This is a genomic window from Dechloromonas sp. HYN0024, assembly GCF_003441615.1.
GTDB lineage: Bacteria > Pseudomonadota > Gammaproteobacteria > Burkholderiales > Rhodocyclaceae > Azonexus.
This window is the reverse complement of record NZ_CP031842.1, coordinates 2,354,835-2,411,898: the sequence shown is the minus strand read 5'-3', so window position 1 is coordinate 2,411,898 and position 57,064 is coordinate 2,354,835. Positions and strand designations below refer to the sequence as shown.

Genomic DNA, 57,064 nt, shown 5'->3' with positions numbered 1-57,064 from the left:
TGTTCATGTTCATGGCGCGGCTGTCCCGACAATATTCCTTGCGGGCCATCCTGCTCGCCTGTTTTGCGGCGGCGGTGATCCGCTTTCTCATGATGGGCTGGGGGGGCGAGTCGGCGGCCATCATGATTTTTGTCCAACTCTTGCATGGCCTGACCTTCGGGGCGTATCACGCGGCGTCGATCGCGGCGGTCAACCAGTGGTTTCCCGGCCGGGCGCAGGGGCGCGGACAGGCTTTGTATTCCAGTCTGTCCTTCGGGGCGGGCGGTTTGCTGGGGGCGCTGATCAGTGGCCGGACATGGGATGCGCTGGGTTCCGGGTGGACTTTTACGCTTGGTTCTGTGTTCGCATTGGCCGGTCTGGTGCTGGTCTGGCGCTGGGTCAGGGCAGATTCTCCGGGGGTGGAGGCGGTGACTGGTCCGGGGCGGGCAAAAAACGGCGATCCTGTGCAATAATTCAAGGTTTTACGGCTCACTTTACGCACCATGGCGAAGACCCTTTACGACAAACTTTGGGAGAACCACGTTGTCCATCAGGAAGATGATGGCACGGCGCTTCTCTACATTGACCGTCATCTCGTTCACGAAGTCACCAGCCCGCAGGCTTTCGAAGGCCTCAAGCTGGCTGGCCGCAAGCCCTGGCGCGTCTCGTCCATCGTGGCGACGCCTGACCACAACACGCCGACCGACCATTGGGATGAGGGGATCAAGGATCCGATCTCCCGCCAGCAGGTCGAAACGCTCGATGCCAATATCCGGGAAGTTGGTGCCCTGGCCTATTTCCCGTTCAAGGACCAGCGCATGGGCATTCTCCATGTCGTCGGACCGGAAAACGGCGCCACCTTGCCCGGCATGACCGTCGTCTGTGGCGATTCGCATACCTCGACGCACGGCGCTTTTGCCTGTCTGGCGCACGGTATCGGTACTTCCGAGGTCGAGCACGTGCTGGCTACGCAGTGCCTGCTGCAGAAGAAATCGAAAACCATGCTGGTTGCCGTCGACGGCAAACTCGGCAAAGGCGTCACCGCCAAGGACGTCGCCCTGGCCATTATCGGCACCATCGGTACGGCCGGTGGTACGGGCTACGCCATCGAGTTTGGTGGCAGCGCCATTCGCGGCCTGAGCATGGAAGGGCGCATGACCCTGTGCAACATGGCCATCGAAGGCGGGGCCCGCATGGGCTTCGTTGCGGTCGACGACAAGACCATCGATTATTTGAAAGACCGCCCGTTTTCACCCAAGGGTGAAATTTGGGAAAAGGCCGTGGCCTATTGGCGCACCCTGCAGTCCGATGCCGGTGCGCAGTTTGACCGTGTGGTCACGCTGAAGGCCGAGGACATTCGTCCGCAGGTGACCTGGGGTACGTCGCCGGAAATGGTTGTCGCCATCGACGCACTGGTTCCCGATCCTGCAAAGCAGTCTGATCCGGTCAAGCGCGAAGGTATGGAACGCGCCCTGCAGTACATGGGTCTGAATCCGAATACGCCGATCAACCAGATCGCCATCGACAAGGTCTTCATCGGTTCGTGCACCAACTCGCGCATCGAGGATTTGCGTGAAGCGGCGTCTGTCCTCAAGGGCCGTCATGTCGCTGCTACCGTCAAGCTCGCCCTGGCGGTGCCGGGCTCCGGTCTGGTCAAGCGCCAGGCTGAAGCAGAGGGCCTGGACAAGGTGTTTGTCGCCGCCGGTTTCGAGTGGCGGGAGCCGGGTTGCTCGATGTGTCTGGCGATGAATGCCGACCGTCTGGAGCCGGGTGAGCGCTGTGCCTCGACCTCGAACCGCAATTTCGAAGGTCGGCAGGGGCCGGGTGGGCGTACTCATCTGGTCAGTCCGGCCATGGCCGCAGCGGCTGCCATTGCTGGCCGTTTCGCCGATGTGCGAGACGTTCTGTAAGAAGGAGCGATGATCATGAAGAAAATTTTTGTCGTGCTCGCCGTGCTGGTTCTGGCCGCGTGCAATACCGCCCAAGGTGTCAAGAAGGATGTCGCCATCGGCGCAGAAAAGACCGGCGAGGCATTGCAGAAGGGTGGCGAAGTGGTCGGTGGTGCCCTGCAAAAGGGCGGTGAGGCAGTTGGTGGCGCGCTCAAGAAGGGTGGCGAGGCTGTGCAGAAAGCGGTGGAGTAATGGATAAATTTGTTCGTCTGGAAGGTTTGGTGGCGCCGCTTGATCGCAATAACGTCGATACCGATGCGATCATTCCGAAGCAGTTCCTTAAATCGATCAAGCGCTCGGGTTTTGGCCCGAATGCCTTTGACGAGTGGCGTTACATGGATGTCGGCGAGCCGGGGCAGGATGCCTCGGGGCGGCCGAAGAATCCGAATTTCGTCCTCAATCAGCCACGCTATCTCGGGGCAGAAGTGCTCCTGACCCGTGCCAATTTCGGTTGTGGAAGTTCGCGTGAACATGCCCCCTGGGCGTTGCTCGATTTCGGCTTCAAGGCGATCATCGCCGAGTCGTTTGCCGATATCTTCTTCAATAACTGCTACAAAAACGGCATTGTTCCCATCGTCCTGCCGGCGGCTGAAATCGCCGCCCTCTTCGCGCAGGTCGAGGCGACGCCGGGCTACAAGCTGGTGGTTGATCTGCAGGCCCAGGCCGTGGTCCGTCCGGACGGCTATGGTATTCCCTTTGCCATCGATGCTTTCCGCAAGGAATGCCTGATCAATGGTTGGGACGACATCGGCCTGACCCTGCGTCATGCTGAAAAAATCCGCGAATTTGAAGATAAGCGCCGTATCAGTCAGCCCTGGCTGTTTGCTTGAGGCAGTCGGTCGTCACTGGCGACCCATAACTAATCACTGGATTGCAAGGAATTGTCATGAAAATCTGTGTTCTGCCGGGTGACGGCATTGGTCCCGAAATCGTTACTGAAGCCGTGCGCGTCCTCAAGTCGCTCGACCTCAAGCTGGAACTTGAAGAAGGACTGATCGGCGGCGGTGCCGTCGACGCCACGGGCACCCCCTATCCGGAAGCGACCAAGAAGTTGACGGCCGAAGCTGATGCCATTCTGCTCGGCGCCGTTGGTGGTCCGAAATGGGATGTCATGGCTCGCGAACTTCGTCCGGAGCGCGGCCTGCTTGGTATCCGCAAGGATCTTGGTCTGTTCGCCAATCTGCGTCCGGCCATTCTTTATCCGGAACTGGCCAATGCTTCAACCCTCAAGCCGGAAGTGGTTTCCGGCCTCGATATCCTGATCGTCCGCGAACTGACCGGCGACATCTACTTCGGCCAGCCGCGTGGCATTCGCGAAGAAAACGGCGAGCGCGTCGGCTTCAACACCATGGTCTATAGCGAGTCGGAAATCCGCCGCATCGGTCATGTCGCCTTCCAGGCCGCCCAGAAGCGCAACAAGAAGCTGTGCTCGGTAGACAAGATGAATGTTCTGGAAACGACGCAGCTCTGGCGCGATGTGATGATCGAGATTGCGCACGACTATCCCGATGTCGAACTCAGCCACATGCTGGTCGACAATGCCGCCATGCAGCTGGTCAAGGCCCCCAAGCAGTTCGATGTGATGGTGACCGGCAATATGTTCGGTGACATCCTGTCCGATGAAGCATCGATGCTGACCGGTTCGATCGGCATGCTGCCCTCGGCCTCGCTTGATGCCAACAACAAGGGCATGTACGAGCCGTCACACGGTTCGGCTCCCGACATCGCCGGTCAGGGCGTGGCCAATCCGCTGGCCACCATCCTGTCCGTGGCGATGATGCTGCGTTACACTTTTGGCCTTGAAGATCAGGCTGTGCGTGTCGAGAACGCCGTCAAGAAAGTGCTGTCCCAAGGCTATCGCACTGGCGATATCTACGAGCGCGGCACCAACCGGGTCGGCACGAAGGAAATGGGCGACGCCGTGCTGGCGGCGTTGGCGTAAACCGAAAAACGCATTGGTGCGTTAAATAAAGCTTAAATTCGGAGAGAGAGTCATGAAGAAGGTTGGTCTGGTCGGTTGGCGTGGCATGGTTGGCTCCGTGCTGATGCAACGTATGGTCGAAGAGGGTGATTTTGCCCATATCGATCCCGTCTATTTCTCGACGTCTGCTGCCGGTGGCAAGGCCCCGGCATTTGGCGGCAAGGAAGCTTCCCTGCCGCTGCAGGATGCGTCCAATATTGATGCCCTGAAGGCCTGCGACATCATCATCACCTGTCAGGGTGGCGACTACACCAAGGAAGTCTTCGGCAAGCTGCGCGCCACGGGCTGGAACGGTCACTGGATCGACGCCGCGTCTTCGCTGCGCATGGCCGACGATGCCGTGATCGTGCTCGACCCGGTCAATATGCATGTCATCAAGGATGCGCTGGGCAAGGGCGGCAAGAACTGGATCGGCGGCAACTGTACGGTGTCCCTGATGCTGATGGGCCTCGGTGGCCTGTTCCAGAATGACCTGATCGAATGGGCGACCTCGATGACCTATCAGGCAGCCTCGGGTGCCGGCGCGCAGAACATGCGCGAGCTGATTTCCCAGATGGGGGCGATTCACGCATCCGTCGCCGACCTGCTGGCCGATCCGGCCTCGGCTATTCTCGACATCGACCGCAAGGTCGCCGAGACCATCCGCTCCGACGCCTTCCCGAAGAAGAACTTCCGCAACACGCCGCTCGCCGGCTCGCTCATCCCGTGGATCGACGTGCCCTACGAAAACGGTCAGTCCAAGGAAGAATGGAAGGGCGGCGCCGAATGCAACAAGATCCTCGGCAAGCCGGCCTTCCGTTCGGCCGGCTCGATCCCCATCGACGGCCTGTGCGTGCGCATCGGCGCCATGCGCTGCCACAGCCAGGCGCTGACCATCAAGCTCAAGAAGAATGTCCCGCTCGACGAAATCAGCGACATGCTGGCCAAGGCCAATCCGTGGGCCAAGGTCGTGCCGAATGATCGCGAAATCTCCGAGCGCGAACTGACCCCGGCCGCCGTCACTGGTACCCTGACCGTTCCCGTCGGTCGCCTGCACAAGATGGCGATGGGCCCGGAATACCTCGCCGCCTTCACCTGCGGCGACCAACTGCTGTGGGGCGCCGCCGAGCCACTGCGCCGTATGCTGCGTATTTTGCTTGACGCTTGATTCAGCGGCTATTTTTGCCAAAAGCCGGGGATGTTTCCCCGGCTTTTTATTTAGCCGGCGTATGCTATTCGCATGCAATGAGAAACTAATTCAGCTTGCATTGCTAAGTACATGATGTTAATTTGAAAGTCCCAAAATTGACGCTCAGGGTTTTGCCGTGAACGGAACAGTACATACCAAGTTCAAGAAACGCGCTGCGGCGCTTGCTGTTGCTTCTTGCCTTTCTCTTTCCCCGTGGCTTGCAGAGGCCGCCGGCCTGGGCAAATTGACGGTCTTGTCGGGTATCGGGCAGCCCTTGCGGGCCGAGCTGGATATCGGGGCAAGCAAGGAGGAGCTGGGGGGGATGACGGCTCGTCTCGCTCCTCAGGATGTCTTCAAGCAGGCCGGTGTCGATTTTGCCTCGGTCCTACTTGACCTCCGCTTCGCCGTCGAAAAAAGACCGGGTGGCCAGTCGGTCGTCAAGGTCAGCTCGGTCAAGCCGATCAATGAACCGTTTCTCGATTTTCTGGTTGAGCTGAACTGGCCGGCCGGACGTCTCGTCCGCGAATACACCTTCCTGCTTGATCCACCCGAGATGACGGCCCAGCAGGCTGCACGTCCGGTTGCTGAAGCACGTATCGTTGATACGGTGCGGGGCGGTGGTAGCGCCGGCGAGAGCAAGCCGGCCCCGGTCAAGGCGGCACCACGGCAGGCTCCCGAGCCAGCCCCGAAAGCTGCACCGAAGGCCGTAGCCGAGCCGAAGGCAAAGCCGGAGAGCGCCGGGACACGGGTCGTCAAGCAAGGCGACACGCTGCATCAGATCGCTGCCGAGACCAAGCATGACGGGGTTTCCCTCGAGCAGATGTTGGTCGGATTGTTCCAGAATAATCCGGATGCCTTTGTCGCCCAGAACGTCAATCGCCTCAAATCCGGGGCGATCCTCAGCATTCCCGAAAAATCGGCAGTCGAGGCTGTGTCGCCGGCCGAAGCGAAAAAAATCTACGTCGCCCAGGCGCGTGACTGGAACGACTATCGCCAGAAGCTGGCGGCATCGACGGCCAAGGCGCCGGCGGCTGACGCTGCTGCGAGCCAGGCCAGCGCCGGCAAGATCACCGCAAAGGTCGAAGAGAAGGCTGCTCCGGCCGAGCAAAGCAAGGATCAGGTCAAGGTAGCGCGTACCGATGCTGCGGCCAAGGGGGCTGTTGCCGCCAAGGCAGCCGAAACGGCCGAACAGCTTGCCCGGGAAAAGGCGCTCAACGAAGCGCAGGGCCGTTTGCAGACCCTCGAAAAGAACGTGACCGACCTGCAAAAGCTTCTCGAAATGAAGAACCAGAAGCTGGCCGAACTGCAACAGCCACCGGCCAAGAAGGAAGAGCCGAAGGTCGCGCCGGTGGTCAAGCCGGTCGAGCCGCCCAAGCCTGTCGAAGTTGCCAAACCAGTTGAACCGCCCAAGCCGGTTGAACCACCGAAGGTCGTCGAGCCGCCGAAGGCCCCCGAGGCGGCCGCGCCGGTCGAACCGCCGAAGCCGGTCGAGGCAGTCAAGCCGGTTGAGCCGCCGAAGCCGGTCGAGGCTCCGAAGCCGCCTGCACCCAAGGCCGAGGTGCCGCCGCCGGCCCCCGAACCGGGTGAGTCTGATTCGCTGCTTGAGGACACCCTGCCGCTGGCTGGTGGTGGCATCCTGGCCCTCTTGGCCGGGTATTTCATGTTCAGCCGCCGTCGTGCCAAGAAGGCATCGGTCGAAACGACGGTGTTGCCGATGCCGTCCAGCCTTGGTCCCAACTCTGTTTTCCGCATGACTGGTGGCCAGAGTATCGATACCGGCAATGTGCCGCCGCAGACTGGCGAGTTCAGTCAGACCGGTCCGGGCACCATTGATACCGACGAGGTCGATCCGGTGGCTGAGGCCGATGTGTACATGGCCTATGGCCGTGACACCCAGGCCGAGGAAATCCTTCTCGAGGCCCTCCAGAAGGATCCGCAGCGCACGGCCATTCATGCCAAGCTGCTTGAAATTTACGCCAATCGCCAGAGTGTCAAGCAGTTCGAGACGCTGGCCAGTGAGCTGTACGCCCAGACTGCCGGTGTCGGTCCTGATTGGGCCAAGGTCGCTGCGTTGGGTGCGGCACTGGATCCGAACAATCCGCTGTATTCCGGCTCCGGCATTCACGAAGCGCCGGAAGCGCCAGTTTTTGCCGCGCCTGTCGATCTTCCGCCAGCTTCGCCCGAGCCGCTGCCCAGTTTGCCGGAGGCCGAGCCGGCTCCGGTCGAAGAAGCCGTCGAGCCGATGCCGGAAGTGATCGAGGGATTCGAGCGTGACACGCTGGTTCTGCCGAGTGAAGCCGATGCCCCGGAGGTCGAACAGTCCGAGCCGGAAGCGATGGACCTTGGGGCCGATGCGCTGACCCTTGACTTTGATTTGGGCACCGAGCCGGCGCCGGCTGAAAGTGCGCCGGTCTTGTCGGCTGCTGCTGATCCCTATACCGATACGGTGGTGACCGGCAGCGACCCGGATGCTCTCGATTTTGATCTGGGTAACGAACTGGTTCAGGTGGACGAGGCGGTGCCGGCACCGCAAGACCTGAATAGTCAGGACATGGATCTTGAACTGAATGTTGCCGAGCCGGTGCAGGTCGAAGATTCTTACGCTTCGGCGCCGGACTTCTCGCCGGAGGGCACGCTGGTGATGCCGATGTCGACCAGCGACATGGCTGACGACATGGATGTCGGGCTAGGCACTGTGGTCGTTTCCGGTGGCGTCGATCCGATGCCGATGGATGAGCAGCAGAGCTTTGCGCCGTTGCCGATGGATGAGCAGCAGGGCTTCGCGCCGGTGCCGGATGAGTCATCGTCGATGACGCAAACCCTGGTGACCGGCATGGCCAGCAGCGACAGCATGATGGACGGCAATATGCTCAATTTCGGCGGTGATGCTCAGGACAACAGCTTTGACCGGACGGTCGTGGTTGGCTCCGGTGCTGCTGACGCAGATTCGCTCGATTTTGATGTCAAGCTGACGGATTCGATGTTCCTGGGGCAGCCCATGGGCACGCAGGAGTTCGATATCGGTTCGATCAATCTGGATCTTTCCGCCCCGGCCGAGGTTGCTCCGGCCGAGCCGGCGTCTTTCGCAGCCGCCCCGGCTGCTGATGCCGGGATGGCAGAAGCACCGGCGCACAACGAGCAGTGGGAAGAGGTCAATACCAAGCTCGATCTGGCCAAGGCTTACGAAGAAATGGGCGATCTCGAAGGGGCTCGCGAACTGCTTCAGGAAGTGCTTGGCGAAGGTTCGGTTGATCTGGTTGAACAGGCGCGTACGATACTCGGCCGAATAGGCGGGTAGAATTCAGGCTTGTGATCGGCACATGGCCCCGCAAGGGGCTGTGTGCATTTTGGGAGCCCGGTTTTGCATCCTTCTTGCGCATTGATCATCTGGCTGGCAGCGGTACTTGGTATCCAGTTCGTCGGCTATGCCGGCCTCGGCCTGTTGCTGGCTGCCGCGCTGGTGCTGACGCCGGGTCTGTCCGTCCGCTGGCGGGGATACATCTGGCGGGCCCGGTGGCTACTCCTCACCCTCTGGTTGATCCTCGCCTACAACACGCCGGGCGAGGCCCTGCATGATCTGGTCTGGGCGCCGACCTACGAAGGCATGGCTGAGGGCAACCTGCAGGCGGTCCGGCTGGTGACGATGCTGGCCTGTCTCTCATGGCTGTTCCTGCACCTGGGTCACGCGGGCATGATCTGTGGGCTGTGGGGGCTGCTCCGGCCGCTGCGCCGGCTTGGTCTCGATATTGAGCGGGTCGTCGTCCGCCTGTCGCTGGTTCTCGACAATCTTCAGACGCCGCCCGCCAAAGGGGCCTGGCGGCAGATGCTGGCAGCCCAGCCGATGGACTTGGGCGGCCAGACCGTTCTGCCCATCACCCTGGCCCCATGGAGGCTTCGCGATAGCCTGCTGGTGGCGGCATCAGCGCTGAGTTTGATGGGAGTGGCATGGTGGTGAGAATTGCTTTGGGCGTCGAATACTGCGGAAGTGCCTTCCACGGCTGGCAGAGTCAGGCCGGTGGCGGCACCGTGCAGGATGCACTGGAGGCTGCGCTGCGCGAGATCGCCGGCCAGCCGGTTGGCGTCATGTGTGCCGGGCGGACTGATGCCGGCGTGCATGCCAGCCATCAGGTCGTGCATTTCGAGACTGCGCTTGATCGACCGCTTAGCGCCTGGGTGCGTGGTGTCAATTCCAACCTGCCGGCGGGGATTGCAGTGCGCTGGGCGCAGCCGGTCGATGATGAATTTCATGCCCGCTTCAGTGCCCGTGGCCGGCGTTACCGCTATCTTCTGCTTAATCGGCCCCAACGTCCGGGCCTGTGGGCGGGAAGGGTCGGTTGGTGCCATGTGCCGCTGGCACTGGGTGTGATGCAGGACGCCTGCACCCGCCTGGTCGGCGAGCACGACTTTTCGGCCTTTCGCGCCGCCGGTTGCCAGGCCAAGTCGCCGGTCAAGACCATGACACGGGCCGAAGTGCGGCAATCCGGCAGTATGTTCGTCTTCGATTTCGAGGCCAGTGCCTTCCTGCATCATATGGTGCGCAATCTGGTTGGTAGCCTGGTTTATATCGGCAAGGGGGCGCAGTCGCCGGACTGGATCGGCGCCTTGCTCCAGATGCAGGACCGCAAACTGGCAGCTCCGACCTTCTCGCCGGATGGCCTCTATTTTCGCGGGCCGATTTACGAGGCACACTGGGGGCTGCCCGATCCCGATGATGACTTTCTTGATGGATTGCTGACATGAAAACCCGCATCAAGATTTGCGGCCTGACCCGCGAGGAGGATGTCGATGCTGCGGTAGCGGCGGGAGCCGATGCCATCGGTTTCGTCTTCTATCCACCCAGTCCGCGTTATGTCACGCCGCAGCGCGCCGCTGAACTGGCCCGGCGCATTCCACCTTTTGTCGATGTCGTCGGCCTTTTTGTGAACGAAGCCCCCGAGGTCGTCCAGGCTGCTTGTGATGCGCTGCCCATAAACGTCCTGCAGTTTCATGGCGATGAAGCGGCGAGCTATTGCCGGCAGTTCTCGCGACCCTATCTGCGGGCGGCACGGGTAAGGCCGGGGCTCGATCTGGTAGAATTCGCCGGCGCGTTTCCCGATGCCCGGGGTCTGTTGCTGGATGCCTTTGTCGAGGGCTACGGTGGCGGCGGCCATGTCTTTGACTGGACGCTGATTCCGCCTGATCTTCCCTTGTATCTGGTTCTTTCCGGCGGTTTGACCGCAGAAAACGTCGGCGATGCCGTGCGCCGTGTGCGCCCGGTGGCGGTCGATGTCTCGTCCGGGGTCGAAATGGGCAAGGGTTTCAAGGATCACTCGAAAATCGCTGCCTTCGTGGCGGCTGTACGGAAAGCCGATGAGTCAATATAACTTCCCCGACGCCAAGGGCCATTTCGGCCCCTACGGTGGCGTCTTCGTTGCCGAGACGCTGTTTGGTGCGCTTGATGAACTGAAGGCCGCTTACGCCGCAGCGCAGGTCGATCCTGCCTTTCGGGCCGAATACGAATACGAGCTGAAGCATTTTGTCGGTCGTCCGTCGCCGATCTACCACGCCAAACGCTGGTCGGATCTGCTTGGTGGTGCCCAGATTTATTTGAAGCGGGAAGACCTCAACCACACCGGCGCCCACAAGGTAAATAACTGCATCGGTCAGGCCATGCTGGCCAAGCGCATGGGCAAGCCGCGCGTCATCGCCGAAACCGGCGCCGGCCAGCACGGCGTCGCCACGGCCACGGTCGCCGCCCGCTACGGCATGGAATGCGTCGTCTACATGGGGAGCGAGGACGTCCGTCGGCAGGCCGCCAACGTTTATCGCATGAAGTTGCTCGGGGCCACCGTCGTGCCGGTCGAATCAGGCTCGAAGACGCTCAAGGATGCGCTCAACGAAGCCATGCGCGACTGGGTGACCAATATCCACAACACCTTCTACATCATCGGCACGGTTGCCGGCCCGCACCCTTACCCGATGCTGGTCCGCGATTTCCAGAAGATCATCGGCGAGGAATGCCTGACCCAAATGCCGGAAATGACCGGCCGCCAGCCGGATGCAGTGATCGCTTGTGTCGGCGGCGGTTCCAACGCGATGGGTATCTTTTACCCTTACATCAATGTTGAAGGCGTTCGCCTGATCGGCGTCGAGGCAGCCGGCGACGGCATGGAAACCGGTCGCCACTCCGCCTCGCTGACCGCCGGCGTTCCCGGCGTGCTGCACGGCAACCGGACCTACCTGCTGCAGGACGAAGACGGCCAGATCATCGAGACGCATTCGGTCTCGGCCGGACTCGATTACCCCGGTGTCGGGCCGGAACACGCCTGGCTCAAGGATCTCGGCCGGGCCGAATACCAGCCGGTGACGGATGCCGAGGCGCTGGCAGCTTTCCATACCCTGTGCCGCATCGAAGGCATCATCCCTGCCCTTGAGTCGAGCCACGCCCTGGCCTACGCCGCCAAGCTGGCACCGACGATGAGCAAGGACAAGATTCTGCTGGTCAACCTCTCGGGTCGTGGTGACAAGGACATGCACACTGTGGCCGAAAAATCGGGAATCGTCTTCTGATGTCGCGCATTAAACTCGCTTTTGACCGGCTCAACGCCGAAGGCCGCAAGGCGCTGATTCCCTTTATCACGGCCGGCGATCCCGATGCCGCTTTGACCCTGCCGCTCATGCATACGCTGGTCGAAGCCGGCGCCGATGTCATCGAGCTCGGGGTTCCTTTCTCCGACCCGATGGCCGATGGCCCGACCATTCAGCGCGCCTCGGAACGCGCCCTGGCCAAGGGCATGACGCTGCGCAAGGTGCTGCAACTGGTCGTCGACTTCCGCAAAACAGACGGCACGACCCCGGTTGTCCTGATGGGCTACGCCAACCCGATCGAGGCAATGGGCCTTGAGAAGTTCGCCGCTGCGGCCGCGCAGGCTGGTGTCGATGGCGTCCTGGTCGTCGATTACCCGCCCGAAGAAGCTGCCGCTTTCGGCTCGGCCATGAAGGCGCAGGGCATGGATCCGATTTTCCTGCTGGCGCCGACCTCGAATGCCGAGCGTATCGCCCAGGTCGCCGAAATCGCCAGTGGTTATGTTTACTATGTGTCGCTGGCCGGCGTCACCGGTTCCGGCGCCTTGAATGTCGACGCGGTGGCAGAACGCCTGCCGCTGATTCGTGAAAAAACCGGTCTGCCGGTCGGTGTCGGTTTTGGCATCCGTGACGCATCGACTGCTGCCCGTATCGCCGGCATTGCCGACGCCGTCGTGGTGGGTAGCCGGATTATTGAAGAAATTGAAAAATCGACGGCGGAAACTGCCTGTGCCAATGTGAAAGCGCTGGTTGCAGACATCCGTCGCGGTGTGGATGAGGTGAAAAAATGAGCTGGCTGACCAAACTGCTGCCCCCCAAGATCAAGCGCGAACAAGGCGCCCAGCGCCGCGGCAACCTGCCTGAAGGCCTGTGGAGCAAATGTCCGTCCTGCGAGGCGGTGCTCTACGCGACCGATCTCGAGAACAATCTGCAGGTCTGCCCGAAGTGTGGCCATCACAACCGCGTCAATGCCCGTCAGCGCCTTGATCTCCTGCTTGATCCGGAAGGCCGCTACGAGATCGGTGCCGAAGTGCTGCCGGTGGACAGCCTCAAATTCAAGGACTCCAAGCGTTACCCCGATCGCCTCATGGATGCCAACGAGTCGAGCGGCGAAAGCGATTCGCTGGTCGTCCTGCAGGGCGCCATCAAAACCATGCCGGTTGTTGCGGCGGCGTTCGAGTTCGATTTCATGGGCGGGTCGATGGGTTCGGTCCTCGGCGAGCGCTTTGTTCGCGGCGTGCAGGCTGCCGTTGAGCAGAAGATGCCTTTCATCTGCATTACCGCCTCCGGTGGTGCCCGCATGCAGGAAGGCCTGTTCTCGCTGATGCAGATGGCCAAGACGACGGCTGCCCTGACCAAACTCTCGGAAGCCGGCCTGCCCTTCATCTCGATCCTCACCGACCCAACCATGGGTGGCGTTTCCGCCTCCTTTGCCTTCGTCGGCGACGTGGTCATCGCCGAACCCAAGGCCCTGATCGGCTTTGCCGGTCCCCGCGTTATCGAGCAGACGGTGCGTGAAACCCTGCCGGAAGGCTTCCAGCGTTCCGAGTTCATCATGGAAAAGGGTGCCATCGACATGATTGTCGACCGTCGCGAACTGCGCGACCAGGTGGCCCGTGTCATGGCGCTGTTGCTCAAGCTGCCGGTTGCTGCTTGAGGGCGTTGTCAGTGTCTGGTCGCTCCTTGTTTGCCTTGAGCAAGCCACGAGCGACTGGCCACTGCTGACCGAAAACTGACATTTAATGACGCTACAAGACTGGCTGGCCCATCTCGAAGGCCTGCACCCGAAAGGTCAGGCCGGCATCGAGCTGGGGCTTGACCGTATCCGGTTGGTCAAGGCGGCGCTCGGGCAGGCCCAGCACTGCCCGGTCATCATCGTCGGCGGCACCAACGGCAAGGGTTCGACCTGCGCCTATCTTGAAACCATCATTGATCGTGCTGGCTACAAGGTTGGCTGCTACACCTCGCCGCACCTCATGGCCTACAACGAGCGGGTTCGCCTGAATGGCAAATCGGTCAGTGATACAGCGCTGTGCGCCGCCTTTGCCCGTGTCGAAGCGGCGCGAATCAAGGCGGGAAACGTCGCGCTGACCTATTTTGAATTTGGCACTCTGGCGGCCTGGGAGGTTTTTGCCGAGGCCGGCGTCGAGGCCGCCATTCTCGAGGTTGGCCTCGGTGGCCGACTTGATGCGGTCAATGCCTACGAGCCCGATGTTTCCGTCGTTACTACCGTGGCCCTGGATCACACCGACTGGCTCGGTCCGGATCGCGACAGTATCGGTTTTGAAAAGGCCGGTATTTTTCGGAGCGGCAAGCCCGCTCTGTGTGCCGATCCGCAACCGCCCAAAACCCTGCTCGATCACGCTGCCGCTATCGGTGCCGATTTGCGACTGATCGGCCGCGATTTTGGATTTGAGCGGCCGGCCGCCGAAACCAGTGAAAATCGCCTGCAATGGCGTTGGTGGTGCCGTTCCGGCGGACAGCTGATCAAGCGTACCCTGGCTTATCCGGGCCTGCGTGGGCCGACCCAGTTGCACAACGCCGCGGTTGCCCTGGCGGCGCTCGATGCGCTGGGTGACAAGTTGCCGGTGACCATGCAGGCGATTCGTCCGGGTCTGATCGAAACAGAACTGGCCGGACGCTTTCAGGTGGTTCCCGGCAAGCCCGCCATCGTCCTCGATGTCGGCCACAATCCACAGGCCATTCGGGTGCTGGCCGACAATCTCTCGGGGATGGGGTTTTTCAACCAGACCCTGGCTGTGCTCGGCATGCTGAGTGATAAGGATATCGTCGGCGCGCTGGCCCCCCTCAAGGACAAGATCGATGTCTGGCACCTGGCGACGCTGGCCGGGCCGCGCGGGACGAGCGCCGAGACGCTGGCTGGCATCATTGCCGAGCAGGCGCTCGGTGGTGAGGTGATTTGCCATGCTTCGCCGCAGCTTGCCATGCAAGCAGCCAAGGGGCAGGCCGCTGAAAGTGATAGAATCCTCGCCTTTGGATCCTTCTACACGGTAGCCGGGGCGCTCGAAACGCTTCGGAAAAAGCCCGTGTAGCCTGCACCACTGATAACGAATCATGAAAACTCGACTTTGCGCTTCTGGCGTTGTTGCTCATCCTCGCGATAGCTTCGGCTATCGCTGTGGTTCGCGCCTAGCCAGAAACGCAAATCTTTCTTTTTCATTTTGTTCCGCAATCTGCGGGGCAGGCTACTAGTCATGGAAGACAACGACGCCCAGTTGCAACTCAAGAAACGCGCCCGCCGCCGTCTGGTCGGGGCGGTTTTCTTCGTCTCCGTGGTGGCAGTAGTGCTGCCCATGGTGATGGATCACGAGCCACGCCAGACCGTGCAGGATGTCGAAATCCGTATTCCGGGCCAGGATGAAAAGCCATTTGCCCCGAAATTTGCCGTCGCGCCCGTTGAAAAAGCGGCCGCGAAGCCGGTTGAGGCACCAGTGGCTGCGGTTGCTGAACCCGTCGTGAAGCCGACGGCACGCGTGGTGGAGGTCTCCAAGGAGACTGTCGCCGCCGAGAAGCTGGTTGAGAAGGCGGTCGCCAAGCCGGAAAAAGCGCCGGAAAAGCCGGCCTCCAAGGCCCCGGAAAAGCCGGTGGAAAAGCCCAAGGCCGATGATGCCAAGCGGGCTGCCGCCATTCTCGCGGGGCAGGCGGCTGAAGCCAAGCCGGCGGCCAAAGGCGGCGAATACCTGGTGCTCATCGGTGCCTTCGCCAATGAGGCCAATGTCAGGCTGCTCAAGTCCAAGTTGACCGAGGAAGGGATCAAGACCTTCAGCGAGCCGCTCGAGACGCCGCAGGGCAAGAAGACGCGTTTGCGGGCCGGCCCCTTCGCCAGTCGTGAGGCGGCCGACAAGGCGTTGGACAAGATGAAGCGGATCGGTGTGAGCGGAGTCGTTGCGGCCAAGCCATGACCGGTTTTGATTATGTGGTGATCGCCATTGTCGGTTTGTCGCTGTTGTTTGGCGTGTGGCGTGGCGTGGTCGGCGAAGTGATCTCGCTGGTCGCCTGGGGACTGGGGATTTTTGCGGCCATTGAGTTTGGCGCGCCAGTCGGGCGGTCGTTGTTCGCCGGCCTGAGTGATCCGGCGCTGCGGACCCTGGCGGGTTGTGTGGTGATATTTGTCGGTGTGCTGGTGGCGATGTCGCTGTTGAATATGGTGGTGCGCAGCATGGTCAAAGCCTTGGGTCTGTCCGTGTCGGATCGACTGCTTGGCATGCTCTTCGGGCTGGTGCGCGGGGTGCTGGTATGCATGGTGCTGGTCGGACTGGGGGGAATGACCTCGGCGCCGACCCAGTCGTGGTGGCAGGATGCGACGCTGGCGGCGCCGCTGGAAACGGTCGTCATGGCAGCCAAACCCTGGTTGCCCGACGATTTGGCAAAACGAATTCGATTTAGCTAGGCAGGAAATACTATGTGCGGGATTCTGGGTGTAATGGCGACAACGCCGGTCAATCAGCTGCTTTACGATGGCTTGATGGTGCTTCAGCACCGCGGCCAGGATGCGGCGGGGATCGCCACGGCTGAGAACAACACGTTTCACCTGCACAAGGGGCCGGGACTCGTCCGCGACGTCTTCCGCACGCGCAACATGCGGGCGCTGCCTGGCAACTGCGGTATCGGCCACGTTCGCTACCCGACCGCCGGTTCGGCCTACAACTTTGCCGAGGCCCAGCCGTTCTACGTCAATTCGCCTTTCGGCCTGTGTCTGGGCCACAACGGCAACCTGACCAATGCCGAACAGCTCAAGGGCGAAATGTTCCGCCTTGACCGCCGGCACATCAACACCAATTCCGATTCGGAAGTCCTGTTAAACGTCCTCGCCCACGAACTGCAGTCGGCGGCGCATGGTTACGAGCTAGACGTCGACGCCATCTTTCAGGCCGTTGGCGGCGTCCATCGCCGTTGCCGTGGGGCCTACGCTGTTGTCGTCCTGATCGCCGGTTACGGCCTGCTTGCCTTCCGCGATCCGCACGGCATCCGGCCGCTCGTCTATGGCCAGAATGAAACGCCTGAAGGCATGGAGTATCTCGTGTCGTCCGAGTCGGTTGCCCTCGATACCCTGGGCTTCAAGATGGTGCGCGACATCGAGCCAGGTGAGGCGGTTTTCATCGACTTCAATTACCAGTTCCACAGCCGCCAGTGCGCGCAGCAGCCGATGTACGCGCCGTGCATTTTCGAATACGTCTATCTGGCCCGCCCGGATTCGGTCATTGACGGTGTGTCGGTTTACGAAGCACGTCTGGCCATGGGCGAAATGCTGGCCGAGAAGGTCAAGAAGCATATCCCCGTTGAAGAGATCGACGTGGTCATTCCGATTCCCGATTCAAGCCGCCCATCCGCCATGCAACTGGCCCAGGCGCTGGGCATTCCGTTCCGTGAAGGCTTCGTCAAGAACCGCTACGTCGGTCGTACCTTCATCATGCCCGGTCAGGCCATGCGCCGGAAGTCGGTGCGTCAGAAGCTCAATACCGTCGGCCAGGAATTCAAGGGCAAACGTGTCCTGTTGGTCGATGACTCCATCGTCCGTGGCACGACCAGTCGCGAAATTGTCGACATGGCGCGTGCCGCCGGTGCGGTCAAGGTCTACTTTGCTTCGGCCGCGCCGCCGGTGCGTTTCCCCAATGTGTATGGCATCGACATGCCGACCCGGGCCGAATTGATCGCCACCGGGCGCACCGGTGACGAAATCGCCACCGAGATCGGGGCCGATGCACTGGTGTACCAGGACATCGAGGCGCTCAAGGAGTCGGTTACCTCGTTGCGGGCCGACCTCACGCTGTTCGACGCATCCTGTTTTGATGGCTGCTACATCACCGGCGACATCGACGAACATTATCTCGATGCCGTCGAAGGCAAGCGCGGTGGCAAGGGGTCGAAGAACGATGAAGATGGCGACGGCAAGGCCTCGCAGCAACTCGTCCTGCAACTGGCGGCCGATGCCCAGGATTGACCATGAGTGATTTGCCTGATTACCGTCCGGAAACCCTGGCCGTTCGTGCCGGGCAGCAGCGCAGCCAGTTCGGCGAGCATTCCGAGGCGCTGTACCTGACCTCCAGTTTTGTTTTTCCAAGTGCCGCGCAGGCCGCCCGGCGTTTTTCCGGCGAGGAAGAGGGCAATGTCTACGCCCGCTTCACCAACCCGACCGTCACCATGTTCGAAGACCGTCTGGCGGCGCTCGAAGGGGCTGAAGACTGCGTTGCCACGGCAAGCGGCATGTCGGCCATCATGGCTGCCGTGCTGGCCCATCTCAAGCAGGGTGACCACATCGTTGCGTCGAACAGTCTGTTCGGCGCTACCGTGCAGTTGTTCAACAACATCCTGTCGCGCACCGGCATCACCACCACCTTCGTCTCGCATACCGATCCGGCAGCGTGGGAAGCGGCGATCCGTCCCGAAACCAAACTGTTCTTCCTCGAAACGCCGTCCAATCCGCTGACCGAGATTGCCGATATCAAGGCACTGGTTGCCATTGCCCACGCCAAGGGCATCCTGGTCGCGGTAGACAACTGCTTTTGCACACCCATCCTGCAGCGTCCGCTCGACATGGGGGCCGATCTGGTCATCCATTCGGCCACCAAGTTCCTCGATGGGCAGGGGCGGGTGCTCGGCGGTGCCATTTGCGGCCCGAAGAAACTGACCGAAGAAGTTTTCAAATACCTGCGCACGGCTGGCCCGACCTTGTCGGCCTTCAATGCCTGGGTCCTTCTCAAGGGTCTGGAAACCTTGAAGCTGCGCGTTGATGCGCAATCGGCCAATGCGGCGCAACTGGCCGCCTGGCTGGAAGCCCACCCGAAAGTGGCGCGCGTCTATTATCCCGGCCTGCCCTCGCATCCGCAGTACGCACTGGCGAAACAGCAGCAGAAGTCGGGCGGTGCCATCGTCGCTTTCGAAGTCAAGGGCGCTCGTGAACAAGCCTGGCAGGTTGTCGACAATTGTCGCCTGCTCTCGATTACCGCCAATCTCGGCGATACCAAGACCACCATCACCCATCCTGCCTCCACCACGCATGGCCGCATTACCCCGGAAGCCCGGGCTGCGGCTGGCATCAATGAAGGGCTGCTGCGCATCGCTGTCGGCCTCGAAGCGGTGGAGGATCTTCAGGCCGACCTCGAACGGGGTCTGGCCCTTATCTGATTGATCAGCGGGCGGCCGGCGATGCCGGGCTGCCTGCACGGAGTTCCCATGCAATTTACCGATCTCGGCCTCAAGGCCGAACTTCTGCGCGCCGTCAGCGAGCAGGGCTATGACACGCCGACGCCGATTCAGGCGCAGGCCATTCCCGCTGTGATGACCGGCCGCGACCTGATGGCCACGGCGCAGACCGGCACCGGCAAGACGGCCGGCTTCACGCTGCCCATCCTGCACCGTCTGTGCAGCGGCCCGAATGACCGCCTGACCCGCATTACCAAGGCCCCCCGCGTCCTCGTTCTGACGCCGACCCGCGAACTGGCCATTCAGGTTGAGGAAAGCGTCCGCACCTATGGCAAATATCTGCCGGTCAATTCGCTGGCCGTTTTCGGCGGTGTTGGCATCAATCCGCAAATCGCCAACCTGCGCCGGGGCGTCGATGTGCTGGTGGCAACGCCGGGGCGTTTGCTCGATCACGTTCAGCAACGCACGGTCGATCTGTCCAAGGTCGAAATTTTTGTCCTCGACGAAGCCGACCGCATGCTCGACATGGGCTTCATCCGCGATATCCGCAAGATCATCGCCCTGCTGCCCAAGCAGCGCCAGAACCTGATGTTCTCGGCGACCTTCTCGCCGGATATCCGCGAACTGGCCGCCGGCCTCCTCCACAATCCCGCCTCGGTCGATGTCGCAGCGCGCAATACGGCGGCTGAAACGGTCACCCAGCGCGTCATCGAAACCAACCGCGATCAGAAGAAGGAGCTGCTTTGCCACCTCTTCGAGACGCGCGGCTGGCATCAGGTGCTGGTCTTCGCCCGCACCAAGCACGGTGCCGATGCGCTGTCGCGGACGCTGGAAAAGGCCGGTATCAAGTCGGCCGCCATCCACGGTGACAAATCGCAGGGGGCCCGTACCCGCGCCCTGACCGACTTCAAGGAAGGCAAGCTGGTCGCCCTCGTCGCCACCGACATCGCCGCCCGTGGTATCGATATTGATGCGTTGCCCTACGTCATCAACTACGAACTGCCCAATGTCGCCGAAGACTATGTGCACCGTATTGGCCGCACCGGCCGGGCCGGCATGGAAGGCGAGGCAATCTCGCTGGTCAGCCACGACGAGCGGGGCAGCCTGCGCGACATTGAGCGCCTGATCAAGCGCGATCTCGAGCGTGAAGTCATCCCGGGCTTCGAGCCTTCGGCGATTGCCCCGCCCAAGCCGGTGCAGCCGCCGCGCGGTGCGCGCAAGCCGCAGCCGGGTCGGCCGCAGGCACAAAAATCCGGGCAAAAACCGGGTGGTCCGCAGCAACATCGGAGCGGCAGCCGGCATCGCTGACTTGTCGGGGGGCGAAAAAACGTCTACTGTGGAAACTTAAGTCGTAAACTCATATCGTTAACGCAGTTTCTTAAGGTGTTTTGGAGGTCGGGATGCCCCCCCGGAAAAAGTCCGACTAGGCGACTTGCTGATTCAGCAAGGTTTGCTGACAGACGAACAACTGAAGATTGCCCTCGGTGAGCAGAAACGCACCGGGCGCAAGCTTGGGCGCGTTTTTGTCGAGAGCGGCTACGTCACCGAGGAAGGAATCTCGCAGGCGCTGGCCCGGCAATTGCGCATTCCCTTCATCAACCTCAATAATTTCACCCCCAAGCCGGAGCTGATCAAGCTCCTGCCCGAAGCGCCGGCCCGTCGTTTCCGGGCACTCGTGCTCGACCAGTTGCCGGATGGCCGTTTGCAGATCGGCCTGGCTGACCCGACCGACCTCCAGGCCTATGACGAGATCACCCGCCTGGTCAAACGCGAGATTGACCTCGCCGTCGTCACCGAAACCCAGTTGTTGTCGATGGTCGACCGCGTCTATCACCGTGGCGAGCAGATCACCGGCCTGGCCAAGGAACTGACCGCCGAACTGGGCGACATTCCCATCGAATTCGGCGAACTGCTCGGCCTCAATCCGGGCGCCGAGGATGCGCCGGTCGTCAAGCTGCTGCAAACGGTGTTCGAAGAAGCCATGCGCCTGCGTGCTTCCGACATCCATTTCGAGCCGCAGGAAAAATCCCTGCGCATCCGTTTCCGTATCGACGGCGTGTTGCACATCCAGACCGAGGCTGATGGCAAGGTGTCGTCCGCTGTCGCCCTGCGCCTCAAGCTGATGTCCGGTCTCGATATTTCGGAAAAACGCCTGCCCCAGGATGGTCGATTCAATATCAAGGTGCGCGGCAATTCGGTTGATGTGCGTATTTCCACGCTGCCCACCCAGTATGGCGAATCGGTGGTCATGCGTCTTCTTGCTCAGAATACGGGGCTGCTCGAACTGGAGCGGATCGGTATGCCCGAGCGCGTCCTCGATCGTTTGCGCCATTCCCTCAAGCGACCAAGCGGCATGGTGCTGGTTACCGGCCCGACCGGCTCGGGCAAGACGACAACCCTCTACGCGGCGCTGAACGAACTGAACAGCCCGGAGAAAAAGGTCATTACTGTCGAAGATCCGGTTGAATACCGGCTCTCCGGATTGAATCAGGTGCAGGTGCACGAAAAGATCGATCTGTCTTTCTCGCGTGTGCTGCGGACGGTGCTGCGTCAGGACCCGGATATCCTGCTGATCGGTGAAATGCGCGACCAGGAGACCGCCGAAATCGGTATGCGGGCCGCCATGACTGGCCACCTCGTGTTGTCCACGCTGCATACCAACGATGCCGTATCGACCCCGATCCGCCTGCTCGACATGGGGGTGCCGCGCTATATGGTGGCGCTCTCGGTGCATATGGTCATCGCCCAGCGTCTGGTCCGCCTGATCTGCACCAATTGCCGCGTCCCCTACACGTTGACCCCGAATGAGCACGAATGGCTGCGCTATGAACTGGCCAACGAGGTCGATCAGCACACCTATCATCACGGCGCTGGCTGCTCACATTGCGCCGGCACGGGTTTCCAGGGACGGAGCGGCGTCTACGAATTTCTTGAAATGAGCGATACCGTGGTTGAGGCTATCAATCACGAGGATCCGGGCGAGTTCATGCGGGTGGCCCGCCTCCAGATGGCCGGTGAAACCCTGCGCCGCGACGCAGTGCGCATGGCGCTGAGCGGCCGGACGACGGTTTCCGAAGCGATGCGCATCAGCAATCAGTTCGAGGAATAAGCCAACGTGGCCAATTTTGCCTACAAGGGACGGGATGGTGGCGGCAAGCTGATCGAGGGGGTGCTCGAAGGCGCCAGCTCGGGCGGTGTGGCTGACCTGCTGCTCGGTCGCGGCATCACGCCGCTTTCCATTCAGGAAACCCGGGCCTCGGCAAAAAGCGGCGGTGATGGTGGCGGCATCGAGTTCTTCAAGCCCACGGTTGAACACGTCGACATCCTGCTCTTCTCGCGGCAACTCCATACCCTGCTCAAGTCCGGCGTGCCGATCATGCGCGCCCTGAGTGGCCTGCAGGAGTCGGCGATCAACCCGGCCATGAAGGAAGTCATCCGGGATGTCCGCGAAAGCCTGGAAGGCGGCCGCGAACTGTCACTCTCTCTGGCCCGCCATCCGACTGTCTTCAATCCCTTCTATATTTCCATGGTGCGCGTCGGCGAAGCGACCGGCCTGCTCGACGAAATTTTCCTGCGCCTCTTCGATCACCTGGAATTCGAGCGTTTCATGCGCGAGCAGGTCAAATCGGCGCTGCGCTACCCAAGTTTCGTGATCATGGCCATGGTGGCCGCCATGGTTGTCGTCAATATCTTCGTCATCCCGGCCTTTGCCAAAGTTTTCGATGGATTCGGTGCCGATCTGCCGCTGATGACGAAAATACTGCTCGGTTTCTCCAATTTCATGGTCGCCTGGTGGCCGGCCATGCTGGTCGGCACTATTGGGGCAGCCCTTGCTTTCCGCGCCTGGGTGCGCACCGATGCCGGCTTGATGCAATGGGAAGCGATGGTCCTGCGTTTTCCGATTGCCGGAAAGATTGTCCGCAAGGCGGCGATGGCCCGCTTCTCCCGCAGCTTCGCGCTGGGGCTGCGCAGCGGTGTGCCGGTCATGCAGGCCTTGAGCAATTCCGCACAAACAGTTGGCAACAGCTATATCGCGCAGAAAATCGAAGGCATGCGCGACACCGTCGAGCGGGGTGAAAGCGTCGTCCGGGCCGCCATCGCCTCCAGTTTCTTCTCGCCCGTCGTGCTCCAGATGATCTCGGTCGGTGAAGAGTCGGGGTCGCTCGACGAGATGCTGGAAGAGGTTGGCCAAATGTATCAGCGTGAGGTCGAATACGAACTGAAGACGCTCGGCCAGCAGATCGAGCCGATTCTTATTGTCAGTCTGGGCGCGATGGTGCTTGTACTGGCGCTCGGTATCTTCCTGCCGATGTGGGACCTCGGCAAGGTTGCCATCAAGCATTGATGAAGCAATGCGACGCTATTATGAATTTTCCATCGCCGTCGTCATCATCAGTGTCCTGGCCATCGTCCTGTGGCGGGCCATCGGCCAGGCCGGCGGCGAACTGGAAGAAGCAAGGATGCAGTCTGATGTGTCGGCCATCAGGATCGGACTGATGGAAGTCGTGGCGCATCGCGAAACCTTTGGTGGCGGCCTGCCGCGGAGTGACAACCCGATCGACTGGGTGGGCACGGCGCCGGGCGGCTATCTGGGGGTGACGGATGGCGTGCCGGACCAAAAGTCGGTCTGGTATTTTGATCGAAAGACGAAGGAACTGGTTTATCGTTTTCGCGATGGGCATCGGGCCCGCTTCCGGATCAGTCGGGATGCGGGGGTTGATAGTCCCAGAGCGGTTGTTGCTGGCGTTGGTCTGTTGCGCCTTGATGATATGCCGTAGTAATATACGCCATAGGCATTATGGCTAAAGTAATACTTGAGGAGGAAGGCGAAAATGTCTAAAGTTAAAAAATCCACAGTCGTTAAGGCAGATATGAAAACTGATTCAATGAGCAGCAAGCGCGGCCAGTTCGGTTTTACCCTGATCGAACTGATTGTCGTCATCATCATTCTCGGTATCCTGGCCTCCGTGGCCCTGCCGCGTTTCGTCAATCTGCAGCGAGAAGCCCGTATTGCCAAATTGCAGGCGGCTCGTGGCAGCATCTTGGCCGGTTCGGCTTTGGCGCACGCAACGGTTCTGGCGCGTGCCGGGGTTGCCGACGCTGCCGGTTGTCCCGGTGGTGGCGGTACGGCCACCAACATTACAACCGGTGCCGGCACAGTGTGTACCGAAAGCGGCATTGTTAGCCTGACCAACGGATATCCGGCGGTCAGTGCTATTGGTACGGCGGGTATCCTGTCGATGGCAGGTCTGACCAGCGCCTTCATTCCGACTGCCGCCAACCTTCAGGCTGATGGATATACCTATGCGGTTGCCGGTACCACCGCCACCTTTGGTGTCGTTGGTGCGACCACAGCGGGAACCTGTTTCTTCTCTTATACCGCAGCAATTGCCAATGCTGCGCCGGTTACCGCCAGCGATACTGCTGGCTGCTGATTTCAAATTTTAGGAGTAGGTAATGAAAACGATTCAAAAAGGCTTCACCCTGATCGAACTGATCATCGTCATTGTCATTCTCGGGATTCTGTCCGCAACGGCATTGCCAAAGTTTATTGATCTTCGTGCTGATGCCAACGCAGCTGCTGTGGCTGGCGTTGCTGGTGGTTTGTCTTCCGCCAGTTCAATCAATGTGGCTGGGTGTGCAGTGGCGAATAATGTCTCCGGAGCAAGGTGTACCCCGCTGTCTGCCGCCACCGCAAAATGCAGTGGCATTGGCGCGTTGTTGACGCCGGCGATTACGATTACTGCAGGGGCCTTGCCATCCCCAACTGTTCAAGGTAGATATTATATTGTGACCGATTCGGCCCTGACCACTGCCGGGGTGTCATGCACACTCGTCATGGGTGACGGCACTGCCGCAGGTGTTACTGCGACCTTTGTCGGACATGCGACGGGTGCTTGATCGCAATTGGTTGATTTGAATGGCTAAGCGCTTTGCGGGTTTTATCAAAATCCGCAATGACAACAAACCCGCCGCGAGGCGGGTTTTCCACGTTTGTGGGTGAGAAATCATTTGGCACGTAACGAAAACTGTGGGCCCGGAGAAATCACGTTGGCTGCATGGGTTGGGTTTAAATGTGCGCCACCTTTTTGGGAGTTCCGTTTTGGCACGTGGTTTTGATATATAAAGTACTTGAAAAATAACGCGTTAGTAGATAGTCTTCTTAAAAAACATAAGGTGTTGGGACAATGTGGCCGAAACTTGGGGCGAAGTTTGATGCTGGTTGGATGTCGGTAGTCCGGCAGGGCGACCGTATTGACCTTGCTCGTGTCATACGTGCCGCTGGTGGTTCCCCCCAAATCACCCTGTGCGACTCGTTCCGCATCGAAGGCAGTGAAGCTGATAGCCTGTCCCGTCTGGCGCTGAGCCATGGTTTGAAGCGTTTCCGTTGCGCTACCTTGCTGGATGAAAGCGACTATCGCCTGGTCCAGCTTGATGCGCCGGCCGTGCCGGCCGAGGAGCGCGTCCAGGCCTCGCGTTGGCGTCTCAAGGATGTGGTTGATTTTCCGGTTGATGATGCGGCGGTTTCAATTGCCGATATTCCGACCGAAGGTGGCCGTCAGGCCAGTGTGTTCGCCGTTGCTTCCCCGGCTGCCGTGGTCGGCGAACGGATGGCGCTGTACCACGAGAAAAAGATTCCGCTGGAAGCGATTGATATTCCTGAAATGGCCGTGCGCAACGTCGCCGTGCTTTTCGAGGAACCGAATCGCGGCCTTGCCTTTTTGCTCCTGACCCAGGACGAAGGTCTGCTGACCATTACCTGCGGCGGCGAACTCTATCTGTCGCGGCGTATCGAGGTGGCGATGGCCGAGCTGGTCAAGGCCGACGAAGAGCGTCGTCGTCAGATGCTTGAGCGCCTCGCCCTGGAGCTGCAGCGAACGCTCGATAATTTTGACCGGCAGTACGGTTTCGTCTCCGTGTCGCGCCTTCTGGTTGCCTCCGAAGTGGATTGTGCCGGCACGGTGGCGACGATTGCTGAGAATCTCTACCTGCCGGTGCAGGTGGCTGATTTTTCGACGGTGCTTGATTTTGCTGCGCTGCCCGAGTTGCGCTCGACCGACCGTCAGGCCCAAAGCCTGCTCGCCATTGGCGCGGCGCTGAGGAGCGAGGCATGAGTCAGCAGATCAACCTCATATTGCCGGCCTTGCGCCCGCGCTTCGACTGGCTGGCCTTGCCGGTGGTGGCTGGCGCGGCAGTGCTCGGTCTTCTGCTCGTGCTGGTGCTGGTCAGCCTTGGCTACTCGCAGACGGCAAGCCTGAAGGCCCGGCACGAAACGATCAGTACGCAGTTGCAAGCCTTGCAGCAGCAGGTTCAGACACTGGGTGGAGCGCTTGCCGGGCGGCGTGCCGATGCCACGCTGGAAGGCATTATCAGTGCCGCCAGAATGGGCGTCGAGCAGCGCCAGGAAGTGCTGGCGGTCATCGCGCAGGGCGATGTCACCGAGGGGAATGCATATTCCGGATTGCTGCAGGGATTTTCCCGGCAGGTTGTCGACGGTGCCTGGCTGACCGGATTTCGTTTCGGCGAAAAAGGTATCGAGATTCATGGTCGCCTGCTTGATCCTGCCTTGCTACCGACTTACATCAACCGGCTCAATGGCGAACCCGCTTTTGCCGGCCGTCGCTTTGCCGCACTCGACATGAAGGGGATTGATCCCGCTGACGAGAAGCGTGTTGAGGTGCCGGGTGCGGTCAAGGCGAAGCCTTCGCCGCGCTATACCGAATTTGCCCTGCACACCGATCTGGTGGTCGGACAGGAGAAGACGCGATGAACGGGCTGCGCCAGCAATGGAAGGTGATCTGCGGCAAATATGCGGCCCTGTCCCGGCGAGAGCAGGTCATGGTCGCTCTGGCGCTGGTTCTCGGCCCGCTGCTGATCGCCAATGCCCTCGTGCTTGAGCCGCAAGCGGCGCGCAGTAAGGCGCTGCAGGCCAGCATTGCCGCCGATGGCGCGGCGCTCGATACCCTGCAGGCTCAGGTTGTTACCATGCAGCAACAGTTGAACGTTGATCCCGATGCCGCCAAGAAAGCCGAACTGGCCGCCGTCAATGCGCAACGCAACCAGCTTGATGAGCAATTGCTGACGGTCGGGACCGCACTGGTCCGGCCACAGGACATGAATGGCCTGCTTGAAGGCTTGCTGGCCCGTCATGCCGGGCTGCGCCTGGTTAGCCTCAAGACCCTCGCGCCGCAAAGCGTGCTGAGCCAGAAGGCGCCGGCCAGCGAAGCTGGTAGCAAGCCGGTCGAGCGCGCTTTCGATCTCTACCGGCACGGTGTGGAAATTCGCCTGGAAGGCAACTACGGCCAGCTACAGGCCTATCTCGCCCAGCTCGAAAAATTGCAGAAACGCCTGCTGTGGGGACAACTGAGCTATCGTGTTGTCGATTATCCGCGGGCTGAAATGACCCTGACGGTGTATACCCTGAGTCCAGACAAAACATGGTTGACCCTATGAGGCTGATCGCCCTTGCCCTGCTTGCCGTCAGTGGCCCGCTACTGGCCCAGTCGGCTGATCCGACGCGACCGCCGGCGACCTGGCTGATGCCGGTCGACGAGGCAAAGCCGGGAGAAGAAGGGGGCGGAACATTCCGTCTTCAGTCGGTCCTGATTGCTCAGGGGCGTCGGCCGGTTGCCGTGATCGGTGGTCAGACGGTGGCGTTGGGGGGGCGTGTTGGCGAGGCCACACTGGTCCGCCTGACCGAGCGCGAAGCAGTGTTGAAGGGGGCAGATGGGGTGACGCATCTTTTCCTGACTCCCGACGTTGAAAAACAGATGATAGTTACGCCCAAACCCCGAAAGAAGGGGAAATCCGGGACAGTGAAGGGTTCGCCATGAGCAAGATCTTGATAGTCGCAATGTCGGCGCTGCTGCTGAATGCGTGCAGCAATCAATATGCACGTCGGGCTGATGCCTTCGAGCAGGCTGACAAGGAGCTAGGCGCAGCAGCAGCCAGCAAGGCGAAGCGTTCGCAGGGCGACATCGTCGGCCAGGCCATGGTGCCGCCGCTGCAACTCGAGCAGCCGAAGACGACCAAGCCAGAGCCGCGCTTCAATCTGGCCGTCAATAATGCGCCAGTGACACAGGTGCTCAATGCGCTGGTGTCCGGCACGTCGTACAGCATGCTGTTCCCACCCGAATTGTCCGGTACGGTCAGCCTCAACCTCAAGAACACCACGGTGCGCGAGGCACTCGACACCCTGCGCGACATCTATGGCTACGATTACCGGATTCAGGGCAACCGCATCACTGTCCAGCCGAATACCATCCAGACCCGCATTTTCAAGATCAATTACCTGGCCAGTCGCCGCCAGGGCATGAGTGACATGCGGGTGACCAGCAGTTCGCCGTCAACCACTACCCCATCGTCCGGTACCGGTGCCACTGGCCAGCCGGGGGCGAGCAATCCGGTCGGTAGCGGTGCGTCGCCGCAGAATCGGGCTGGCGATAGCACGCGGGTGCAGACCTCATCGGATTACGACTTCTGGAAAGATCTGGGCGCTGCGCTGACCGCTATTGTCGGCACTCAGGACGGGCGCAGCATCATCATCAACAATAGCTCTGGCGTCGTGCTGGTCAAGGCGACTCCGGGTGAATTGCGGGCGGTAGACGACTATCTCAAGGCCACCCAGCTGGTGGTTGAGCGTCAGGTCATGCTCGAAGCCAAGATCATCGAAGTCTCGCTCAACGACTCTTACCAGACCGGTATCAACTGGAGCCAGTTCGGCGGCATCGCCGACCGTTTCGCCCTCGGCGTGCTCTCACCCGGCGCGACACTGGCCGGAACCGGGGCTATTGGCGCCTCGGCCACCGGGATTTCGGCGGGAACCTCGGTTGGCACATCCATCGCGGCCCTGCCGGGTAACAATGGGGCGATGGGAACCTCCTCATCGGGTCAGGGCTTTTTCGGACTGGCCTTCCAGGCCAGTAACTTCTCGGCACTGCTCTCCTTCCTTGAAGGCCAGGGCGATGTCCAGGTGCTGTCCAGCCCGCGCATCGCGACGACCAATAACCAGAAGGCTGTGCTCAAGGTCGGTACCGACGACTATTTCGTGACCGGCATTACCGGCGGCTCGTCGACCACGGCAACCAATACCACAACGGCCACCCAGACCGATCCGACGATCACCCTGCAACCGTTCTTCTCGGGCATTGCCCTCGATGTAACGCCGCAGATCGACGACGACGGCAACATCATCCTGCATGTCCATCCCTCGGTCAGCGATGTTCAGGAAAAGGTCAAGAATCTGACAGTGGGTGGAAAATCCTATTCGATGCCGCTGGCCTCCAGTACAGTTAATGAAACCGACAGCATCGTCCGCGTTCAGGATGGCAGCATTGTCGCCATCGGCGGTCTGATGAAACAGGAGCAGAGCACCGGGCGTTATGGCCTGCCGGGGGTGAGCGCCGTACCGGGTGTCGGTTCGCTGTTCGGCCAGAAGAGCGTTTCGAACCGGAAACGCGAACTGGTTATCCTCATGCGCTCGACCATCATTCGCGGTGAAAGCTCATGGCGCGACGCGTCGCTCGAAAGTCAGGAACGAATTCAAAGCATGGATCCGCGTCAGCCGCGCCATCTCCAGTGGCAATGAGCCGTAACGGAGGCAACTAGCGTTGTATCTCGATCATTTCGGCCTGACTGAACTGCCCTTCGGTATTACGCCGGATACCAGCTATACGGTGATTACCCGCAGTCATCAGGAAGCCTTGAATACGCTGCTGATCGCCCTCGCTAGCGGCGAAGGTTTCATCAAGATTACCGGTGAAGTCGGTACCGGCAAGACCCTGCTCTGCCGTCGTTTGCTGCAGGCGTTGCCGGAAGGCAGCGTCTCGGCCTACCTGCCCAATCCCTATCTCGCACCGCGCACCCTGCAACTGGCACTGGCCGAGGAACTGGGGCTGGAAGTCAGCCCCGACAGCGACGACTATCACCTGCTGCAAAGCATCAACCGGGCGCTGCTGGAACACGCCGCCGCCGACCGTCAGGTGGTTGTCTGCATCGACGAGGCGCAGGCCATGCCGCTGGAGACGCTCGAATCGCTGCGTTTGCTGTCGAATCTTGAAACGGAAAAACGCAAGTTGCTGCAGATCATCTTGTTCGGTCAGCCGGAACTGGATCGCAAACTGGCCGACCAATCGGTTCGCCAGTTGCTGCAGCGCATTGCCTTTCATTACCGGATCAAGGGTCTGGTTCGTGAAGAGGTGGCCAATTACCTGGCGCATCGCTTGCGCGTTGCCGGCTATCGCGGCAGCGAATTGTTCGGTTCGGCGGCCGTTCGCTGCCTGCACAAAGCCAGCCGCGGCACGCCGCGCCTGCTCAATATTCTGGCCCATAAATCGCTGCTGTCGGTTTTTGGGGAAGGTGAACACGCGGTAAAGCCGATCCACGTTCGTCGGGCGGCGGCTGATACCGAAGGCGCGGCTTCGGCCGGATGGTGGTGATATGAGCCTGATCAACGACATGCTGCGCAATATCGAGGCCAAACGCCCCGATGATCCGGCCCGGCAAAGCCTGCAGCGCGAAATTCGTTCACTGCCCGCGGCTCCGGCCGACACCGGGCGCTGGGTCAAGCCGGTTCTGCTGGTTGGCGTCCCCTTGCTGGGTGTGGCTGTCCTCCTCGCCAACGGGACGCTGTTGCCCGGTTCCGGCACCCCGCCGGCCCCTGCGCCAGCACCTCAAGCCGCAGTCAGCCCCACCCCGGCGCTGGTTGCTCCGCCAACGCTGGTGCCGGCCGCTGCGCCCGCACAATTGCCGCCGGTGGTCGATAAGCCCGTTCCGGCCAGCGAACCGGTGCAGGCCGTCGCCCCGGTCCTGCAGGCCGCCACTATTCTGGCTGTGCCCGATCCTGTCGTGCCGGCTGTCCGGCCAAAGCCGGACGCTGCGCCCGTTGCGTCGGTGACGCCGCAGGCCGCGCCGACCGGTCCGGTCAAGATCGAAAAGAGTGCGGTCCTGACGACGCCGCGCGACCGTGCCGACGGCGAATACCGCAAGGCGGAAAACGCCCTGGCTTCCGGACGTAGTGTTGAGGCCATAGAAGGCTTCCGCGCCGCCCTCAAGCAAGACCCGACCTACGTGCTGGCGCGGCAGATGCTGCTGCGCCAACTCCTTGAAATGCGCAAGAACGATGAAGCGATCAGCGTCTTGCGCGAGGGACTTGAGCTGCAACCCGGCCAGACTGGCTGGGCAATGTCGCTGGCCCGTCTGCAGCTTGAACAGAATGATTTGACGGCGGCAGATCGTACCCTGGCTGCGTCGCAGTCATACGCCGAAGCTAACGCTGACTTTGCCGGCTTTCAGGGCCATCTGAAGACCCGTCTGGGGGCCAACAAGGCGGCCGTCACCCATTACCAGCGGGCCGCCCGCCTGTCGCCGGGTGAAGGTCGCTGGTGGCTGGGGCTTGGTCTGGCGCTGGAAGCGGATGGCCGGCTGACGGAAGCGAAAGAAGCGCTGCGCCGGGCCGTGGCAACCAACACCTTGTCGTCGGAATTGGCTGCGGTGGCTGAACAGCACCTGCACTAGCGCCCCAATTTTTGCTGTTGAGCGCAGCCGCTGAAAGTTGCGGCGAGTAAAATTCTCCCTGAGGGCGGCATCAGCCAGCCAGAAAAACGATAGAACAGGGAGATTCAGACATGGCGGTCAAACTTATCCAGTCCACGGCCTCGGCCTACGCCTATCCACTGCTGATCAAGCAATTGCTGCTCACGCCACTGGCCATCGCGCCGGATCAGGAAATCACCTATCAGGGCAAGCTGCGCTACAACTACCGCACCCTGAACGAGCGTATCGGCCGGCTGGCCAATGGTCTGAACGGCCTTGGCGTTGAGTCCGGGCAGACGGTGGCGATGATGGACTGGGACAGTCATCGTTATCTCGAATGCTTCTTTGCCGTGCCGATGATGGGGGCGATCCTCCAGACAGTGAATGTCCGCCTCAGTCCGGAACAGATTCTTTATACGCTGAACCATGCCAGAGCCGATGTCCTGCTGGTTAATAGCGAATTTTTCCCGATTCTGGCGCAGATCGCCGGTGGGCTGGAGACGGTCAAGACATTCATTCTCTTCTCCGACGAGACGGCAATGCCGCCTGCACCGGTGCACATGGCCGCCGAATACGAAGCGATGCTGGCCGATGCCTCAGCCGACTTCGCATTCCCCGATTTTGACGAGAATGCGCAAGCGACAACCTTCTACACGACCGGCACGACCGGCAATCCGAAGGGCGTCTATTTCAGTCATCGCCAGCTTGTCCTGCATACCCTCGGCTGCGCTGCGGCGCTCGGCGGGGCCAACGCGCAGGGGCATATCCATCGCGAGGATGTGTATATGCCGATGACGCCGATGTTCCATGTCCATGCCTGGGGCTTCCCGTATCTGGCAACGATGCTGGGCGTCAAGCAGGTCTATCCCGGCCGCTATCAGCCGGACGTGATCTGCCGGCTGATCAGCGAGGAGGGGGTCAGCTTTTCGCATTGTGTGCCGACCATCCTGCACATGATTCTCAGCCATCCGGCGGCCAAAACGACCGATTTCAGCGGCCTTAAAATCCTCATTGGCGGTGCGGCGATGCCTGAAGCCATGGCGATTTCGGCCCAGAAACGCGGCATGGACCTGTTCACTGGCTACGGCATGTCGGAAACCTGCCCGGTGCTCAGTCTTGCCCATCTCGACAGTGCCGATCTCAAGCTGTCGCTGGAAGAGCAGGCGGTGATCCGGGCCAAGACTGGCCGTCCCTTGCCACTCGTCGATCTGCGCATTGTCGATCCGGAGATGGTCGAGGTTGCCCACGACGGCAAGGCGACCGGCGAAGTGGTGGTGCGCGCCCCGTGGTTGACCCAGGGCTATGTCGCTGCCCCGGAAGCTTCCGAAGACCTGTGGGCGGGTGGCTATCTGCATACCGCCGACATCGGCAACATCAACCCGGCCGGCTACCTCAAGGTGACTGACCGGATCAAGGATGTCATCAAGACCGGTGGCGAATGGACGTCCTCGCTGCAACTGGAAGACATCATTGCCAAACATGAGGCGGTCAGCGAAGTGGCAGTGATCGGCATTCCCGACGATAAGTGGGGTGAGCGCCCCTTGGCGCTGGTCTTGCTGAAGCCGGATTTTGTCGAGCAGGTTACCGAGCATGCCCTGCGTAACTATGCCGCCCACGCCATCGAGGCGGCCGGTGTGTCGCGCTATGGTGTGCTATTGCAGGTCAGTTTCGTCAAGACGCTGGTCAAGACCAGCGTCGGCAAGATGAACAAGCGCCTGATGCGGGCCGATCCGGCCGCGCTGCGCATGTGATCAGGGAGCTGGGTGTGCCGGCAGGCGGTTGAGCTGCCGGTCGTGCCAGCCAGCGAGCAGGGCCATGGCCGAGGTCGACCCAAGCAAGGCCATGAACATGTCGGACTGCGTATCCCAGGGATCACCCTGGGTGCCGAGGAATTCGTCGGCACCCTGACCCAGGCTGACAGCGGCCGCCCATTCGATCAGTTCGTAGCTGGCACTGATGGCCATGGCGATGCAGATGCACAGGAAGCCGGTCATTCTTCGGCCGACGACATGCCCGCCACGGATCAGAATTTCCCGGGCGACCAGTGCCGGGACAAAGCCCTGCATGAAGTGGCCGAGCTTGTCGTAGGGGTTGCGCGTTGTGCCGAGCACCTCCTGCATCCAGAAGCCGAACGGCACGCGGGCATACGAATAGGCACCGCCGGCGATCAGAACCAGCATGTGGGCAGCGATCAGTACGGTGAGCAGGGTGGTCAGCGGATAGCTCTTGCGGGTGGCAACCATCAGCGGCAAGGCGATGAGCACAGGTGCCACTTCCATGATCCAGGTCGCCCGGTCGAATGGGGCGAGGCCCGAAATGATGAGGGCGGCGATGACGATACCGGCGAGTGAGGCGTTTAAAAGTTTGCGGGCTTCCATCTCAGCCCTCGTTGCGAATCAGATTGAGCAGTTCTTCGCCGTAATGCTCGATCTTGGCGCTACCCATGCCGGTGATGCCGGCCAACATGCCGTGGCTGGTTGGCCGGACTTCGGCCAGTTCGCGCAGGGTTTTGTCGTGCAGGATAACGTAGGCCGGCACCGCTTGCTCTTTGGCTGTATCGCTGCGCCAACTCCGCAGAAGCTGAAAGAGAACCTCATCCGCCGATGACAGGGCACTGTGGGCCGCGGTGCTACTGCTTTTCGACGACGATGACGTGGCTTTGCGGCGGGCTGTCCGGCGCAGTTGTACGCTGCGCTGCCCCTTGAGCACTTCGCGGGCAGCATCGGTGAGTTGCAGGGCCCCGTGTTCGGCCATATCAACATGGACCAGTCCGGCGGCGGCCAGTTGGCGAAAAACACTTTTCCAGCCGTGATCATCGAGATCGGCACCGACGCCGAATGTCGGCAACTGGTCGTGATTCCATTGTTTGATCTTGTCGGTGGCCTTGCCGCGCAGGACATCGGTCAGATGCGTGACACCAAAGCGCATGCCGGTACGGAAAATGGCCGACAGGGCTTTTTGTGCTGCCTGCGTGCCATCCCACAGCTCTGGCGGCTCGATGCAGACATCACAATTGCCGCAGGGCTGGCGTTCTTCGGCGAAATAATTGAGCAGCACCTGGCGCCGGCAGCGCGGCGCTTCGCAGTAGGAGAGCAGGGCGGTCAGGCGTTGCGATTCGAGGATTTTCTGGCCCTCCCCGGCGCCCGATTCGGCGATGCGCGCGTGTTGCAGGGCGACGTCCTGCATGCCATAGGCCATCCAAGCCTCGGCCGGTTCGCCGTCCCGCCCGGCGCGGCCGGTTTCCTGATAATAGGCCTCGATGCTCTTGGGCAGGTCGAGGTGGGCGACGAAGCGGACGTCGGGCTTGTCGATGCCCATGCCGAAGGCGATGGTGGCGCACATGATGAGGCCTTCCTCGCGCAGGAAGCGGCGCTGATTGGCGGCGCGGGTCAGGGCGGGCAGGCCGGCGTGGTAGGGCAGGGCCGGGTAGCCCTGGGCCGACAGCCAGTCGGCGGTCTCTTCGACTTTTTTCCGCGACAGGCAATAGACGATGCCGGCCTGGCCCTGGCGCCCGGCCAGGAAGCCGAGCAACTGCTTCTTGGCATTGTCCTTTTCGACCACGGTGTAGCGGATATTGGGGCGGTCGAAGCTGGACAGGAAAACGCGTGCTTCGGTCAGGCCGAGGCGGACCAGCATTTCGTTCTGCGTCGCCTTGTCGGCGGTCGCCGTCAGCGCAATGCGCGGGATGTTCGGGTAGCGCTCGTGCAGGGTCGACAGTTGCAGGTATTCCGGCCGGAAGTCGTGACCCCATTGCGACACGCAGTGCGCTTCGTCGATGGCGAAGAGGGCGAGCTTGCCGGCTTCGTAAAGGGCGTCGAGCATCGACAGGCTGCGCTCAAGGAGCAGGCGTTCGGGGGCAATATAGACGAGGTCGATGTCGCCGGCGAACATCTGTTGTTCGATCGCCTGCGCTTCGCGCCAGTCGAGGGTGGAATTAAGGCAGGCCGCCTTGACGCCCAACTGGGTCAGGGCGTCGACCTGGTCCTGCATGAGGGCGATGAGCGGCGAGACGACAATGGCGCAGCCGCTGCGCAGCAGGGCCGGGATCTGGTAACAGAGGCTCTTGCCGCCGCCGGTCGGCATGAGGACGAGGGCGTCGCCGCCTTCGCCGATGTGGTCGATGATCTCGGCCTGGGCGCCGCGAAAGGCGGGATAGCCGAAGACATCGCGCAGGATTTTCAGCGCCCGGATGTTGCCTGTTGCAGCAGTCGACACTAAGGTTTTCTCAGCTTTCAAGGGTGACGGCTTCGCGACTCAGTGCCTCGCCATCCCAGCGTAGTGCTTCGCCGTGTGTTTCGTGCCAGTCGGCGAGTACCCAGCGTTCGACGTGGATACCGTCGACGATATGGTCGTGCTTTTCCGGACGGTGGGTATGGCCGTGGATGAAGGTGGCGTAGCCGTGTTCGCGCAGGAAGTCGTCGGTGGCCGGACCATTGAGGTCGGCGTAAACATAGGCCTGGTCACGCTTGCGGCGGGCACTGCGCCAGCGGATGTAACGACCAAGGAGGCTGCGCAGAAAGCGTGGTTTGGCGCGCATTTTTCGCTGCCATTCGGGGTCGCGCACCTTGGCGCGATAGGTCATGTAGGCGTGGTCGTCGAGGCATAGCGCATCGCCGTGGGCGAGCACGAAAGACCATTCGGGCAGGACCAGTTCGTAGGGGTCGGGTAGGAGCGAAATGCCCGCCGCCGTGGCGAACTGCTCGCCGATGGCAAAGTCGCGGTTGCCATGCATGAAGCAGATTTTCAGGCCGGCTTGGCTGGCTTCCCGCAGGGCTGCCGTGATCTGCGCCGCGTAGGGGTCGTTGATGTCGTCGCCAACCCAGACCTCGAAGAGATCGCCGAGAATGTACAGCGCCTCGGCTTGCCGGGCACGGCCAGCCAGAAAGCGCAGGAACAAACGAGTCGCCCCGGGTGACCGGGGCGACAGGTGCAGATCGGAGATGAAGAAGATCAAACGATCTCGGCCTTCTCGATGATCACGTCTTCTTTCGGCACATCCTGATGGAAGCCCTTGTTGCCGGTGGCAACGGCGCGGATCTTGTCGACCACATCCAGGCCTTCAACGACTTCGCCGAAGACGCAGTAGCCCCAGCCCTGACCGGACGGCGACTTGAAGTCGAGGAAATCGTTGTCCACGGTATTGATGAAGAACTGGGCGGTGGCCGAGTGCGGGTCACCGGTGCGGGCCATGGCGATAGTGCCGCGCTTGTTCTTGAGGCCGTTGGCGGCTTCGTTCTCGATCGGGGCCTGGCACGGCTTCTGGTTCATGCCCGGTTCCATGCCGCCACCCTGGATCATGAAGTTCTTGATGACACGGTGGAAGATGGTGTTGTTGTAGTGACCGGCTTCAACGTAGGAAATGAAGTTGGCAACGGTCTTCGGGGCCTTTTCGGCGTCCAGGTTGAGGGTGATGACACCGTGGTTGGTGGTGAGCTTGATCATTGGGTAATCCTTATTTTTCGGAGATGATTTTGACGTTCTGAATGACCACCGGCGTGGTCGGAACGTTTTCGTAATAGCCAGCGTTGCCGGTTGGCACCTTGGCGATCTTGTCGACGACATCCATGCCCTGGGTAACCTTGCCGAAGACGGCATAGCCCCAGCCGCGCGGGTCGGCGGCTGTCCGGTGGTTGAGGAAGTCGTTGTTTTTTAGGTTGATGAAGAACTGGACGCGGGCCGAATGCGGGTCACCCGTACGTGCCATGGCGACGGTGCCGCGATCATTGGTCAGGCCGTTGTTGGCTTCGTTCTGCAGGGCCGGGGTCAAGGTCTTCTTTTCTTCCATGGCCCGGCTGAAACCGCCACCCTGGATCATGAAGCCGTCAATGACGCGATGGAAAATGGTCGCCTCGTAAAAGCCGTGCTTGGCGTTGTAAAGGAACATTTCAACCGTTTTCGGCGCTTTTTCGGGGAAGAGTTCGAGTGTGATCTTGCCGAGGTTGGTGGTCATTTCGATGGTCGGCGCCGCCCATACGGCGAGCGATGCAAGCAGGCCGGTGGCAAGCAGGGAGATTTTCTTGAACATCAGGCGCTTCCTTCGTAAATGATTTTCCACTGGCCGTCTTCACGCAGCCAGTACTGTCGTTTTTTCATCTGGTTGTTGAGGTTGTTGCTGCGGTAATCCTGGTCGAAGGTGACGACGACGACTTCTTCCTTGCCTGGATTGCGCAGGACGGAAAGATTGTCGATCTTCAGCTTGATCCATTCCTTGCTGGCATTGACCTGTTTTTTCTGGGCGGCGAATTCGGCGTAACCTTGATCGCCGGTTTTGAAGCGCGTCGAGTAATGTCCCAGGTAACGTTCTGAATCGCGGCTTTCCCAGTCGGCGCGCCAGGCATCGATCGATTGGTTCAGTTCCCGGCGCTCCTTGGCCCAGTCGTCGAGCGACAGCCATTCGACCGAGTTGCTGATGATGACTGGTGTCAGACCGACCTGCAGGTTCTTGGCGACGACGTCGAGATCCTGATTGGTCAGAACAACGCAGCCGTCGGAGGCGCGTGGTGGGCGCGAGAAGGTGTCGGAGGGCGTGCCGTGCAGCCAGATGCCGCTACCATTGCGGCCCTGCCGCTTGTCCCATTCGTTCGGGTAATTGAGCGGGAAAGCGCCGCTGCCGTAGAGGTCCGCCAGTTTTTGGCGGGGCAGATTGGCGGTGACGTGATAGACGCCGACCGGGGTTTTCTTGTCGCCCTCGACGAGCTTTTCGGCACCCAGTTTGCCCTGTGTGACGTAGTAGTCGGCGACAAAGCGCGGCTGGCCGCCATTTTTGATGTCGTTTTCGTAGAGGTAGAGGCGCGAACGTTTGGTGTCGACGACGATGGCGAAGCGCTGGTCGGGCTGCATCTGCAGCAGGTAGCGCGGTACGAAATCAGCCGGCGGCTTCTCGCGATAGGCCGTGAGACGGGCGATGGCCTCGGCGCGCAGGTCGGCGACCTTGTCGGCCGGCGCGCCACTGAGCGCCCCGAAAGTCTGGATCGGCTGGGTCCGGGCGAGCAGCAGGTCGCCCCTGATCAGGTGAGCCAGACGGTAGTTCGGATGCTGGCGCAGCAGGTTTTCCGTCAGTTGCAGGGCATTGCTCAGGCGATTGCCTTCGATTTCGGCAAAAATGCGGGTCAGTGTCTCTTCCGGACCGGAGTCGGAAACGACCAGCGGCAGCCCCGCGTCCCTGGTCGGTGCGGCCGGTGCGGCCGGGGCTGGCCGGGTCAGGGCGATCGCCGAGAGTTCGTTGATGGTGACCGGGGTGCTGGCTGACTGGTCTTTCAGCCGGACTGCCGCACCGGCGGCGAGCGCTACCGCCAGTCCGGACAGGGCTAATTTGCGGCCAAATTTCACCGGGCGTTTTCTTCCTTGATCAGCCACTTGCTACCGGCGCGAACGAGCACCAGGGTCTTCGTTGTCGACGTGCTCAGGCCGGTGGCCTTGTAATGCTGGCGGAACTTGGCGGTAGCCTGATCACCGTTGATCGAGATCTTCGGTGTATCGAAAGAGACTGAAATCTTGCCACCCTTGCCGGCAATACGTTGCTCGCGTTCCTGTTCCCAGGCCTTGCGGCTCATGCCCTTGGGGGTGTCAAAATCGCGGGCATAGGCGCCCAGGTAGGCTTTCATGTCCTTGCGCGACCAGGCGTCAGCCCAGGCGGTCATGGCCTTGACGACCTCGTCGTTGCCGGCGCTGGCCTTGGCCGGTGCCGGGGTGGGGGCTGGCGTCGGAGCCGGTGCCGGGGCCACGGCAAGGGTCGGGGTGGTAACCGCCGGGGTCGGGGCTGCGGCGACCGGCTTGGCGACCGGCGTGGAGGCTGCGGCGCCCGGCGTGGCGGTAACGATGGAGGCGCTCGGGGCTGCGGCCGGGGCGGCCGGCTTGCTGGCGGCCGCCGCTGGTGGCGTGCTAGTCACGGCCGGGGCCGTGGCGGCGACAGGTGCGGGCGTCGGCTTGACGTTGCCCTTGCCGGAGGTGGTGATCAGGTCGCGGATCAGGGCCAGCTTGTTCTGTGTTGCCGAATTGGCGTTGTCCAGTTGCAGGGCCTTGTCGTAGGCCTGGCTGGCCAGTTTGGCGTACACATCGCCGAGATTTTCGTAGGCGATGGCGTAGGACGGATGTGTCCGGATGGCCATTTCGAGGGCTGTACGCGCCTTGTCATACTGCTTTTGCTGGGCGTAGAGCACGGCCAGGTTGTTATAGGGCTCGGGCAGTTCCGGGTAGTCTTCAGACAGTTTGGTGAACACGCTGATGGCTTCGGCCGGCTTGTTCATCTCGGTATAGATCAGGCCCTTCAGGAAGCGGCCCTGGGCATCCTTGGGACGGCTGCTCAGATAGGCATCGACCTTGTCGAGGGCCTGCGGATACTGACCCTGCTTGATCAGGCGCTGGACTTCCGGGAGATTGTCGGCAAAGGACGGCGCTGCAAAGCCGATGGCCAGGCCGATTGCCAGTGCACGCAACGTCTTGAGCTGCTTAAAACGGGGCTGGAGCAGGGAAATTGAGGTCATCGCTATGCTATACTTTTCGAGGTTATACAATCCTCTGATTCTACCAAAAACGCCGGCTATTCCATAGGGAATAGCAAGCCGGCCTAGCCCCTTTCCCTCCCGGCATGCTCAAGATCTACAACTCCCTCAAGCGCGAAAAGCAGGTATTCACTCCGATCGAAGCGAACAAGGTTCGCATGTATGTCTGTGGCATGACGGTTTATGACTACTGCCACCTCGGTCATGCCAGAGTCATGGTGGTGTTTGACATGGTTTATCGCTGGCTGAAGGCCAGCGGTTACGACGTCACCTACGTCCGCAACATTACCGATATTGACGACAAGATCATTCGGCGGGCTGCCGAGAATGGCGAGACCATCCTCCAGCTGACCGATCGTTTCATTGCCTACATGCACGAAGATGCCGATGCGCTGGGTGTCCAGCGGCCGGACTTCGAGCCGCGGGCAACCGAGTACGTGCCGGAAATGCTCGATCTGATCGGCCAGCTCGAGGCCACCGGCCTCGCTTACCTGGCGGCAGACGGCGATGTAAATTACGCGGTGCGCAAGTTCCCCGGCTACGGCAAGCTGTCCGGCAAATCGCTCGACGATCTGCGGGCCGGAGAGCGTGTCGAGGTTGATTCGGCCAAGCAGGATCCGCTCGATTTCGTCCTCTGGAAACATGCCAAGCCGGGCGAGCCGGCCTGGGAGTCGCCGTGGGGCGACGGGCGTCCGGGCTGGCACATCGAATGTTCGGCCATGAGTTCAAAACTTCTCGGTCAGCATTTCGACATCCACGGTGGTGGCCAGGACTTGCAGTTTCCCCATCACGAAAACGAGATCGCCCAGTCCGAGGGCGCGCATCAGTGCTCCTTCGTCAATTACTGGATGCACAACGGTTTCGTTCGCGTCGACAACGAGAAGATGTCGAAGTCGCTGGGTAATTTTTTCACTATCCGCACCGTGCTCGAGCAGTTTGATGCTGAAGTTGTGCGTTTCTTTATTCTGCGCGCCCATTACCGTAGCCCGCTGAATTATTCCGACGCCCACCTCGACGACGCGAAACGCAGCCTCGACAGCCTGTATTTTGCCTTGCGCGACGTGCCGCCTGCCTCGGTTGAGATCGATTGGAGCAATGATTTTGCTGCCCGTTTTGCCGCGTCGCTGAATGAAGACTTCGATTCGCATGGCGCCATCTCGGTGCTCTTCGAACTGGCGGCTGAAGCCAATCGGCAGAAGAGTGGAGAACTGTCCGGCTTGCTGAAGGCACTGGGCGGCGTGATCGGCCTGCTCGAGCGCGAGCCGATGGCTTACCTGCAGGGTGGCGGTGCGGCTGGTGGTCTTGATGAAGCGGCTATCGAGCAGATGATTGCTGATCGGGCCGCGGCCAAGAAGGCGAAGAACTTTGCCGAGTCCGACCGGATTCGGGATGCGCTGAAGGCGGCGGGCATTGCGCTCGATGACAGTCCCCAGGGGACGAGCTGGCGGCGGGCCTGACTTTCGCTCCGTCTTCAAATAAAAACGGCCCGAAAACGGGCCGTTTTTTTGGCTGAAAGTCGGTATTACTTGAGAATCTTCCCGCCCTGGCCGATCACCGTCAATTCGACAAAACGCGAACCAAGGCGTGTATTCGGCCCATAGTTGATCCGGTAGCCGCCAAGATCGGTGCCGTTCATGGTTTCCAGCGCCGTCACCAGCTTTTCACGGGTGAGATCCTTGCCAGCGCGTTTCAGGCCTTCGACCATGGTCCGGGCAATGATGTAGCCTTCCGTGCCGTAGTAGGAGAAGACGCCCTTGTCGGAGAGCTTCTGATATTCGCGAACGACCGGCACGACGTTATTCCAGGGGTAGGGAACAACCTGTGACACACCGATACCGCGGGCGTCTGCGCCGAGTTCCTGGACCAGCAGCTCGGCACCGACCGGCGACAGGGTCATCAGCATCGGGTGCTGGCCGATTTTTTTCATGGCCTTGACGAAGGCGGCGGTCGGTTTGTAGAGGGTGACCATGACCACGGCCTGCGGTGATGCCTTGGCAATGGCGTCGACGGCAGCAGTGACATCAAGCGAGTTGCGTTCGACGGTGCCGACAGCGGATGGCGCGAGGTTGTATTTCTTGAGCGCGCTGGTCACACCTTCCAGGCCGGACTTGCCGAAACCATCATTCTGGTAGAGCACGGCGATGTTTTTCAGGCCAAGGGAGAGCATCTGGTTGACGATGACTTCGGCTTCGTCGGCATAGCTGGCCCGGACGTTGAACATATAGCGCGTGTTGGCGTTGCTGGTGCTCGGTTCGCGCAGCGTCGCTGCGCCGGAAATGGTGCCGACCAGAGGTACCCGGGCCGGACCGAAGACAGTGTTCATGGCTTCGGTGGTCGGGCTGGAGCCGTAATAGCCGAGCAGGGCGAAGACGTTCTTCTCCTTGATCAGGGTCTTGGTATTGGCAACGGTGCGTTCGGTTTCATAACCGTCATCAAGCGCGATCAGTTCGAGCTTGCGGCCGTTTATGCCGCCGCTCTTGTTGATCTGCTCGAAATAGGCCCCGATGGTATGACGCATATCCTGGCCATAGGCACCGTTCGGACCCGAGAGAGGGCCCGACATGCCGAGGGTGATCGTCGTGTCGGTGACGCCGTTTTCTGCCCAGCACAGCGTGGAAAAGGCAATGGCGCCAATGGTGGCCAGTCGCTTGAGGACTTGCATCGTTTGTCTCCCCCCGTATATTTGATCGGATTATTCTAACAGCCGGGGATATTACCGGGAACGGGGTGATTCAGGCTATGGTGATTTATTCCGATTGCCTGCCGGGGTCAAATAAATGCAGGAAAAAGAAAACCCCGAGGGACCGGTATTGTTTCCGGCCCCTCGGGGTTGTGCCTACAGACGTGCTAAGCGTTATTCCGCAAAGAAGTCCTTGACCTTGTAGCTTCGGCCGGTACTACGTACCTTAACTTGCGATGCGAGCGCGCCTGCGCTGCAGCGTCAAGCATTATTCAGCGAAAAAATCCTTGACCTTGTCCATCCACGACTTGGAGCGCGGATTGTGCTTGGCGCTGTTGTCGCGGCTCGATTCTTCGAGTTCGCGCAGCAATTCCTTCTGGCGTTCGGTAAGGTTGACCGGTGTTTCGACGACGACGTGGCACATCAGGTCGCCGTGGGTGTGGCTGCGTACCCCCTTGATGCCCTTGCCGCGCAGGCGGAAGACGCGGCCGGACTGGGTTTCGGCTGGAATCTTGATGGCCGCAGCGCCATCCAGTGTCGGGATTTCGATTTCGCCGCCGAGGGCTGCCGCGGTGAACGAGATCGGCATTTCGCAATGGAGGTCATTGTGGTCGCGGGTGAACACGGCATGAGGCTTGAGGTGGATCTGAACATACAGATCTCCCGGCGGGCCGCCATTGACGCCATGCTCTCCCTCGCCGGACAGCCTGATGCGATCGCCTTCGTCCACCCCGGCCGGAATCTTGACGGCGAGGGTCTTGTGTTGCTTGATGCGGCCGGCGCCATCACAGCTCTTGCACGGTTCGGCGATGAAGCGGCCGGTGCCGTGGCATTTGTGACAGGTCTGCTGAATGGAGAAGAAGCCTTGCTGCAGGCGAACCTGGCCGGAACCGCCGCAGGTCGGGCAGGTCTTGGGCTGGGTGCCGGCCTTGGCGCCGCTGCCGTGGCAGGGCTCGCAGACTTCCATGGTCGGAATGCGGATCTTGGTTTCCGTGCCGTGGGCGGCCTGTTCCAGGGTGATTTCGAGGTTGTAGCGGAGATCTGCGCCGCGGTAGATGTTGGAGCGACCGCCACCACCGCCACCCCGGCCGCCAAAAATTTCGTCGAAGATGCCGCCAAAGGCATCGGCGAAACCACCGCCGCCACCGCCACCCATGCCTGCCTGCTGGTCAATGCCGGCGTGGCCGAACTGGTCATAGGCCGAGCGTTTCTGGCCATCCGACAGGATTTCGTAGGCTTCCTTGGCTTCCTTGAACTTCTCCTCCGCCGCCGGATTGTCCGGGTTGCGGTCGGGGTGATGCTTCATGGCCAGCTTGCGGTAGGCCTTCTTTATTTCTTCATCGCTGGCATCGCGGTTGACGCCGAGAATCTCGTAAAAATCGCGTTTTGACATTTCTTCTACCCGTCAAGTGACAAAGGCACCGAGCGCCGCCGGATGTTTCCGGAAGGCTCGGCGCCGGGCTCTTGCGTCAGGACTTACTTCTTGTCCTTGTTCACTTCGGTGAATTCGGCATCAACGACATCGCCTTCGACGGTCTTCTCGCCACCGGCCGCCTGTTGCTGGCCAGTCGCACCAGCGGCAGCGCCTTCAGCCTGTTGCTGGGCGTACATCTTTTCGCCGAGTTTCTGGGCGGCTGCCGAGAGGGCTTCGGTCTTGGCGGTGATGGTTTCCTTGTCGCCGTCGCGCAGAACATCTTCAACGCCCTTGATGGCGGCTTCGATGGCTTCCTTTTCGCCGGCGTCGAGTTTGTCACCGTACTCGGTCAGCGACTTCTTGACCATGTGCACCATGCCATCGGCCTGGTTGCGGGCATCAGCCAGTTCGTGCGCCTTCTTGTCATCTTCGGCATGCAGTTCGGCATCCTTGACCATGGCCTGGATTTCTTCTTCGGACAGACCCGAGTTGGCCTTGATGGTGATCTTGTTTTCCTTGCCGGTGGCCTTGTCCTTGGCGGTTACGTGCATGATGCCGTTGGCGTCGATGTCGAAAATGACTTCGATCTGCGGCGTGCCACGCGGGGCCGGCGGGATGCCTTCCAGATTGAACTGGCCGAGGCTCTTGTTGCCGGAAGCAACTTCACGCTCGCCCTGGAGGACATGGATGGTGACGGCGGACTGGCTGTCATCGGCGGTCGAGAAGACTTGCGAGGCCTTGGTCGGGATCGTCGTGTTCTTCTGGATCAGCTTGGTCATGATGCCGCCCAGGGTTTCGATACCGAGGGAGAGCGGGGTGACGTCGAGGAGCAGCACGTCCTTGACTTCGCCTTGCAGCACGCCACCCTGGATGGCTGCGCCGACAGCGACGGCTTCGTCCGGGTTCACGTCCTTGCGCGGTTCCTTGCCGAAGATTTCCTTAACTTTCTCTTGCACCTTGGGCATGCGCGACTGGCCGCCGACGAGGATGATGTCGTCGATGTCGGTGATCTTGCAGCCGGCATCCTTGAGGGCCATGACGCAGGGCGCGACGGTGCGCTCGACCAGTTCATCAACCAGCGATTCGAACTTGGCGCGGGTGACCTTGAGGGCCAGGTGCTTCGGACCGGAGGCGTCAGCGGTGATGTAGGGCAGGTTGATTTCGGTCTGCTGGCTCGAGGACAGTTCGATCTTGGCCTTTTCGGCGGCTTCCTTGAGGCGCTGCAGGGCGAGGACGTCGGCCTTCAGGTTGACGCCGGATTCCTTCTTGAATTCGTCGATGATGTAGTCGATCAGGCGCTGGTCGAAGTCTTCGCCGCCGAGGAAGGTATCGCCGTTGGTGGCGAGCACTTCAAACTGGGTTTCGCCGTCGACATTGGCGATTTCAATGATCGAGATATCGAACGTGCCGCCGCCGAGGTCATAAACGGCAATCTTGCGGTCGTTCTTGCTGGTCTTGTCCATGCCGAAGGCGAGGGCGGCAGCGGTCGGTTCGTTGATGATGCGCTTGACTTCGAGACCAGCGATGCGGCCGGCGTCCTTGGTTGCCTGGCGCTGGCTGTCGTTGAAGTAGGCCGGCACGGTGATGACGGCTTCGGTGACTTCTTCGCCGAGGTAGTCTTCAGCCGTCTTTTTCATCTTGCGCAGCACTTCGGCAGAAACCTGCGGCGGGGCGATTTTCTTGTCGCGCGCTTCAACCCAGGCGTCGCCGTTGTCGGCCTTGACGATCTTGAAAGGCATCAGGGAGATGTCCTTCTGCACTTCCTTCTCTTCGAAGCGGCGGCCTATCAGACGCTTGACCGCGTACAGCGTGTTCTTCGGGTTGGTCACGGCCTGGCGCTTGGCCGGGGCACCGCAGAGGATCTCGCCATCTTCGGTGTAGCCAATGATGGACGGCGTGGTGCGCGCGCCTTCTGCGTTTTCGATAACCTTCGGCTGGCCGCCTTCCATGATGGCGACGCAGCTGTTGGTCGTGCCGAGGTCGATACCGATGATCTTGCCCATGATTCGTTCCTTAAAGATAATTGACTGATGTTCGTGAATTGGGGGCGCTCAAACCGTTTTCAAGGGACTTGTTACGGTCAACCGGAAAAAACGCCCAAAATTGAAAGGTTTATTTGCCCTTGGCAACCATGACCAGAGCCGGACGCAGGACGCGATCGGCGATGGTGTAGCCTTTTTGCAGCACGGTGACAACGGTGTTCGGCTCCTGTTCGGAATCGACCATGCCGATGGCCTGGTGCTTGTGCGGGTCGAATTTCTCGCCGGCCGGGCTGACTTCGTTGAGGGCGTTTTTTTCAAAGGCGGCAACGAGCTGCTTGAGCGTCAGTTCGACGCCGGATTTGAAGCTTTCAACGGTCTGTTCCGGCACGGCCAGGGCAGCTTCGAGGCTGTCCTTGACGGCCAGCAACTCGCCGGCAAAGCGTTCGACGGCAAACTTGTGTGCCTTGGAAATATCTTCCTGGGCGCGGCGGCGGATATTTTCACCCTCGGCCTTGGCGCGCAGCCAGGCGTCGTGATGTTCGGCGGCCTGCAACTCAAGCTCGCGGAATTGCTCTTCGATGCTCGGCAGCTTGTCCGTATGGTCTTCGGCGGCCGGTGCGGTCGCTGCTTCAACGCCCGGGTCAACCGGCGTTTCGCTGGCAGGCAGGGTTTCCTGAGGGTTTTCGGTATTGCTCATGCGTTATCTCCCAAAATTCTGCAGCTTTATCTGGGGGCGGTGCGAGCCGTTTCAAGGGGGAAGGTCAATTATTTTTAACTGGCAAAATTGACACCGAGGCGCAGCCTGCGTGCTACGATAATTCCATAAATGCATGGGGGACATCCTGAATGGAGAAGATTGGCAAATACCGGGTGATTCGCGAGCTGGGCAAAGGCGCTACGGCGACCGTCTATCTCTGCGACGATCCGGATGCCGGTCGCCAGGTAGCGGTCAAGGTCATCAGCTTCGGTCACGACAGTGCCGCCATGTCGCGTCGTATGCGCAAACTGTTCCAGAACGAGGGGATGGTGTCCAAACGACTCAACCACCCCAATATCGTTCGTGTCTACGAAGCCGTGGTCGAAAAGGATTATGCCTACCTGGCCATGGAGTATGTCGAAGGCTTCACGCTTGAGGATAACTGCCGGATCGACAAACTGCTGCCCATGCACCGGGCCATCAGCATCATTTTCAAGTGCTGCATGGCGCTTGATGCGGCGTACCGGCAGGGCATCATCCATCGCGACATCAAGCCGGCGAATATCATGATCGCCGCCAATGACGAGCCGAAGATTGCCGACTTCGGGCTGGCGCTGAACATGAACAAGGACATGGACCGCGATTCGACCTTCATCATGGGGGTTGGCTCACCGGCCTACATGTCGCCGGAACAGATCAAGGGCTATCCGCTCAACCAGAAGACCGACCTCTATTCACTCGGTGTCCTGATGTTCCAGCTGCTTACCGGGCGCCTGCCGTTTCGTGCCAACAACCAGGCAACACTGGTCTATCGCATCATCAATACCGATGCGCCAGCCGTGACGGCGCTTAACCCGAACCTGCCGGATGGGCTTAATGCCATCATGCGGCGGGCGCTGGAAAAGGACCTCTACAGCCGCTACCGGAATGGAGCGGAGATGGCCAAGGATCTGTCGGCGGTGCGCTACCAGATGCTTGACGAGGACCAGACCGAGAAGGACACGCAGCATTTTGAAACCTTGCGCGGACTTGAGTTCTTCGTCGAGTTCGAAAATGTCGAAATCTGGGAAGTGCTGCGCGTCTCGGTCTGGCGCGAGGTGCTGCCCAACGTTGCGCTGATCCGTGAAGGTGAGCGCAACAAGTATTTCGGTATCATCATCAGCGGCTCAGTCGAGATATCGATCGACCGAAAAGCCTTGTGCCGCCTCGGGCGTAGCGAACCGGTCGGGGAAGTCGCCTTTCTCCACCCGGCGAGCGACCAGCGCCATGCGACAGCGGTCACCCTGGAGCCGACCGTGTTCCTCGAAGTCAATGCGGCGGCCCTTGCCCTATCCTCGGAAGAACTGCTCGAACGCATGCGCAACGCCCTGTTGGGACGCATGATCAAGCGCCTGCGGGAGGTTAACCGGATCGCTGCGGCGCAAGGGCAACCGGCGGTTCGCGCCGATTCGGCGGCAGGCCCGGGAGGTCCGTCGCGGCCGGCGGGTGGCATCGACCTTCAGCTGGCCCCGATGTGAGTTGCCCGAAAGTCATTGGTCGTTGCCGACCAATGACTCGTTACCACTTAAAGCACTAGACTTTGAAGCGGCCGACCAGTGTGGCCAGGCTTTCGGCTAGGCGCTTGAGGTCGTGCGCTGCACTGGCTGTCTGTTCGACTGTGCCGGAATTTTCGCGGGCCATGCCGGCGATTGACTCGATACTGTTTTCAACCTCGCCGGAGAAGCGGCGCTGCTGGTCGGTGGCCGACGCAATGGCGTCAAGGCCATGACCGACGGCAGTGACCGAACCATTGGTCGCGGCCAGGACATCCGAGACAGAATGGACGGCCGTCTGGCTGCTTTCCAGGTGGGCCATGCCTTCTTCAATGCTGCGGCGGACGGCGACCGACTGGGCGCTGAGCTGGGCTGTAATGGCATCGATTTCGCTGGCTGAGCGTGACGACTTTTCAGCCAGTTTGCGGACTTCATCGGCAACGACGGCAAAGCCGCGTCCCTGTTCGCCGGCTCGTGCTGCTTCGATGGCGGCATTGAGGGCCAGCAGGTTGGTCTGTTCGGCGATGTCCTTGACCTCGCGGGTCATCATGGTGATCGCTTCGGTATTGCGCACGAAGTTGTTCACCGACTCGGCCATTTCCTTGACGGCACGTTCGACGACATTCATTTCGCCGAGCAGGGTGGTGAGGTTGCGGCTGCCCTCGTTGGCACGGGCCAGGCTTTCCTGCGACTGGTGCTGAACATGTTCGGCGCTCTGGGCGATCGACGAAATGCTCGAAACCAGCTGTTCGACCGCCGAGGCCGCCTGATCTGATTTCTCGTTCTGCTGATGCGAACTCTGCGTCACCCGGTCGGCGCTGTCGGAGAGGGCCGTGACACGGGCGGAAACCTGGCTGGCCGAGTCGCGTACCTGGCGGACCAGCTGGTTGAAGTTTTCCATCATTTCATTAAAGACCTGCGCCGCCTGGCCGACTTCGTCGCGACCGTTGATGTCCAGGCGACGGGTCAGGTCGCCCTCGCCCCGGGCGATGTCGCTGAGCCCGCTACGCAAGGCCTCAAGCGGCTTGCTGACGAAGTGGTTGGTGATCAGGTAGATGAGGACGAGGAGGGCACCAAGTGCCGCCAGGGCGACACCGGCAATCTTGATGCGGAAGGCGGAAACCTGTGCCTCGACGGAGTCGAGCGAAACCTTCATGCTGACCACGCCGAGTACGGTGCCTTCGGGAACCTGGTGGCACAGGGTACAGTCCTTGCCAAGGTAGTTTTTTGCCGCCTTGGTTGGATTGATGACGTGCAGGTAGGAACTGCCGTTGGCCGATTCAACCGATGTATAGGGTGTGCCGCTGGCCATCACTTCCTTTTCCAGGGCGTCGAGGGGGCGTTTGCTCTTGGTGTCGGGGCCGTACAGTTTGACCACGGCATCGCTGCGGGCCACCATCAGATCCTTGATGACCGATAGCTGCTCAATCTGGTCGAGGAAAACTTCGCGTTGTCCGACGGTGCCGGTGAGCATCATGCCGGTCAGACCGGCCATGGTCATCTCGTGGATGCTCTTGGAAAAATCCTGCGCCTGCAGGATCGCCGTCTCCCTATTGACCTGTGTGGTCCAGACAATGGCGCCCGCCCAGATGATGGCGAGTACCAGCCAGATGGCCGCTGTCAGGCGTATCCAGATCTTCAGGTCGGCAATGCGAAACATGATGTCCCTCGATTTTTAGCCGCCATTTTAGCCAGGCGGGCGGTTCTATTGACTGGATTGTGCCAGTCGTTTGTGCTGCATGCAAAATATTCCAGAAGTTCAAATTTCTACAATTGATTCCGGTGGGTATATTTTGCCCTTAAAGCGGGCGTCAATGAGCCTGTATCCAGCGTTTCAGCGAGCCGAGGTCAAGAGCACCGCTCTGTCGTGCGATTTCCCGGCCTTGTCGAAAAATGGCCAGGGTCGGGATGCTGCGGATATTGAAGCGTTCTGCCAGCTGCTGCTCGGCTTCGGTGTTGACCTTGACCAGCCGGATGCGCGGCTCGAGATCAATGGCCGCCTGATGGAAGTCGGGTGCCATCATCCGGCATGGGCCGCACCACGGAGCCCAGAAGTCGACGATGACGGGTAGATCGTTACGGGTCAGGTGGCGGTCAAATGTGGCGGCGGTCAGTTCCAGTGGCTCACCGGTGAACATCCGCTGCTTGCACTGGCCGCAGATCGGGCCGGCATCCAGCTTTGGCGCGGGGATCCGGTTGACTGCAGTGCAGTGCGGACAGACGACATGCAGACTGGTTTCAGGCATGGCTGGCTCGGTGGGCTTGATGCATCTGGTGTGTCGCTGTGGTGACCGGGTTCACGAGCGGGCGCCGAATTTGATGGCTTGTCGGGCCGTCGTTTCGAGCGACTGGGGGTCGATGGCGACTTGCGTCGGCCAGCCGGCCAGGTGGCTTTCAACAATGTCGGCCAGCGCCTTGATCCAGGCATCGTCTTCGTTGACCGCCGGAATGTAGTGGTATTCCTTGCCGCCAGCCTTGAGAAAGTCGTCGCGGCCTTCCTGGGCGATTTCTTCGAGGGTTTCGAGGCAGTCGGCGACGAAACCAGGGCAAATGACATCGACCCGGCGGACGCCCTGCTTGCCCCATTCGTGGAGGGTCGGGGCAGTGTAGGGCTGGAGCCACTCGGCCTTGCCAAAACGTGACTGGAAACAGATCTGGAATTGTTCCGGTTTGAGATTGAGTCGCTCGGCGAGCAGTCGGCCGGTTTTGTGGCATTCGCAGAAATACGGATCGCCCAGGGTCAGGCTGCGCTTGGGCAGGCCGTGGAAGCTGATGAGCAGGCGGTCCTTGTCGCCCAGCAGGCCGTTCGTCTGCCAGTGCTTGCGTACCGTCTTTTCGAGTGCACCGATATAGCCGTCATGGTCGTGAAAGTTCCGCGTAAAGCGCATTTCCGGTTGGTTGCGGATTTTTGTCAGCCATTGGCAGGCGTCGTCAACCACCGTCGCCGTCGTGCTCGCCGCATATTGCGGATACATCGGCACAATCAGGATACGGCTGGCTCCTTCGGCCTTGAGATGGGTCAGCACGTCGGGTAGCGCGGGTGAACCGTAGCGCATCGCCCAGGTTACCTTGACGTGATGGCCGCGTTGGCCGATCAGCCCGTTGAGCAACTTCGCCTGGCGCTCGGTATGGACGCGCAGGGGAGAGCCTTCTGGCATCCAGACGCTGGCGTACTTGGCGGCGGATTTCTTCGGCCGGGTATTGAGGATGATGCCGTTGAGGATCAGCCACCAGATCGGTTTGGGAATTTCAACGACGCGTGGGTCGGAGAGAAACTGCTTGAGATAGCGCTTGAGGGCGGGGGCAGTCGGTGCGTCAGGCGTGCCGAGATTGACCAGGACGACGGCGGTGCTGGCGGCGGTGCCGTGGCGGTGTGGTGGCTCGGGGAGGAAACGGGGCATTAGTTATCCGACTTGTAGGAAAGGGCGCTGGAAAGCAGGCGGGCAGTGATATCGACGATGGGGATGACCCGTTCGTAGGCCATCCGGGTCGGGCCAATTACGCCGACTGAACCGACGATGCGGCCATCGACGCTATAGGGGGCAGCGATGACGCTGCATTCGTCGAGCGGGGCGATGCCCGATTCGCCGCCGATGAAAATCTGTACGCCTTCGGCCCGGTGCGAAATGTCGAGCAGGCGGACGAGGCTGGAACGCTGCTCGAAGAGATCGAACAACTCGCGCAGCCTCTTCATGTTCGACGACAGTTCTTCGACGTCAAGCAGGTTGCGTTCGCCGGAGATGACGTAGGGGGCCGAGTTTTCGGCCATGGCCGCGTCGCCCGCATCGAGGGCGAGGGCCATCAGCGGCTTGATATCGTCACGGAGTTGCTGGATCTCGCTGGCCAGGCGCTGGCGGATCTGCTCGAAATCGAGGCCGGCGAAATTCTGCGTCAGGTAATTTGCGGCGCTGACCAGTTCCGACGGCGAATACGCCTTGTCGGTCGTGACGATGCGGTTCTGCACATCGCCATCGGTCGTGACGATGATGAGCAGGATGCGTTTTTCCGACAGGTTGAGGAACTCAATCTGGCGGATGCGGCTAGCCTGGCGACGGGGGGCGATGACAACGCCGGCAAAGTTCGACAGGCTGGAGAGCAATTGCGAGGCACTGGCGATAATCTGGCTCGACGGCCGGCCATGCAGCGCTTCTTCCATCTGGCCCATTTGTCGGGCTTCGAGCGGCTGGACGGTGAGCAGACTATCGACAAACAGCCGGTAACCACGTGCTGTCGGAATGCGCCCGGCCGAGGTGTGCGGGCTGGCGACGAAGCCGGCCTCTTCAAGGTCAGCCATGACGTTGCGGATCGTCGCCGGCGACAGGTCGAGGCCGGAAAACTTGGACAAGGCACGCGAGCCGACCGGTTGCCCGTCGGCAATGTAGTGTTCGACCAGGGTTTTGAGCAGGGTGCGCGAACGTTCATCAAGCATGGCTGGATTGTACAAAAATCTGCGGCCCATACCGCAACAGCTTTTTTATGCAAGAATTCGACCCCATGAACAGAAGCTTCGCTTCCCTGAAAAATCCCCGGACCATCGCCCTGGTCGGCAAATACCACAGTATGGAAATTGCCGAGTCCCTGCGTCGTCTGGCCGAATACCTTTACGAGCGCGGCGTCTCGGTCTTCATTGAGCGCGAAACGGCTGAGCATATCGGCAAAAAGGTCGATCTGTCGCGCTGGGTGACCTGCGGCTTCAATGATATTGGGGCGCATGCCGATCTCGCCATCGTGCTTGGCGGCGACGGCACCATGCTCAATGCGGCTCGCCGCCTGGCCCGTTATTGCGTGCCCCTGGTCGGCGTCAATCAGGGCCGCCTCGGTTTCATGACCGACATTGCCCGTGATGACCTGCTGACCTGCATGGACGATCTGCTCGACGGTCGCTTCACCCAGGAAAACCGGATGCTGCTGGCCGCCGAGGTGACGCGCGACGGCAAGGAAATCGCTTCCAACATGGCGCTCAACGATGTCGTGGTCGACAAGGGCGCCATTGGCCGGATGATCGAATTCGAGTTGTTCATCGATGGCGAGTTCATCTACAACCTGCGATCCGATGGCCTGATTGTCGCCACGCCGACCGGCTCGACGGCCTATTCGATGTCGGCTGGCGGTCCCATCCTGCATCCGACGACGGCCGGTATCGCCCTCGTGCCGCTGTGCCCGCATGCCCTGAGCAATCGACCGATCATCGTCAATGAAAGCGCCGATATCGAGCTGCGTATCGCCAATGCCGACGACGCCCGTGTGCACTTCGACGGCCAGGTCACTTTCGATCTGGAACGCGGCGACTGTGTACGTCTGCGTCGTTCCGAACACGCTATCTGCTTTCTGCATCCACCGGGTTACAGCTATTTCGCCATGCTCCGCCAGAAGCTGCAGTGGAGCGAGCGGCCCAAGAGTAACTGATGCTGCAACACCTGACGATTCGCGACTTTGTCATTGTCGACCGGCTGGAGCTCTCGTTCCTCGCCGGTTTTGGTGCTTTGACCGGCGAAACGGGGGCGGGCAAGTCGATTCTCATCGATGCGCTGGCGCTTACCCTCGGCGAACGTGCCGATGCAGGGGTTGTCCGTTCCGGTTGCGAGAAGGCAGAAGTTGCTGCCACCTTTGATATCGCCGGCCAGCCACAGGTTGGAGAGTGGCTGCGGGCCAACGATCTCGACGGTGACGACGAGTTGCTCCTGCGCCGCGTCGTCGATGCCGGCGGTCGCTCGCGCGCCTACATCAACGGTTCGCCGGCAACCGTCCAGCAACTGCGAGAAGTCGGCGAATGGCTGGTCGACATTCACGGCCAGCACGCCCACCAGTCCCTGCTCCGTTCAGATGCGCAGCGCACCCTGCTCGACAGCCATGCCGGGCTGAGCGGTGTGGCGCGTGAAGTTGCCGCCGCCTGGAAGCTGTGGCGGGAGGCCGAAGCGATGCTGCGTGCCGCCAGCGAGGGGGCCGATGCCCTGTTGCGCGAACGCGAGCAGTTGCAATGGCAGATCGGCGAACTCGACGCCCTGGCCTTTGGCGATGATGAATGGGCAACGCTCGACGTTGAACACCGCCGCCTGGGACATGCTGCCAGCCTGATCGAGGGCGCCCAGTACGCCCTGGCTGTGCTGTCCGACGACGATGCCGCCTGTGAACGGCAGATCGATGGCGTCGCCACCCGCCTGGGCAATCTCGCTGAATACGATCCGGCGCTGGCTGAAGTCGCCGCGCTGATCGGTTCGGTGCAGGCCGAACTGTCGGATGCGGTGTCCACCTTGCGCCGCTATGCCGACCGGGCCGATCTCGATCCGGCCCGTCTGGCCCAGGTTGAGCGCCGGATGGATGCAGTGATGAGCCATTCCCGAAAATATCGTGTTCAGCCGCAGGAATTGCCGGGCTTGCTCGCCGGCTGGCGGCAACGTCTGGCCGAACTGGATGAGTCGGCTGATCTCGATTCGCTAAACACCAAAGTTGTCGCCACCCGCCAGGCGTATCGGGCACAAGCCGAAAAACTCTCGGCCGGTCGCCAGAAGGCGGCCACCGAGATGGGGGTGGCGGTCAGCGAGATCATGCGCCAGCTGGCGCTGTCCTCCGGACGTTTCGAAGTCGCCCTGGTGCCGGTGGTCGATGGCGCCGTCTATGGCCTGGAGCAGATCGAATTCCGTATCGGCGGTCTGGCCGGCAATGAAGCCAAACCGCTGGCCAAGGTGGCTTCCGGCGGCGAACTGTCGCGCATCAGCCTGGCGATACAAGTACTCACCTCGCGCTCAGCCAGCGTTCCGACCCTTATCTTTGACGAGGTCGATGTTGGCATCGGCGGTGGCGTTGCCGAAATCGTCGGTCGCCTGCTGCGCGAACTGGGCAGCGAACGTCAGGTTCTCTGCGTTACCCACCTGCCGCAAGTCGCGGCGCAGGCCAACTGGCAGTGGCAAGTCAGCAAGGCCACCCGCGATGGCGTCACGCTAAGCGCCATTCAGCCGCTCGATGAAATCGGCCGGGTGCAGGAAATCGCCCGCATGCTCGGCGGCGTTGAAATTTCCGATATCACCCTGCAGCATGCCAAGGAATTGCTGCGCTTGAAAATCTGACGGCGGTTTTGCTAACCGCCATGATCTTTCGCCAGGCTAGGCAGTAACTCAAATAATCCCGATCAGGCGCAGAGTGGCCAGCAATGCCAGTAGCAGGAAAAAGACACCGCTGACCCGGTGAATCCAGTGCAACGGGAGTCGATTGAGCCAGCGGCGGCCGGCCACGACGCCGAGGATTGAGGTGCAGGCCAGGGCCAGGGTGGCGCCAACCCAGGTGGCTGTTGCATCGGCGGTGCCGCCGAGGCCGGCCACGGCGATCTGGGTCTTGTCGCCGAACTCGGCCAAAAAGATCATCAGGAAAGTGGTGGCGACAATGTTGTGGCCGGGTTTTTCCGGGATGTCTTCGTCCTCTTCGGCCTCTTCAAAGCGTAGGGCGCTGACGCCGAAATAGGCGAAGAGCAGGGCGACAGCTGATGTGACCACCCATTCCGGCAGCCAGGCGGCAATCGCCGCGCCGAACAAGACGGCGAGCAGGTTGAGGAGGGCAAAGGCCGCCACCGCACCAAGCACGACCGGCAGGCCACGGTGGCGGGCGGCCAGGGTCATGCAGACGAGTTGGCTTTTGTCGCCGAATTCGGCCAGGCCAATGAGCAGAAAAGTGGTGCCGGCAGAAGAGAGCCAAGCTCCCGGTGTCAGGGCGCCAAGTTCGGTCATCGAAGAGTCGGCCAGTTAGTCAGGCTTTGGCCGCTGGCGTGTCGCGATGTGGACACTGCGTTTTCGAACACTTGGCGTAGAGGTAGAGCGCATGGTCCTGGATGGCGAACCCGCGTTCCTGGGCAATGGCGTTCTGGCGTTTCTCGATTTCCGGATCGTAGAACTCTTCGACCCGGCCGCAGTTGATGCAGACCAGATGGTCGTGATGCTTGCCGTGGTTGATTTCGAAAACGGCCTTGCCGGATTCGAAGAAGTGGCGTTCGAGCAGGCCAGCCTGTTCGAACTGGGTGAGGACGCGGTAAACCGTGGCCAGCCCGATGTCCATGTTTTCGGCGATGAGGAGCTTGTACACGTCCTCCGCCGTCATGTGGCGCAAAGCGCTCGTTTCGAACAATTCAAGAATTTTGAGCCGGGGAAAAGTGGCTTTGAGCCCCATATTCTTGAGGCTTTGCGGATCGCTCATTGCTAGGAGTTCCTGAAATTGTTCGATCAGGCGAAATGCTGATTTCGGGTATGATATACCGCTTCAAAGCCGATTGAAAAACTCCGGAAAATCGAATGCGCCGTTCCCGCCTATTGCTCGTCGCCGCTTCTTGCGCGCTTATCGCCGCTTGTTCCTACAAGCCGAGCTTCATCAATGAATACAAGATCGATATCCAGCAGGGCAATGTCCTGACGCAGGAGATGGTTGCCCAGCTCAAGCCGGGCCAGACACGTGATCAGGTTCGCTTTCTGTTGGGAACGCCGCTGGTCAGCGATATTTTTCATCATCAGCGCTGGGATTACATCTATCGCTACAAGAGTGGCAAGACCGGCGAAGTCGAGTCGCGCAAGCTGACCGTTTTCTTCGATGGAGAGGGTCGCCTTGAGCGCGTCAGTGGCGATATCGCAAGTGGCGATTCGAACGAACTGAGTGCGCCGGTCAACAAGACCCGTCTCGTCGACCTCGGTTCGCTGTCGCCGGAGCAGGCCGACAAGCCGCTGCCGCCGCGCGAGCCGCCGGGCTATTTCCGTCGTTTCATGGACATGTTGGGGTTTTAAAGAATGAGTGCAACACGTATTGGTGTCGTCGGGGCCGGTGGTCGCATGGGTCGCATGCTGATCGAGGCTACATTGAAGGATGACCAGCTGGCGCTCGGCGCCGCTTTTGATGTGCCGGGCAGTCCGGCCATCGGCAAGACGGCCGGGGATTTGGTCAGCA

General features: G+C 60.9%; 54 protein-coding genes and 1 pseudogene (2 of these 55 only partly in view). 38 read left to right on the top strand and 17 right to left on the bottom strand.

Going from position 1 to position 57,064, the window contains the following annotated elements; genetic code table 11:
- From HYN24_RS11530 to HYN24_RS11375, 32 genes and pseudogenes are all read left to right on the top strand, one after another.
- Positions 1-452: the 3' portion of a major facilitator superfamily domain-containing protein 6 gene (locus HYN24_RS11530; protein ID WP_117609384.1), read on the top strand. 748 nt of this gene lie to the left of the window's left edge; 452 of the gene's 1,200 nt are visible here — the last part of the coding sequence; its start codon lies beyond the left edge, outside the window; its stop codon occupies positions 450-452.
- A 30-nt stretch (positions 453-482) separates the two neighbouring features.
- On the top strand, positions 483-1,889 hold the full coding sequence (gene leuC, locus HYN24_RS11525) for a 3-isopropylmalate dehydratase large subunit (protein ID WP_117609383.1): 1,407 nt from the start codon (positions 483-485) through the stop codon (positions 1,887-1,889).
- A gap of 15 nt (positions 1,890-1,904) precedes the next feature.
- Positions 1,905-2,120 (top strand): entericidin EcnAB, encoded by a 216-nt coding sequence (locus tag HYN24_RS11520; RefSeq protein ID WP_117610348.1) that lies wholly within the window; start codon positions 1,905-1,907, stop codon positions 2,118-2,120.
- Positions 2,120-2,758, top strand: coding sequence for a 3-isopropylmalate dehydratase small subunit (gene leuD, locus HYN24_RS11515; RefSeq protein ID WP_117609382.1), 639 nt, complete (start codon positions 2,120-2,122; stop codon positions 2,756-2,758). The genes HYN24_RS11520 and leuD overlap by 1 nt, the downstream gene beginning before the upstream one ends.
- A gap of 56 nt (positions 2,759-2,814) precedes the next feature.
- Positions 2,815-3,870, top strand: coding sequence for a 3-isopropylmalate dehydrogenase (gene leuB, locus HYN24_RS11510; RefSeq protein WP_117609381.1), 1,056 nt, complete (start codon positions 2,815-2,817; stop codon positions 3,868-3,870).
- Positions 3,871-3,922: 52 nt separating this feature from the next.
- Positions 3,923-5,056: an aspartate-semialdehyde dehydrogenase gene (gene asd, locus HYN24_RS11505; RefSeq protein WP_117609380.1), complete on the top strand. Its 1,134-nt coding sequence runs from the start codon at positions 3,923-3,925 to the stop codon at positions 5,054-5,056.
- A gap of 157 nt (positions 5,057-5,213) precedes the next feature.
- Entirely contained in the window at positions 5,214-8,375 is a 3,162-nt protein-coding gene (locus HYN24_RS11500) for a FimV/HubP family polar landmark protein (RefSeq protein WP_117609379.1), read from the top strand.
- Between the two features lie 63 nt (positions 8,376-8,438).
- Positions 8,439-9,032 carry a CbiQ family ECF transporter T component gene (locus HYN24_RS11495; RefSeq protein ID WP_162888712.1) on the top strand — a complete coding sequence of 198 codons (594 nt, stop codon included), beginning with the start codon at positions 8,439-8,441 and terminating at the stop codon, positions 9,030-9,032.
- Positions 9,023-9,817, top strand: a complete 795-nt coding sequence (gene truA / locus HYN24_RS11490; RefSeq protein ID WP_205421383.1) for a tRNA pseudouridine(38-40) synthase TruA — start codon at positions 9,023-9,025, stop codon at positions 9,815-9,817. Before HYN24_RS11495 ends, truA begins: the two co-directional genes overlap by 10 nt.
- A complete protein-coding gene (locus tag HYN24_RS11485) occupies positions 9,814-10,440 on the top strand; it encodes a phosphoribosylanthranilate isomerase (RefSeq protein WP_117609377.1) in 627 nt (208 codons plus the stop codon). Before truA ends, HYN24_RS11485 begins: the two co-directional genes overlap by 4 nt.
- On the top strand, positions 10,427-11,626 hold the full coding sequence (gene trpB, locus HYN24_RS11480) for a tryptophan synthase subunit beta (protein ID WP_117609376.1): 1,200 nt from the start codon (positions 10,427-10,429) through the stop codon (positions 11,624-11,626). Before HYN24_RS11485 ends, trpB begins: the two co-directional genes overlap by 14 nt.
- Positions 11,626-12,432 (top strand): tryptophan synthase subunit alpha, encoded by an 807-nt coding sequence (trpA, locus tag HYN24_RS11475; protein WP_117609375.1) that lies wholly within the window; start codon positions 11,626-11,628, stop codon positions 12,430-12,432. Before trpB ends, trpA begins: the two co-directional genes overlap by 1 nt.
- A complete protein-coding gene (accD, locus tag HYN24_RS11470) occupies positions 12,429-13,298 on the top strand; it encodes an acetyl-CoA carboxylase, carboxyltransferase subunit beta (protein ID WP_117609374.1) in 870 nt (289 codons plus the stop codon). Before trpA ends, accD begins: the two co-directional genes overlap by 4 nt.
- Before the next feature lie 85 nt (positions 13,299-13,383).
- Positions 13,384-14,694 (top strand): bifunctional tetrahydrofolate synthase/dihydrofolate synthase, encoded by a 1,311-nt coding sequence (folC, locus tag HYN24_RS11465; RefSeq protein ID WP_117609373.1) that lies wholly within the window; start codon positions 13,384-13,386, stop codon positions 14,692-14,694.
- A gap of 162 nt (positions 14,695-14,856) precedes the next feature.
- On the top strand, positions 14,857-15,564 hold the full coding sequence (locus HYN24_RS11460; RefSeq protein WP_117609372.1) for an SPOR domain-containing protein: 708 nt from the start codon (positions 14,857-14,859) through the stop codon (positions 15,562-15,564).
- Entirely contained in the window at positions 15,561-16,052 is a 492-nt protein-coding gene (locus tag HYN24_RS11455; protein WP_117609371.1) for a CvpA family protein, read from the top strand. Before HYN24_RS11460 ends, HYN24_RS11455 begins: the two co-directional genes overlap by 4 nt.
- Before the next feature lie 12 nt (positions 16,053-16,064).
- Positions 16,065-17,603 (top strand): amidophosphoribosyltransferase, encoded by a 1,539-nt coding sequence (gene purF, locus HYN24_RS11450; protein WP_117609370.1) that lies wholly within the window; start codon positions 16,065-16,067, stop codon positions 17,601-17,603.
- 2 nt (positions 17,604-17,605) lie between these two features.
- Complete coding sequence (locus HYN24_RS11445) at positions 17,606-18,787, top strand: O-succinylhomoserine sulfhydrylase (protein WP_117609369.1); 1,182 nt, start codon at positions 17,606-17,608, stop codon at positions 18,785-18,787.
- Positions 18,788-18,835: 48 nt separating this feature from the next.
- Positions 18,836-20,113, top strand: a complete 1,278-nt coding sequence (locus HYN24_RS11440) for a DEAD/DEAH box helicase (protein ID WP_117610344.1) — start codon at positions 18,836-18,838, stop codon at positions 20,111-20,113.
- A 124-nt stretch (positions 20,114-20,237) separates the two neighbouring features.
- Complete coding sequence (locus tag HYN24_RS11435; protein WP_205421382.1) at positions 20,238-21,914, top strand: GspE/PulE family protein; 1,677 nt, start codon at positions 20,238-20,240, stop codon at positions 21,912-21,914.
- 6 nt (positions 21,915-21,920) lie between these two features.
- Positions 21,921-23,150, top strand: a complete 1,230-nt coding sequence (locus HYN24_RS11430; RefSeq protein WP_117609368.1) for a type II secretion system F family protein — start codon at positions 21,921-21,923, stop codon at positions 23,148-23,150.
- 7 nt (positions 23,151-23,157) lie between these two features.
- Positions 23,158-23,583 (top strand): hypothetical protein, encoded by a 426-nt coding sequence (locus HYN24_RS11425; RefSeq protein WP_117609367.1) that lies wholly within the window; start codon positions 23,158-23,160, stop codon positions 23,581-23,583.
- 93 nt (positions 23,584-23,676) lie between these two features.
- Entirely contained in the window at positions 23,677-24,240 is a 564-nt protein-coding gene (locus HYN24_RS16305) for a prepilin-type N-terminal cleavage/methylation domain-containing protein (RefSeq protein ID WP_305790962.1), read from the top strand.
- Positions 24,241-24,262: 22 nt separating this feature from the next.
- On the top strand, positions 24,263-24,706 hold the full coding sequence (locus HYN24_RS16300) for a prepilin-type N-terminal cleavage/methylation domain-containing protein (protein WP_117609365.1): 444 nt from the start codon (positions 24,263-24,265) through the stop codon (positions 24,704-24,706).
- A 287-nt stretch (positions 24,707-24,993) separates the two neighbouring features.
- Positions 24,994-25,920: an agglutinin biogenesis protein MshI gene (locus tag HYN24_RS11410; protein WP_117609364.1), complete on the top strand. Its 927-nt coding sequence runs from the start codon at positions 24,994-24,996 to the stop codon at positions 25,918-25,920.
- Positions 25,917-26,576, top strand: coding sequence for a PilN domain-containing protein (locus tag HYN24_RS11405; protein WP_117609363.1), 660 nt, complete (start codon positions 25,917-25,919; stop codon positions 26,574-26,576). Before HYN24_RS11410 ends, HYN24_RS11405 begins: the two co-directional genes overlap by 4 nt.
- Positions 26,573-27,259 carry a hypothetical protein gene (locus tag HYN24_RS11400; RefSeq protein ID WP_117609362.1) on the top strand — a complete coding sequence of 229 codons (687 nt, stop codon included), beginning with the start codon at positions 26,573-26,575 and terminating at the stop codon, positions 27,257-27,259. The genes HYN24_RS11405 and HYN24_RS11400 overlap by 4 nt, the downstream gene beginning before the upstream one ends.
- Positions 27,244-27,639 carry an MSHA biogenesis protein MshK gene (locus tag HYN24_RS11395; protein WP_162888711.1) on the top strand — a complete coding sequence of 132 codons (396 nt, stop codon included), beginning with the start codon at positions 27,244-27,246 and terminating at the stop codon, positions 27,637-27,639. Before HYN24_RS11400 ends, HYN24_RS11395 begins: the two co-directional genes overlap by 16 nt.
- A pseudogene (locus HYN24_RS11390) lies at positions 27,636-29,240 on the top strand (secretin N-terminal domain-containing protein); the annotation flags it as partial. The gene HYN24_RS11395 and the pseudogene HYN24_RS11390, both read left to right, overlap by 4 nt.
- Positions 29,241-29,415: 175 nt before the next feature.
- The gene (locus HYN24_RS11385; RefSeq protein WP_117609359.1) at positions 29,416-30,243 is read left to right on the top strand and encodes an ExeA family protein; all 828 of its coding nucleotides are present in this window, start codon (positions 29,416-29,418) and stop codon (positions 30,241-30,243) included.
- Position 30,244: 1 nt separating this feature from the next.
- Positions 30,245-31,321 carry a lipopolysaccharide assembly protein LapB gene (locus HYN24_RS11380; RefSeq protein ID WP_117609358.1) on the top strand — a complete coding sequence of 359 codons (1,077 nt, stop codon included), beginning with the start codon at positions 30,245-30,247 and terminating at the stop codon, positions 31,319-31,321.
- Between the two features lie 110 nt (positions 31,322-31,431).
- Positions 31,432-33,090, top strand: a complete 1,659-nt coding sequence (locus tag HYN24_RS11375; protein WP_117609357.1) for a fatty acid--CoA ligase — start codon at positions 31,432-31,434, stop codon at positions 33,088-33,090.
- On the opposite strand, the gene HYN24_RS11370 is transcribed toward HYN24_RS11375, so the two are convergent.
- Genes HYN24_RS11370 through HYN24_RS11340 form a run of 7 tightly spaced genes read right to left on the bottom strand, consistent with a single transcriptional unit; the run spans position 33,091 to position 39,822 of the window.
- Entirely contained in the window at positions 33,091-33,717 is a 627-nt protein-coding gene (locus HYN24_RS11370; RefSeq protein WP_117609356.1) for a DUF2238 domain-containing protein, read from the bottom strand.
- Between the two features lies 1 nt (position 33,718).
- On the bottom strand, positions 33,719-35,554 hold the full coding sequence (recQ, locus tag HYN24_RS11365) for a DNA helicase RecQ (protein ID WP_240327660.1): 1,836 nt from the start codon (positions 35,552-35,554) through the stop codon (positions 33,719-33,721).
- A gap of 10 nt (positions 35,555-35,564) precedes the next feature.
- Positions 35,565-36,293, bottom strand: coding sequence for a UDP-2,3-diacylglucosamine diphosphatase (locus HYN24_RS11360; RefSeq protein ID WP_117609355.1), 729 nt, complete (start codon positions 36,291-36,293; stop codon positions 35,565-35,567).
- Positions 36,290-36,781 carry a peptidylprolyl isomerase gene (locus HYN24_RS11355; RefSeq protein WP_117609354.1) on the bottom strand — a complete coding sequence of 164 codons (492 nt, stop codon included), beginning with the start codon at positions 36,779-36,781 and terminating at the stop codon, positions 36,290-36,292. Before HYN24_RS11355 ends, HYN24_RS11360 begins: the two co-directional genes overlap by 4 nt.
- Positions 36,782-36,791: 10 nt before the next feature.
- Entirely contained in the window at positions 36,792-37,364 is a 573-nt protein-coding gene (locus HYN24_RS11350; RefSeq protein ID WP_205421380.1) for a peptidylprolyl isomerase, read from the bottom strand.
- Complete coding sequence (locus HYN24_RS11345; RefSeq protein WP_240327659.1) at positions 37,364-38,668, bottom strand: murein L,D-transpeptidase family protein; 1,305 nt, start codon at positions 38,666-38,668, stop codon at positions 37,364-37,366. The genes HYN24_RS11350 and HYN24_RS11345 overlap by 1 nt, the downstream gene beginning before the upstream one ends.
- The gene (locus HYN24_RS11340) at positions 38,665-39,822 is read right to left on the bottom strand and encodes a tetratricopeptide repeat protein (protein ID WP_117609353.1); all 1,158 of its coding nucleotides are present in this window, start codon (positions 39,820-39,822) and stop codon (positions 38,665-38,667) included. Before HYN24_RS11340 ends, HYN24_RS11345 begins: the two co-directional genes overlap by 4 nt.
- A gap of 104 nt (positions 39,823-39,926) precedes the next feature.
- On the opposite strand from HYN24_RS11340, the gene cysS reads away from it, so the two are divergent.
- On the top strand, positions 39,927-41,297 hold the full coding sequence (gene cysS, locus HYN24_RS11335) for a cysteine--tRNA ligase (RefSeq protein ID WP_117609352.1): 1,371 nt from the start codon (positions 39,927-39,929) through the stop codon (positions 41,295-41,297).
- Between the two features lie 65 nt (positions 41,298-41,362).
- On the opposite strand, the gene HYN24_RS11330 is transcribed toward cysS, so the two are convergent.
- From HYN24_RS11330 to grpE, 4 genes are all read right to left on the bottom strand, one after another.
- Entirely contained in the window at positions 41,363-42,502 is a 1,140-nt protein-coding gene (locus tag HYN24_RS11330; protein ID WP_117609351.1) for an ABC transporter substrate-binding protein, read from the bottom strand.
- Positions 42,503-42,788: 286 nt separating this feature from the next.
- On the bottom strand, positions 42,789-43,913 hold the full coding sequence (dnaJ, locus tag HYN24_RS11325) for a molecular chaperone DnaJ (RefSeq protein ID WP_117609350.1): 1,125 nt from the start codon (positions 43,911-43,913) through the stop codon (positions 42,789-42,791).
- An 83-nt stretch (positions 43,914-43,996) separates the two neighbouring features.
- Positions 43,997-45,937 (bottom strand): molecular chaperone DnaK, encoded by a 1,941-nt coding sequence (gene dnaK / locus HYN24_RS11320; RefSeq protein WP_117609349.1) that lies wholly within the window; start codon positions 45,935-45,937, stop codon positions 43,997-43,999.
- Positions 45,938-46,046: 109 nt separating this feature from the next.
- On the bottom strand, positions 46,047-46,613 hold the full coding sequence (grpE, locus tag HYN24_RS11315; protein WP_117609348.1) for a nucleotide exchange factor GrpE: 567 nt from the start codon (positions 46,611-46,613) through the stop codon (positions 46,047-46,049).
- Between the two features lie 149 nt (positions 46,614-46,762).
- Between grpE and HYN24_RS11310 the strand changes: the two genes are divergently transcribed.
- Complete coding sequence (locus HYN24_RS11310) at positions 46,763-48,130, top strand: protein kinase (RefSeq protein WP_117609347.1); 1,368 nt, start codon at positions 46,763-46,765, stop codon at positions 48,128-48,130.
- 55 nt (positions 48,131-48,185) lie between these two features.
- Here HYN24_RS11310 and HYN24_RS11305 read toward each other — a convergent pair whose 3' ends face one another.
- The 4 genes from HYN24_RS11305 to hrcA form a co-directional block, all read right to left on the bottom strand.
- Positions 48,186-49,805, bottom strand: coding sequence for a methyl-accepting chemotaxis protein (locus tag HYN24_RS11305; RefSeq protein ID WP_117609346.1), 1,620 nt, complete (start codon positions 49,803-49,805; stop codon positions 48,186-48,188).
- Between the two features lie 151 nt (positions 49,806-49,956).
- Complete coding sequence (gene trxC / locus HYN24_RS11300) at positions 49,957-50,391, bottom strand: thioredoxin TrxC (protein ID WP_117609345.1); 435 nt, start codon at positions 50,389-50,391, stop codon at positions 49,957-49,959.
- Positions 50,392-50,442: 51 nt separating this feature from the next.
- Positions 50,443-51,546: a ferrochelatase gene (gene hemH / locus HYN24_RS11295; protein ID WP_117609344.1), complete on the bottom strand. Its 1,104-nt coding sequence runs from the start codon at positions 51,544-51,546 to the stop codon at positions 50,443-50,445.
- On the bottom strand, positions 51,546-52,574 hold the full coding sequence (hrcA, locus tag HYN24_RS11290) for a heat-inducible transcriptional repressor HrcA (protein WP_117609343.1): 1,029 nt from the start codon (positions 52,572-52,574) through the stop codon (positions 51,546-51,548). The genes hemH and hrcA overlap by 1 nt, the downstream gene beginning before the upstream one ends.
- A 47-nt stretch (positions 52,575-52,621) precedes the next feature.
- Here hrcA and HYN24_RS11285 point away from each other — a divergent pair, with 47 nt between their 5' ends.
- On the top strand, positions 52,622-53,551 hold the full coding sequence (locus HYN24_RS11285) for an NAD kinase (RefSeq protein ID WP_117609342.1): 930 nt from the start codon (positions 52,622-52,624) through the stop codon (positions 53,549-53,551).
- On the top strand, positions 53,551-55,209 hold the full coding sequence (gene recN / locus HYN24_RS11280; RefSeq protein ID WP_117609341.1) for a DNA repair protein RecN: 1,659 nt from the start codon (positions 53,551-53,553) through the stop codon (positions 55,207-55,209). Before HYN24_RS11285 ends, recN begins: the two co-directional genes overlap by 1 nt.
- Positions 55,210-55,257: 48 nt before the next feature.
- Here the strand turns inward: recN and HYN24_RS11275 are convergent, their stop codons facing one another.
- Complete coding sequence (locus tag HYN24_RS11275) at positions 55,258-55,863, bottom strand: TMEM165/GDT1 family protein (protein WP_117609340.1); 606 nt, start codon at positions 55,861-55,863, stop codon at positions 55,258-55,260.
- A 19-nt stretch (positions 55,864-55,882) separates the two neighbouring features.
- Complete coding sequence (gene fur, locus HYN24_RS11270) at positions 55,883-56,326, bottom strand: ferric iron uptake transcriptional regulator (protein ID WP_117609339.1); 444 nt, start codon at positions 56,324-56,326, stop codon at positions 55,883-55,885.
- Between the two features lie 95 nt (positions 56,327-56,421).
- On the opposite strand from fur, the gene HYN24_RS11265 reads away from it, so the two are divergent.
- Together HYN24_RS11265 and dapB are read left to right on the top strand one after the other, a co-directional pair.
- Entirely contained in the window at positions 56,422-56,904 is a 483-nt protein-coding gene (locus tag HYN24_RS11265; protein ID WP_117609338.1) for an outer membrane protein assembly factor BamE, read from the top strand.
- 3 nt (positions 56,905-56,907) lie between these two features.
- Positions 56,908-57,064, top strand: partial view of a 4-hydroxy-tetrahydrodipicolinate reductase gene (dapB, locus tag HYN24_RS11260; RefSeq protein WP_117609337.1) — the 5' end (the start) only. Its footprint extends 650 nt past the window's final position; only the first 157 of its 807 coding nucleotides appear in the window; the start codon lies at positions 56,908-56,910; its stop codon lies beyond the right edge, outside the window.

Excerpts from the sequence above, each read along its gene's own strand:
- leuC (WP_117609383.1), top strand. The coding sequence starts at position 483 with ATGGCGAAGACCCTTTACGACAAACTTTGGGAGAACCACGTTGTCCAT.
- HYN24_RS11520 (WP_117610348.1), top strand. The coding sequence starts at position 1,905 with ATGAAGAAAATTTTTGTCGTGCTCGCCGTGCTGGTTCTGGCCGCGTGC.
- leuD (WP_117609382.1), top strand. The coding sequence starts at position 2,120 with ATGGATAAATTTGTTCGTCTGGAAGGTTTGGTGGCGCCGCTTGATCGC.
- leuB (WP_117609381.1), top strand. The coding sequence starts at position 2,815 with ATGAAAATCTGTGTTCTGCCGGGTGACGGCATTGGTCCCGAAATCGTT.
- asd (WP_117609380.1), top strand. The coding sequence starts at position 3,923 with ATGAAGAAGGTTGGTCTGGTCGGTTGGCGTGGCATGGTTGGCTCCGTG.
- truA (WP_205421383.1), top strand. The coding sequence starts at position 9,023 with ATGGTGGTGAGAATTGCTTTGGGCGTCGAATACTGCGGAAGTGCCTTC.
- HYN24_RS11485 (WP_117609377.1), top strand. The coding sequence starts at position 9,814 with ATGAAAACCCGCATCAAGATTTGCGGCCTGACCCGCGAGGAGGATGTC.
- trpB (WP_117609376.1), top strand. The coding sequence starts at position 10,427 with ATGAGTCAATATAACTTCCCCGACGCCAAGGGCCATTTCGGCCCCTAC.
- trpA (WP_117609375.1), top strand. The coding sequence starts at position 11,626 with ATGTCGCGCATTAAACTCGCTTTTGACCGGCTCAACGCCGAAGGCCGC.
- accD (WP_117609374.1), top strand. The coding sequence starts at position 12,429 with ATGAGCTGGCTGACCAAACTGCTGCCCCCCAAGATCAAGCGCGAACAA.
- folC (WP_117609373.1), top strand. The coding sequence starts at position 13,384 with ATGACGCTACAAGACTGGCTGGCCCATCTCGAAGGCCTGCACCCGAAA.
- HYN24_RS11460 (WP_117609372.1), top strand. The coding sequence starts at position 14,857 with ATGGAAGACAACGACGCCCAGTTGCAACTCAAGAAACGCGCCCGCCGC.
- HYN24_RS11455 (WP_117609371.1), top strand. The coding sequence starts at position 15,561 with ATGACCGGTTTTGATTATGTGGTGATCGCCATTGTCGGTTTGTCGCTG.
- purF (WP_117609370.1), top strand. The coding sequence starts at position 16,065 with ATGTGCGGGATTCTGGGTGTAATGGCGACAACGCCGGTCAATCAGCTG.
- HYN24_RS11445 (WP_117609369.1), top strand. The coding sequence starts at position 17,606 with ATGAGTGATTTGCCTGATTACCGTCCGGAAACCCTGGCCGTTCGTGCC.
- HYN24_RS11440 (WP_117610344.1), top strand. The coding sequence starts at position 18,836 with ATGCAATTTACCGATCTCGGCCTCAAGGCCGAACTTCTGCGCGCCGTC.
- HYN24_RS11425 (WP_117609367.1), top strand. The coding sequence starts at position 23,158 with ATGCGACGCTATTATGAATTTTCCATCGCCGTCGTCATCATCAGTGTC.
- HYN24_RS16305 (WP_305790962.1), top strand. The coding sequence starts at position 23,677 with ATGAAAACTGATTCAATGAGCAGCAAGCGCGGCCAGTTCGGTTTTACC.
- HYN24_RS16300 (WP_117609365.1), top strand. The coding sequence starts at position 24,263 with ATGAAAACGATTCAAAAAGGCTTCACCCTGATCGAACTGATCATCGTC.
- HYN24_RS11410 (WP_117609364.1), top strand. The coding sequence starts at position 24,994 with ATGTGGCCGAAACTTGGGGCGAAGTTTGATGCTGGTTGGATGTCGGTA.
- HYN24_RS11405 (WP_117609363.1), top strand. The coding sequence starts at position 25,917 with ATGAGTCAGCAGATCAACCTCATATTGCCGGCCTTGCGCCCGCGCTTC.
- HYN24_RS11400 (WP_117609362.1), top strand. The coding sequence starts at position 26,573 with ATGAACGGGCTGCGCCAGCAATGGAAGGTGATCTGCGGCAAATATGCG.
- HYN24_RS11395 (WP_162888711.1), top strand. The coding sequence starts at position 27,244 with ATGGTTGACCCTATGAGGCTGATCGCCCTTGCCCTGCTTGCCGTCAGT.
- HYN24_RS11380 (WP_117609358.1), top strand. The coding sequence starts at position 30,245 with ATGAGCCTGATCAACGACATGCTGCGCAATATCGAGGCCAAACGCCCC.
- HYN24_RS11375 (WP_117609357.1), top strand. The coding sequence starts at position 31,432 with ATGGCGGTCAAACTTATCCAGTCCACGGCCTCGGCCTACGCCTATCCA.
- HYN24_RS11370 (WP_117609356.1), bottom strand. The coding sequence starts at position 33,717 with ATGGAAGCCCGCAAACTTTTAAACGCCTCACTCGCCGGTATCGTCATC.
- HYN24_RS11355 (WP_117609354.1), bottom strand. The coding sequence starts at position 36,781 with ATGATCAAGCTCACCACCAACCACGGTGTCATCACCCTCAACCTGGAC.
- HYN24_RS11350 (WP_205421380.1), bottom strand. The coding sequence starts at position 37,364 with ATGTTCAAGAAAATCTCCCTGCTTGCCACCGGCCTGCTTGCATCGCTC.
- HYN24_RS11340 (WP_117609353.1), bottom strand. The coding sequence starts at position 39,822 with ATGACCTCAATTTCCCTGCTCCAGCCCCGTTTTAAGCAGCTCAAGACG.
- cysS (WP_117609352.1), top strand. The coding sequence starts at position 39,927 with ATGCTCAAGATCTACAACTCCCTCAAGCGCGAAAAGCAGGTATTCACT.
- HYN24_RS11330 (WP_117609351.1), bottom strand. The coding sequence starts at position 42,502 with ATGCAAGTCCTCAAGCGACTGGCCACCATTGGCGCCATTGCCTTTTCC.
- dnaJ (WP_117609350.1), bottom strand. The coding sequence starts at position 43,913 with ATGTCAAAACGCGATTTTTACGAGATTCTCGGCGTCAACCGCGATGCC.
- dnaK (WP_117609349.1), bottom strand. The coding sequence starts at position 45,937 with ATGGGCAAGATCATCGGTATCGACCTCGGCACGACCAACAGCTGCGTC.
- grpE (WP_117609348.1), bottom strand. The coding sequence starts at position 46,613 with ATGAGCAATACCGAAAACCCTCAGGAAACCCTGCCTGCCAGCGAAACG.
- HYN24_RS11310 (WP_117609347.1), top strand. The coding sequence starts at position 46,763 with ATGGAGAAGATTGGCAAATACCGGGTGATTCGCGAGCTGGGCAAAGGC.
- HYN24_RS11305 (WP_117609346.1), bottom strand. The coding sequence starts at position 49,805 with ATGTTTCGCATTGCCGACCTGAAGATCTGGATACGCCTGACAGCGGCC.
- trxC (WP_117609345.1), bottom strand. The coding sequence starts at position 50,391 with ATGCCTGAAACCAGTCTGCATGTCGTCTGTCCGCACTGCACTGCAGTC.
- hemH (WP_117609344.1), bottom strand. The coding sequence starts at position 51,546 with ATGCCCCGTTTCCTCCCCGAGCCACCACACCGCCACGGCACCGCCGCC.
- hrcA (WP_117609343.1), bottom strand. The coding sequence starts at position 52,574 with ATGCTTGATGAACGTTCGCGCACCCTGCTCAAAACCCTGGTCGAACAC.
- HYN24_RS11285 (WP_117609342.1), top strand. The coding sequence starts at position 52,622 with ATGCAAGAATTCGACCCCATGAACAGAAGCTTCGCTTCCCTGAAAAAT.
- recN (WP_117609341.1), top strand. The coding sequence starts at position 53,551 with ATGCTGCAACACCTGACGATTCGCGACTTTGTCATTGTCGACCGGCTG.
- HYN24_RS11275 (WP_117609340.1), bottom strand. The coding sequence starts at position 55,863 with ATGACCGAACTTGGCGCCCTGACACCGGGAGCTTGGCTCTCTTCTGCC.
- fur (WP_117609339.1), bottom strand. The coding sequence starts at position 56,326 with ATGAGCGATCCGCAAAGCCTCAAGAATATGGGGCTCAAAGCCACTTTT.
- HYN24_RS11265 (WP_117609338.1), top strand. The coding sequence starts at position 56,422 with ATGCGCCGTTCCCGCCTATTGCTCGTCGCCGCTTCTTGCGCGCTTATC.